At 71.5% G+C, this 57671-nt stretch carries 47 protein-coding genes, 1 tRNA gene, 2 rRNA genes and 1 riboswitch (2 of these 51 cut by a window edge); of the genes, 20 read left to right on the top strand and 30 right to left on the bottom strand.

Translation table 11 applies throughout. The features are described 5' to 3' along the window. On the bottom strand, nt 1-545 hold the 5' portion of the coding sequence (locus ATL41_RS09080) for an SDR family NAD(P)-dependent oxidoreductase (protein WP_098458185.1). It extends 211 nt beyond the left edge of the window; only the first 545 of its 756 coding nucleotides appear in the window; its start codon is at nt 543-545; its stop codon lies off the left edge, out of view. 67 nt (nt 546-612) lie between these two features. On the opposite strand from ATL41_RS09080, the gene ATL41_RS09075 reads away from it, so the two are divergent. From ATL41_RS09075 to ATL41_RS09060, 4 genes are all read left to right on the top strand, one after another. After that, entirely contained in the window at nt 613-1419 is an 807-nt protein-coding gene (locus ATL41_RS09075; protein ID WP_098458184.1) for an exodeoxyribonuclease III, read from the top strand. 290 nt (nt 1420-1709) lie between these two features. After that, complete coding sequence (locus ATL41_RS09070; protein ID WP_098458183.1) at nt 1710-2474, top strand: DUF4190 domain-containing protein; 765 nt, start codon at nt 1710-1712, stop codon at nt 2472-2474. Between the two features lie 241 nt (nt 2475-2715). Next, nucleotides 2716-2897, top strand: a riboswitch (cyclic di-AMP (ydaO/yuaA leader). Next, the gene (locus ATL41_RS13390; protein ID WP_219810380.1) at nt 2896-3783 is read left to right on the top strand and encodes a C40 family peptidase; all 888 of its coding nucleotides are present in this window, start codon (nt 2896-2898) and stop codon (nt 3781-3783) included. It overlaps the preceding riboswitch by 2 nt. 163 nt (nt 3784-3946) lie before the next feature. Continuing rightward, complete coding sequence (locus ATL41_RS09060; protein ID WP_245854725.1) at nt 3947-5815, top strand: methyl-accepting chemotaxis protein; 1869 nt, start codon at nt 3947-3949, stop codon at nt 5813-5815. A gap of 73 nt (nt 5816-5888) precedes the next feature. Here ATL41_RS09060 and ATL41_RS09055 read toward each other — a convergent pair whose 3' ends face one another. From ATL41_RS09055 to ATL41_RS09035, 6 genes are all read right to left on the bottom strand, one after another. After that, on the bottom strand, nt 5889-7814 hold the full coding sequence (locus ATL41_RS09055; protein WP_342744432.1) for an alpha-galactosidase: 1926 nt from the start codon (nt 7812-7814) through the stop codon (nt 5889-5891). A gap of 9 nt (nt 7815-7823) precedes the next feature. Beyond that, nucleotides 7824-8069 carry a hypothetical protein gene (locus ATL41_RS13680; RefSeq protein WP_342744431.1) on the bottom strand — a complete coding sequence of 82 codons (246 nt, stop codon included), beginning with the start codon at nt 8067-8069 and terminating at the stop codon, nt 7824-7826. Nucleotides 8070-8071: 2 nt separating this feature from the next. Continuing rightward, nucleotides 8072-9415, bottom strand: a complete 1344-nt coding sequence (locus ATL41_RS09050) for an ABC transporter substrate-binding protein (protein WP_098458182.1) — start codon at nt 9413-9415, stop codon at nt 8072-8074. Nucleotides 9416-9525: 110 nt separating this feature from the next. Then, complete coding sequence (locus ATL41_RS09045) at nt 9526-10413, bottom strand: carbohydrate ABC transporter permease (RefSeq protein WP_219810379.1); 888 nt, start codon at nt 10411-10413, stop codon at nt 9526-9528. Further along, a complete protein-coding gene (locus tag ATL41_RS09040) occupies nt 10410-11351 on the bottom strand; it encodes a carbohydrate ABC transporter permease (protein WP_098458181.1) in 942 nt (313 codons plus the stop codon). Before ATL41_RS09040 ends, ATL41_RS09045 begins: the two co-directional genes overlap by 4 nt. Then, entirely contained in the window at nt 11348-13399 is a 2052-nt protein-coding gene (locus ATL41_RS09035) for a beta-galactosidase (protein ID WP_098458180.1), read from the bottom strand. The genes ATL41_RS09040 and ATL41_RS09035 overlap by 4 nt, the downstream gene beginning before the upstream one ends. A gap of 161 nt (nt 13400-13560) precedes the next feature. Between ATL41_RS09035 and ATL41_RS09030 the strand changes: the two genes are divergently transcribed. Further along, complete coding sequence (locus tag ATL41_RS09030) at nt 13561-14580, top strand: LacI family DNA-binding transcriptional regulator (RefSeq protein WP_245854723.1); 1020 nt, start codon at nt 13561-13563, stop codon at nt 14578-14580. Between the two features lie 16 nt (nt 14581-14596). Here ATL41_RS09030 and rarD read toward each other — a convergent pair whose 3' ends face one another. Next, nucleotides 14597-15514, bottom strand: a complete 918-nt coding sequence (gene rarD, locus ATL41_RS09025; protein ID WP_169924539.1) for an EamA family transporter RarD — start codon at nt 15512-15514, stop codon at nt 14597-14599. A gap of 92 nt (nt 15515-15606) precedes the next feature. Between rarD and ATL41_RS09020 the strand changes: the two genes are divergently transcribed. After that, nucleotides 15607-16257 carry a GntR family transcriptional regulator gene (locus ATL41_RS09020; RefSeq protein WP_098458178.1) on the top strand — a complete coding sequence of 217 codons (651 nt, stop codon included), beginning with the start codon at nt 15607-15609 and terminating at the stop codon, nt 16255-16257. A 27-nt stretch (nt 16258-16284) separates the two neighbouring features. Then, complete coding sequence (gene chrA, locus ATL41_RS09015) at nt 16285-17472, top strand: chromate efflux transporter (protein WP_245854722.1); 1188 nt, start codon at nt 16285-16287, stop codon at nt 17470-17472. A gap of 55 nt (nt 17473-17527) precedes the next feature. On the opposite strand, the gene ATL41_RS09010 is transcribed toward chrA, so the two are convergent. Then, a complete protein-coding gene (locus ATL41_RS09010) occupies nt 17528-18043 on the bottom strand; it encodes a hypothetical protein (RefSeq protein WP_143556598.1) in 516 nt (171 codons plus the stop codon). Nucleotides 18044-18633: 590 nt separating this feature from the next. Further along, nucleotides 18634-21258: an ATP-dependent chaperone ClpB gene (gene clpB, locus ATL41_RS09005; RefSeq protein WP_098458175.1), complete on the bottom strand. Its 2625-nt coding sequence runs from the start codon at nt 21256-21258 to the stop codon at nt 18634-18636. A gap of 147 nt (nt 21259-21405) precedes the next feature. Here clpB and ATL41_RS09000 point away from each other — a divergent pair, with 147 nt between their 5' ends. Then, the gene (locus tag ATL41_RS09000; protein WP_169924538.1) at nt 21406-22374 is read left to right on the top strand and encodes an alpha/beta hydrolase; all 969 of its coding nucleotides are present in this window, start codon (nt 21406-21408) and stop codon (nt 22372-22374) included. A 72-nt stretch (nt 22375-22446) separates the two neighbouring features. Here ATL41_RS09000 and mnhG read toward each other — a convergent pair whose 3' ends face one another. The 8 genes from mnhG to dcd form a co-directional block, all read right to left on the bottom strand. Next, nucleotides 22447-23034, bottom strand: coding sequence for a monovalent cation/H(+) antiporter subunit G (mnhG, locus tag ATL41_RS13675; protein WP_098458174.1), 588 nt, complete (start codon nt 23032-23034; stop codon nt 22447-22449). Beyond that, nucleotides 23031-23537, bottom strand: coding sequence for an MrpF/PhaF family protein (locus tag ATL41_RS08990; protein ID WP_143556597.1), 507 nt, complete (start codon nt 23535-23537; stop codon nt 23031-23033). The genes mnhG and ATL41_RS08990 overlap by 4 nt, the downstream gene beginning before the upstream one ends. Beyond that, on the bottom strand, nt 23534-24163 hold the full coding sequence (locus ATL41_RS08985) for a Na+/H+ antiporter subunit E (protein ID WP_098458173.1): 630 nt from the start codon (nt 24161-24163) through the stop codon (nt 23534-23536). The genes ATL41_RS08990 and ATL41_RS08985 overlap by 4 nt, the downstream gene beginning before the upstream one ends. Further along, nucleotides 24160-25728 (bottom strand): Na+/H+ antiporter subunit D, encoded by a 1569-nt coding sequence (locus ATL41_RS08980; RefSeq protein WP_098458172.1) that lies wholly within the window; start codon nt 25726-25728, stop codon nt 24160-24162. The genes ATL41_RS08985 and ATL41_RS08980 overlap by 4 nt, the downstream gene beginning before the upstream one ends. Next, a complete protein-coding gene (locus ATL41_RS08975) occupies nt 25725-26249 on the bottom strand; it encodes a Na(+)/H(+) antiporter subunit C (RefSeq protein WP_098458171.1) in 525 nt (174 codons plus the stop codon). The genes ATL41_RS08980 and ATL41_RS08975 overlap by 4 nt, the downstream gene beginning before the upstream one ends. Then, nucleotides 26246-29245, bottom strand: a complete 3000-nt coding sequence (locus ATL41_RS08970; RefSeq protein WP_098458170.1) for a Na+/H+ antiporter subunit A — start codon at nt 29243-29245, stop codon at nt 26246-26248. The genes ATL41_RS08975 and ATL41_RS08970 overlap by 4 nt, the downstream gene beginning before the upstream one ends. Before the next feature lie 176 nt (nt 29246-29421). Then, nucleotides 29422-30453: a hypothetical protein gene (locus ATL41_RS08965; RefSeq protein WP_245854720.1), complete on the bottom strand. Its 1032-nt coding sequence runs from the start codon at nt 30451-30453 to the stop codon at nt 29422-29424. 3 nt (nt 30454-30456) lie between these two features. Continuing rightward, nucleotides 30457-31032 carry a dCTP deaminase gene (dcd, locus tag ATL41_RS08960; protein ID WP_098458169.1) on the bottom strand — a complete coding sequence of 192 codons (576 nt, stop codon included), beginning with the start codon at nt 31030-31032 and terminating at the stop codon, nt 30457-30459. A 181-nt stretch (nt 31033-31213) separates the two neighbouring features. Here dcd and ATL41_RS08955 point away from each other — a divergent pair, with 181 nt between their 5' ends. The 3 genes from ATL41_RS08955 to ATL41_RS08945 all read left to right on the top strand — a co-directional run bounded on the left by ATL41_RS08955 (nt 31214) and on the right by ATL41_RS08945 (nt 34853). Beyond that, nucleotides 31214-33682 carry a glycoside hydrolase family 94 protein gene (locus ATL41_RS08955; protein ID WP_098458168.1) on the top strand — a complete coding sequence of 823 codons (2469 nt, stop codon included), beginning with the start codon at nt 31214-31216 and terminating at the stop codon, nt 33680-33682. Between the two features lie 2 nt (nt 33683-33684). Next, a complete protein-coding gene (locus tag ATL41_RS08950; RefSeq protein WP_169924537.1) occupies nt 33685-34695 on the top strand; it encodes an aldose epimerase family protein in 1011 nt (336 codons plus the stop codon). Nucleotides 34696-34782: 87 nt separating this feature from the next. Then, nucleotides 34783-34853: transfer RNA gene (locus ATL41_RS08945), tRNA-Gly, on the top strand. Nucleotides 34854-34955: 102 nt separating this feature from the next. On the opposite strand, the gene ATL41_RS08940 is transcribed toward ATL41_RS08945, so the two are convergent. The 5 genes from ATL41_RS08940 to ATL41_RS08920 all read right to left on the bottom strand — a co-directional run bounded on the left by ATL41_RS08940 (nt 34956) and on the right by ATL41_RS08920 (nt 42267). Then, nucleotides 34956-36524, bottom strand: a complete 1569-nt coding sequence (locus tag ATL41_RS08940) for a glycoside hydrolase family 43 protein (protein ID WP_098458166.1) — start codon at nt 36522-36524, stop codon at nt 34956-34958. After that, nucleotides 36521-38893, bottom strand: a complete 2373-nt coding sequence (locus tag ATL41_RS08935; protein WP_219810417.1) for a beta-xylosidase/alpha-l-arabinosidase — start codon at nt 38891-38893, stop codon at nt 36521-36523. The genes ATL41_RS08940 and ATL41_RS08935 overlap by 4 nt, the downstream gene beginning before the upstream one ends. A gap of 144 nt (nt 38894-39037) precedes the next feature. Further along, nucleotides 39038-39931, bottom strand: coding sequence for a carbohydrate ABC transporter permease (locus ATL41_RS08930; RefSeq protein ID WP_098458165.1), 894 nt, complete (start codon nt 39929-39931; stop codon nt 39038-39040). Continuing rightward, nucleotides 39931-40950, bottom strand: a complete 1020-nt coding sequence (locus tag ATL41_RS08925; protein ID WP_098458164.1) for a carbohydrate ABC transporter permease — start codon at nt 40948-40950, stop codon at nt 39931-39933. Before ATL41_RS08925 ends, ATL41_RS08930 begins: the two co-directional genes overlap by 1 nt. Before the next feature lie 9 nt (nt 40951-40959). Continuing rightward, nucleotides 40960-42267, bottom strand: coding sequence for an extracellular solute-binding protein (locus tag ATL41_RS08920; protein ID WP_098458163.1), 1308 nt, complete (start codon nt 42265-42267; stop codon nt 40960-40962). Nucleotides 42268-42405: 138 nt separating this feature from the next. On the opposite strand from ATL41_RS08920, the gene ATL41_RS08915 reads away from it, so the two are divergent. After that, nucleotides 42406-43443: a LacI family DNA-binding transcriptional regulator gene (locus ATL41_RS08915; RefSeq protein ID WP_098458162.1), complete on the top strand. Its 1038-nt coding sequence runs from the start codon at nt 42406-42408 to the stop codon at nt 43441-43443. Here ATL41_RS08915 and ATL41_RS08910 read toward each other — a convergent pair. Then, a complete protein-coding gene (locus tag ATL41_RS08910) occupies nt 43395-44006 on the bottom strand; it encodes a class I SAM-dependent methyltransferase (protein WP_245854718.1) in 612 nt (203 codons plus the stop codon). The two genes, ATL41_RS08915 and ATL41_RS08910, sit on opposite strands and share 49 nt — an antisense overlap. Nucleotides 44007-44141: 135 nt before the next feature. Between ATL41_RS08910 and ATL41_RS08905 the strand changes: the two genes are divergently transcribed. Beyond that, entirely contained in the window at nt 44142-44639 is a 498-nt protein-coding gene (locus tag ATL41_RS08905; RefSeq protein ID WP_098458161.1) for a DUF4395 domain-containing protein, read from the top strand. Here ATL41_RS08905 and ATL41_RS08900 read toward each other — a convergent pair. Together ATL41_RS08900 and ATL41_RS08895 are read right to left on the bottom strand one after the other, a co-directional pair. Beyond that, nucleotides 44612-45745 (bottom strand): acyltransferase family protein, encoded by a 1134-nt coding sequence (locus ATL41_RS08900; protein WP_169924536.1) that lies wholly within the window; start codon nt 45743-45745, stop codon nt 44612-44614. The two genes, ATL41_RS08905 and ATL41_RS08900, sit on opposite strands and share 28 nt — an antisense overlap. After that, nucleotides 45742-47004 (bottom strand): pirin family protein, encoded by a 1263-nt coding sequence (locus ATL41_RS08895; RefSeq protein WP_169924535.1) that lies wholly within the window; start codon nt 47002-47004, stop codon nt 45742-45744. Before ATL41_RS08895 ends, ATL41_RS08900 begins: the two co-directional genes overlap by 4 nt. Before the next feature lie 525 nt (nt 47005-47529). Between ATL41_RS08895 and ATL41_RS08890 the strand changes: the two genes are divergently transcribed. After that, complete coding sequence (locus ATL41_RS08890; protein ID WP_098458158.1) at nt 47530-48219, top strand: TetR/AcrR family transcriptional regulator; 690 nt, start codon at nt 47530-47532, stop codon at nt 48217-48219. 122 nt (nt 48220-48341) lie between these two features. On the opposite strand, the gene ATL41_RS08885 is transcribed toward ATL41_RS08890, so the two are convergent. Then, nucleotides 48342-48917 (bottom strand): DinB family protein, encoded by a 576-nt coding sequence (locus ATL41_RS08885; protein WP_245854717.1) that lies wholly within the window; start codon nt 48915-48917, stop codon nt 48342-48344. Nucleotides 48918-49084: 167 nt separating this feature from the next. On the opposite strand from ATL41_RS08885, the gene ATL41_RS08880 reads away from it, so the two are divergent. The 6 genes from ATL41_RS08880 to ATL41_RS13605 all read left to right on the top strand — a co-directional run bounded on the left by ATL41_RS08880 (nt 49085) and on the right by ATL41_RS13605 (nt 54052). Further along, the gene (locus ATL41_RS08880; RefSeq protein ID WP_181010239.1) at nt 49085-49771 is read left to right on the top strand and encodes a biliverdin-producing heme oxygenase; all 687 of its coding nucleotides are present in this window, start codon (nt 49085-49087) and stop codon (nt 49769-49771) included. An 84-nt stretch (nt 49772-49855) separates the two neighbouring features. Beyond that, nucleotides 49856-50713: a hypothetical protein gene (locus ATL41_RS08875; protein ID WP_143556596.1), complete on the top strand. Its 858-nt coding sequence runs from the start codon at nt 49856-49858 to the stop codon at nt 50711-50713. After that, nucleotides 50706-51737 carry a heme/hemin ABC transporter substrate-binding protein gene (locus ATL41_RS08870; RefSeq protein ID WP_098458156.1) on the top strand — a complete coding sequence of 344 codons (1032 nt, stop codon included), beginning with the start codon at nt 50706-50708 and terminating at the stop codon, nt 51735-51737. Before ATL41_RS08875 ends, ATL41_RS08870 begins: the two co-directional genes overlap by 8 nt. Further along, nucleotides 51734-52879: a FecCD family ABC transporter permease gene (locus ATL41_RS08865; RefSeq protein ID WP_098458155.1), complete on the top strand. Its 1146-nt coding sequence runs from the start codon at nt 51734-51736 to the stop codon at nt 52877-52879. Before ATL41_RS08870 ends, ATL41_RS08865 begins: the two co-directional genes overlap by 4 nt. Continuing rightward, on the top strand, nt 52876-53727 hold the full coding sequence (locus ATL41_RS08860) for a heme ABC transporter ATP-binding protein (protein WP_245854715.1): 852 nt from the start codon (nt 52876-52878) through the stop codon (nt 53725-53727). Before ATL41_RS08865 ends, ATL41_RS08860 begins: the two co-directional genes overlap by 4 nt. 202 nt (nt 53728-53929) lie before the next feature. Then, nucleotides 53930-54052: a hypothetical protein gene (locus ATL41_RS13605; protein WP_281253869.1), complete on the top strand. Its 123-nt coding sequence runs from the start codon at nt 53930-53932 to the stop codon at nt 54050-54052. 15 nt (nt 54053-54067) lie between these two features. Here ATL41_RS13605 and ATL41_RS08855 read toward each other — a convergent pair whose 3' ends face one another. The 3 genes from ATL41_RS08855 to ATL41_RS08845 all read right to left on the bottom strand — a co-directional run. Beyond that, the gene (locus tag ATL41_RS08855; RefSeq protein ID WP_098458154.1) at nt 54068-56077 is read right to left on the bottom strand and encodes a bifunctional copper resistance protein CopD/cytochrome c oxidase assembly protein; all 2010 of its coding nucleotides are present in this window, start codon (nt 56075-56077) and stop codon (nt 54068-54070) included. A 76-nt stretch (nt 56078-56153) separates the two neighbouring features. Beyond that, nucleotides 56154-56270: ribosomal RNA gene (gene rrf, locus ATL41_RS08850) — 5S ribosomal RNA — on the bottom strand. A gap of 67 nt (nt 56271-56337) precedes the next feature. Then, nucleotides 56338-57671: ribosomal RNA gene (locus ATL41_RS08845) — 23S ribosomal RNA — on the bottom strand (it continues 1781 nt past the right edge of the window).

The following is a 57671-nucleotide window of genomic DNA, read 5'->3' as shown; positions in this document are numbered from 1 at the left end:
CGGGTCAGGCCCGGGCTGAGCGCCGTCGCAGTGACGCCGGTGCCGTCGAGCTCGACGGCGAGACCTTCCGTGAAGGTGCGCACCCACGCCTTCGCGGCGGCGTACGTGCCGCCCGCGGTGAGCGCGGCGACGGAGGAGACGTTGAGGATCGCGCCGCGCCCGCGCGCGACCATCGGCTCGGCGGCCGCACGCGAGAGCACCATGACCGCGCGGACCAGGACGTCGAGCATCGTCTCCTCGGCCTCGATGTCGCCGGTGACGAAGCGCTGGTGGGTCGTGTACCCCGCGTTGTTGACGAGCAGCCCGACGGGCTGCTCCTCCTGACGCAGGCGCTCGGCGACGCGCTCGACGTCGGCCCGCACCGACAGGTCGGCGGGCAGCACCTCGGCGCGGACGCCCGCGTAGGCCCGCAGCTCCCCCGCGAGCCGCTCGAGGCGAGCCTCGTCACGAGCGACCAGGACGACGTCGTGCTTCGCGGTCGCGAGCTGCCACGCGAACTCCTCGCCGAGCCCCGCGCTCGCGCCCGTCACCAGTGCTGTTCCCATGCGACCACCCTAGGGCCCGGCACCGCGTACCGGCCCGTCAGCACGCGGGACGAAGTAGCCTCGAGGCATGCGCCTCGCCACCTGGAACATCAACTCGATCCGCGCCCGTGCCGACCGCGCCCTGGCCTTCCTCGAGCGGGAGGACATCGACGTCCTCGCGCTGCAGGAGACCAAGTGCAAGGACGCGCAGTTCCCCCGCGAGGCGTTCGAAGCCGCGGGCTACGAGATCGCCACGTTCGGCTTCAGCCAGTGGAACGGCGTCGCGATCCTGTCGCGCGTCGGGCTGGACGACGTCGAGCCCGGGTTCGTGGAGCAGCCGCCGTTCGGCGAGGTGCCCGCCGTCGAGGCGCGCGCCCTCGGCGCGACGTGCGGCGGCGTGCGCGTGTGGAGCCTGTACGTGCCGCACGGCCGCGCTCTCGACAACCCGCACTACGCGTACAAGCTCGCGTGGCTCGAGCGGCTGCGCCAGCACGCGGTCGACTGGGTCGCCGCCGACCCGCAGGCGAAGGTCGCGCTCGTGGGTGACTGGAACGTCGCCCCGCTCGACACCGACGTGTGGGACATGGCCGTGTTCGAGGGGCAGACGCACGTGTCGGCACCTGAGCGAGCCGCCTTCGCGGCGTTCGCGGAGGCCGGGTACACCGAGGTGTCGCGCGAGTTCATCCCGGACGAGCGCAAGTACACGTACTGGGACTACCAGCAGCTGCGGTTCCCGAAGAACGAGGGCCTGCGCATCGACTTCGCGTACACGTCGCCCGCCCTGACGCCGCTGGTCAAGGGCGTGAAGATCGACCGCGACGAGCGCAAGGGCAAGGGCGCGTCGGACCACGTGCCCGTCATCCTCGACATCGACGACTCGCAGGTCTCGGCGTGAGCGGCGCGACGCCGCCCGTGCCTCCGCCGGAGCACGGTGGGCCGGGCGCGGCCGCCCCACCTCCGCCGTCGGGCGCGGCCGCCCCACCTCCGCCGTCGGGCGCGGCCGCCCCACCTCCGCCGGCGGGTGCGGCCGTGCCGCAGCCGCCGTCGGGCGCGGCCGCCCCACCTCCGCCGCCAGCGTCACCCGTCCCTCCGCCGCCTGCAGGCGGCGAGCCCGGCCCGGTCCTTGCACCGTTTGCCTCCCCCTCCCCCGTGCCTCCATCTCCCGCACCTGCGTCCACCGGACCGGTGCATCCCGGCACTGTCCCGCCGCCGCCCCCGCCCGCGCCCGTCCCGCCGTCGGGGCCGTCCGCCGCCGAGCACCTGACGCCCGCCTGGCCGGGCGGCACGAGCAACGGCGACCAGCTCGGCTTCAGCGACCAGACGTACACGGCCGGCACCTGGTCGGCGGCTGCGACCGCGTCGCTCGTGCCGCGCCCGGCTCCGCCGTCGGGCACCGATCCCGTCGCGATCGCCTCGTTGCCGGCGGCGATCGTCGTGCCGCCCGCCGGAGTGGTCCTCGCGATCGTCGCGCTCGTGCGCACCGCGCGGTCGCACCAGCGCGGCCGGGTCCTCGCGACGGCCGCGCTCATCGCGGGGTCGCTGCTCTCGGCGCTCGCCGTCCTGCTGCCGCTCCTGGTCCCGTCCCTCGTCCCGCGTCTGACGGGCACCACGGATCCCGTGGGGCCCGACGTCGACGGTCCTGTGGGCGTGCACGTCCGGCAGCTCACGGTCGGCTCGTGCGTCCGCACGGTCCCGTCCGGGGGCACCGTGCGGACGACGGTCGTGCCGTGCGGCGAGGAGCACGAGGCGCGCGTCGTGTCGCAGTACGTGTTCGACGACGGCTCGTGGCCCGGGGACGAGGAGGTCGCCGAGCGGGTGGCTGCGTCGTGCACCCTCTCGGCCGAGGAGGTCGCGGCGGGCGTGCGCGCCGTCGCGCTCGTGCCGACCGAGGCCTCGTGGCGCCAGGGCGACCGGCAGGGGCTGTGCCTGCTGACGCCAGACGCTCTCTGAGCGGTTGCTCGCAGCTGCGTGACCGGCGTCACCTAGCAGACCTTTCTTGTCTTGCACATCACAACACAGTGAAGGAGCCGCACGGAGACGGGGTGGAAGATGTGAAGGGCTTGCACATCACCGTGACCTTCCCGTGACATCTGCGCTCAGGCGCACCTACCGTCGTTGAGTCCCACCGCCGCACCCGCGGCCGTCACGAGCGTGACGCAGGGACGCAGCCCGGACGCCGAGCACTGCCACCGGAGCTGCACCGCAGAAACCATGGCAGTGGCGGGGGACCCACTTCTCCGGTCGTCACGACGACCTTGGGGTGAAGCCGCGCGGGAACGACAAGCACGCCGACACGGCGCATGTTCCCCCGGCCGGGCCAGACCTCCGGCCCGAACCCGACAGCTCACCTCGCAGGCGACGAGAGGTTCGAATGAGCATCCGCACGTCTTGGCGTGCCCGCACGGGCACGCCCACGCGCCTCGACCAGGCGCACGGCACGAGCACCATCGACGAGACCACCACCACGGCTGCCCCCGGCCGCCACCGCACGGCCGTCCGCGCCGGCGTCATCGCGATCGCTGCTGCGCTCACCGTGACGCTCGCCCCCACGACCGGCGCCCAGGCCGCCACCCCTGCCGCCGCGAGGACGGTCACCACGACCGCTGTGGCGACGACCGCCACGAAGACCAAGGCGAAGGTCGACCTCAAGGCCAGCAAGAAGACGTGGGTCAAGGGCAAGAAGGCCGCCAAGGTCACCGCCAAGGTCCGCACCGGCTCCGCGACGACGAGCGGCACGGTGACGTTCTACGACGGCAAGAAGCGCCTCAAGAAGAAGTCCGTCGGGGCGAGCGGCAAGGTCTCGTACCAGCTGCCGCGCAAGCTGTCGGCCAAGAAGCACAAGATCACCGCGATCTTCCGCCCGTCGGCCGCGACCAAGCCCACCGTCACGACCGGCCGCGACAGCCTCAAGGTCAAGGTCGTCAGCGAGGGCGCGCACATCGCCAAGATCGCCAAGAAGTACGTCGGCGTCCGCTACCGCTCCGGCGGCGCCACGCCGTCCGGCTTCGACTGCTCCGGCTTCACGAGCTACGTCTACAAGAAGGCCGGCGTCGCGAAGCTCCCGCGCTCGTCCTCGGCGCAGCGCCACTCGGGCAAGGTCGTGTCGCGCTCCAAGGCGCGCGCTGGCGACCTGATCTGGACCCGCGGCCACGTCGCGATCTACCTCGGCAAGGGCAAGCAGATCGACGCCCCGCGCCCCGGGAAGACGATCCAGGTCCGATCGATCTGGCAGTCGAACCCGACGTTCATCCGGGTCTGATAAACGCGGCGCAAATTTCGCAGGTCACGGTCGTGTCACAGTTCACTCTGTTACTTCACTCACGCTCGCGCTGACCGATCAGACGAGGAGCCGGTCTCCCTCTCGAGGGTCCGGCTCCTCGTCGCACCCGCATCCCGGGTGCACCAGCGCAAGGAGCAGTCCCGTGGCCGATCCGCAGGAAGTACAGCTCGAGCGTCCGATGGCGGACGACACGAGCGACATGACCGACACCGTCGTCGGTGCTGACGACGAGGTCGACGAGGCGGCAGCCGAGAGCGGCCGTCGCCGCGCCCTCGCGCGCGTGCGTACCTCTGTCTCGCGCGTCCGCGTGCCGCGACGTCACCCACGCAAGCCCCGCGGCACGACCGACACCGGTACGACCGACGCCGACGCGCAAAGCACCCCTACCGACACCGACGGCGCTTCGCAGGCGCCGGGCAAGGTCCGCGGCCGCTCCTGGTCCGTCGGCGCGCGCATCATCGTGCTCGTCGTCGTCATGGGTCTCGCGACGATCGTCGTGACCGCGTTCAGCGCGATCGCGATGGGCACGCTCAACCGCAGCACGACGACGGTCTCCGAGTCGTCCGCGACCCTCAACGAGGCGCTCCTCGACGTCAACAACTCGATCTGGGTCGCCCGCTCCGGCGGCCTGAACATCGGTGCGGTCATGCCCGTCGACCGCAACCGCCTCGCACTCGAGATCAAGGACAACGCGGTCCTCGCCGACGACGCGCTCATCCGTCTCGACAACGCGTTCCGCGAGGTCACCGGCGCGCCGTCCCAGCACCTCGACGACCTCAACGCCGCGTGGGTCAAGTACCGCACGATCCTCACCGAGCAGCTGATCCCGTCGGCCGTCTCGAACAACGTCCTCGTCTACCAGTCGCTCGCCTCGGGCGCTGCGCAGACGACCGGTGGCGAGGTCACCAGCACCCTGAGCCTCATCAACGTCGAGGTCGCGGAGGCGTCCGCCGCGATCGCCTCCGACGCCTCCGCGCAAGCGCAGGTCACGACGACGATCCTCATCGCGATCGCCCTCGTCGGCATCGTCGGCTCGGTGCTCTTCGCGGTGCGCCTCGTCCGCTCGATCCGCCGCCCGCTCGCGCAGATGCAGGGGTCGCTCGAGGCGCTCGCCGAGGGCGACCTCACTGCGACCACGGGTGTCGCGGGCGACGACGAGATCGGCCGCATGGCCGCCGCCCTCACGACCGCGCAGGAGAGCCTGTCGAGCACGCTCGCGAAGGTCTCGACGAGCGCAGCGACCGTCTCGGACGCGTCGAAGGAGCTCGCGTCGTCGCGCGTGCGCCTTTCTGACGGCGCGGACTCGACGTCCGAGCAGGCGCAGGTCGTCGCGGCCGCAGCCGAGCAGGTCACGCGCAACATCGAGGCGATGGCTGCGGGCGCCGAGGAGATGGGTGCCTCGATCCGCGAGATCGCGCGCAACGCGCAGGAGGCGGCCGGCGTCGCGACGGAGGCGACCGACAAGGCGCAGGCCACGACCGAGACCGTCACGCGCCTGGGCGAGTCGAGCCAGGCGATCGGCGACGTCGTGCGCACCATCACGCACATCGCCGGCCAGACGAACCTGCTCGCGCTCAACGCGACGATCGAGGCGGCGCGCGCCGGCGAGGCCGGCAAGGGCTTCGCGGTCGTCGCCTCCGAGGTCAAGGACCTCGCCCAGGAGACGGCCCGCGCGACGGAGGACATCGCGAACCGTATCGAGTCGATCCAGGCGGACACGGCGAGCGCCGTCGCCGCGATCGCGGAGATCTCCGAGGTCATCGCGACGATCAACGGCTACCAGCTGACGATCGCCTCGGCGGTCGAGGAGCAGACGGCGACGACGACCGAGATGTCGCGCGCCGCGGCCGAGGCGGCGTCCGGCTCGGGTGACATCGCGGTGTCGATCACTGGCGTCGCGTCCGCGGCGACCACGACGACCGAGGTCGTCGAGCTCGTCGGCGCGGCGGTCGACGACCTCGCTCGCCTGTCGGAGGAGCTGCGCCAGCAGGTCGCGGCCTTCACGTACTGAGCGCACGCGAGAGGGGCGGGCAGGGTCACCTGCCCGCCCCTCTCGCATTCCCCGGGTCCTCTGAGGGGCGGCCTCAGACTGCGTCGGCCGTGAGGACGAGGGCCTGCTCCGGCTGGAGCAGGAGGCTCGCGAGGCCCACCTCGGTGAGAACGCGCCCCGGCAGCTCGACGCCCTCCGCGAGCGCGGCCGCGGCGAGCCACGGCGGCGGTGCGTCGGCGACCGCGCCGGGCAGGACGTCCGCGAGGGTCGCGTCGTCGAGCCCGTCGACGACGCCGAGCGTCAGCACGCGCACTCGGTAGCGGCGGTCGGGGTCGAGGCCGACGAGACGTACGGGGCCGGGCAGGGCGCTCGCGCTGTCCCCGAGCCGCACGACGGCGAAGACCCCGGCGGCGCCGTCGAGCGCGACGACGCCGTGCACCTGGGGCTCGCCGTCGGGCGTGTCCCCGTGCACGACGACGCCCGAGTGCAGCAACCCGCGGCGAGCCTTGTGCTCGGCGACCCACGCGGCGACGACGGCGCGCTCGTCGGCGCCCGCGCGCGTGAGGTCGCGCTCGATGCCGGCGCTGCCGAAGAACGCGGTCGCGAGGCGGAAGCCGAGGGACGCGGCCCGGCCCGTGATGTGCGCGCGCCGGTCGCCGACGTGGCCGCCCATGTGCTCGGGCGGGACGAGGACGCCGGTCCACCGCTGGATGCGCTGCCGGTCGAGGGGGTCGTTCGTGTCGGACACCCACACGCGGCCGGCGCGGCGCAGCACGCCGAGGTCGACGCGGCCGCCACCCGACGAGCAGGACTCGATCTCGAGGCCGGGGCGGTGAGCCCTCAGCTCGTCCATGAGCCGGTACGTCGCGAGCGTCTGCGCGTGGGCGCCGTGCGCGAGCAGGTCGGCGTTCTGGTCCCACTTGAGGTACCGGACCGGGTACTCGTCGAGGATCGCGACGAGCTGGTCGCGCACGTGCGCGTAGGCCCCGGGGTTCGCGAGGTCGAGGACGCGCTGGTTGCGCCACGTCGGCGTCCCGGGGCCGCCGAGCAGCCAGTCGGGGTGCGCGCGGGCGAGATCGGAGTCGGGGTTGACCATCTCGGGCTCGACCCACAGGCCGAGCTCCATGCCGCAGTCGACGACCGACCGGACCAGCGGGTGCAGGCCCTGGGGCCACACGTCCGGGTCGACGACCCAGTCGCCGAGTCCCGCCGTGTCGTCACGCCGGCCGAGGAACCAGCCGTCGTCGAGCACGAAGCGCTCGACCCCGACCTCCGCGGCGACCTGCGCGAGGCGGTCGAGCCGGTCGGCGTCGTGGTCGAAGTAGACGGCCTCCCACACGTTGAGGACGACCGGCCGCGGGAGAGGGACGGGAGCGACGCGGCGTTGCCACGGGTGGAAGCGCGCGGACAGGCCGTCGAGGCCGTTCGCGGACCAGGCGAGCAGCAGCTCGGGCGTCTCGTAGGACGCGCCGGGCGCGAGGACGACCTCGCCCGGGGCGAGCAGCTCGCCCCCGCCGAGGGTGCGGACGCCGAGCGCGGAGGACTCCGTCCACAGGCGCTTGTCGCCGCTCCACGCGAGGTGGGCGGACCACACCTCGCCGCGGCGGAAGCCGAAGTCGGGGGTGCCGACGACCATGAGGAACGGGTCGTCGTGGCCGGGGCGGCCGTGCCGCGTCTCGCGGCTCCACACGCCCTGGCCGGGGCGGGCGCGCTGCGGGCGGCGCTCGGACGCCCACAGGCCGGTCATGTCGAGGACCTCCTCGGCGCGTGCCGGTACCGGCACGGCGGCGTCGAGCGAGGCGAGGTGGAGCGGCACCTCGCGCAGGTTGCGCACGGCGTGCCGCACGACGACGACGCCCTCAGGCGCCATGACGACGACGCCGCGCACCTCGACCGTTCCCGCGCCGTCGCGCAGGAGGTAGTCGAGCTGCTCGCCGTCGCCCGCGGCGTCGGCGAGCAGCGGTGCCGCCTCCCCTGCGGCCGCCGCGGGGACGAGCGCAAGGTCTGTCGGGAGCGGCACGCCGTCCGCCTACGCGCCGGACAGGCCGGGGCGGCCCGTCCAGCCGTCGCGCGCCGACGGCAGCAGGGAGAAGCGCAGCGGCACGTCGAGGGACGACGGCGGGACCGCCGGGACGAGCACGTGCGCGAGCGCGTCGAGGTCCTGCTCGGCCAGGTCGCCGAGGTCGGCTCCCCAGTGCAGGACCGTCGGCGCGCCCGGACCGCGGGCGTCGAGCACGAGGCTCGAGCCCGCGGCCCGGAGGTGACGGAGGGACAACGTCACTCCTTGACCGGGATCGACTGCGACGTGAGCGTCGAGATGGTCGAGGCTTGCGCGGAGGTCAGCGCGTCGAGCAGCGTGCCGGAACCGGAGACGGCGCCCTTGAAGCCGTCGGACACGTCCGCGTACGTCTGCGTCATCGTCGGCCCCCACGTGAAGTCGGCTGCGACCTGGCCCGACGCCTCGGCGAAGACGTCGTAGATCGCCTGCCCACCATAGAACTCGACGCCCTCCTTGAGGACCGGGAGGTTCAGGCCCTCCTTGGCTGCCGGGTAGAGGTTCGCCGCCTTGTTGAGCGCCGTGAGCGCCTCGGGGTCCGTGTTGAGCCACAGCGCGAACTTGGCCGCCTCGTACACGTGCTTCGAGCCCTTGAGGACCGCGGTCGAGGACCCGCCCCAGTTGCCCGCGACCTGCTGACCGGCATCCCACTGCGGCATCGGGGCGACGGCCCACTTGCCTGCGGTGTCAGGCGCGCCGGACATGATCGAGTTCGCACCCCAGACGGCCGAGACCCAGGTCCAGTTGTCGCCCTTGTTGTAGGCGTTGTCCCACTCGCTCGTCCACGCCGGGTTGCTCGAGACGAGGTCGCGGTCGATCAGGTCCTGCCAGTACTCGGCGACCTTCTTCGACTCGTCGCCCGTGAGGTTGACCGTCCACCCGGAGTCGTCGCTCGAGAACCACGAGCCGCCGGCCTGCCACACGAAGCCTGCGAACTGGTTGATGTCGCCCTGCGAGAAGTTCGTGATGTGCGCGCCCTGCTCGCGGACCTTCTCGGCCGCCTCCGCGTACTCGGCCCACGTCGTCGGCACGCCGATGTTGTGCTTCTCGAACAGGTCCTTGCGGTAGAAGAGGGCCATGGGGCCGGCGTCCTGCGGGACCGCGTACGCGTGGCCCTCCTCGCCGAAGCTGACCTGGTTCCAGGTCCAGTCGACGAAGTCCGCCTTGGCGTCGATGACGAAGTCGCACGCGCCGAGGTCGACGAGGCCGTCCTGGACGCGGAAGTTCGGCAGCGCGTCGTACTCGATCTGCCCGAGGTCAGGGGCGTTGCCGGCCTTGAGCTGGTTGAAGAAGTTCGTGTAGGTGCCGGAATTGCCGTTGGGGCCGGTCTGCACCGTCACCTGGATGTCCGGGTTGGCCTTGTTCCAGATGTCGACGACGTCCTCGATGCCCGGGATCCACGAGGTGAAGGTCAGGTCGACCTTGCCCTCGGAAGGGGCGCACGCCGAGGCGTCGGGCGTCGTCGGCGTCTCCGCGTCGTCCGAGCACGCCACGAGGGCTGCGCTCGAGGCGAGGGTGACAGCGGTGAGCAGGGCGACCTTGACCGCTCGCTTGCTGGGGTACATCGTCTGGTTCCTCTCTGTGGCCTCCCGGCAGGCGCCGGGCGACGGGTCATGTGCCTGCCGGGCGGTCAGGGCGACCGCCCGGCTGCTGGGACGTACGGGGAGGTGCGGACCTACTTGATGGAGCCGGCGCCCAGGCCGTTGCGCCAGAACCGCTGGAGCAGCAGGAACAGCGCGATGAGCGGGACGACGGACAGGAGGGCCCCGACGAGCACGTAGCCGCGCAGCTCGGGGATCTGGTTGACCTGGGTGTTCCACGTGTAGATGCCCAGGGTGACGGGGAAGAGCGACTCGTCCCGCAGCATGATCAGCGGCAGGAAGAAGTTGTTCCAGATCGCGACGAACTGGAACAGGAACACGGTGACGAGCGCCGGCACCATGAGCCGCACCGACATCGTGAAGAAGGTGCGGACCTCGCCCGAGCCGTCGAGGCGCGCGGCCTCGAGCAGCTCGTCGGGGACCGACGACGCGGAGTAGATCCGGGTCAGGTAGACGCCGAACGGGCTCACGAGGCTCGGCAGGAACACCGCCCAGAACGTGTTGGTGAGCTCGACGCGGCTGAAGATCAGGAAGAGCGGGAGGGCGAGCGCGGTCGCCGGGACGAGCACGCCGCCGAGCACGATGTTGAACAGCGCCTCACGGCCGCGGAAGCGGTACTTGGCGAGCGCGTACCCGCACATGCCCGCGAGGACGGTGCCGATGAGCGCGCCGCCGATCGTGTACAAGAGCGAGTTGAGGATCCACTGGAGGTAGACGCCGTCGCGGTACGTGAGGACGGCCTTGACGTTGTCCCACAGCGCCCAGTCGGCGAACCACATCGGGTTGGTGCTCGTGAACTGGCCGCGGTCCTTCGTCGAGGAGACGAACAGCCACCAGATCGGGAAGAGGAAGTAGATCGTGGCGAGGCCCATGACGGCCATCGCGGCGAGGCGCGACAGCGGGTTCTCCGTGACGCCGCGGCGGGCAGACGTCTCGGGGCCTGCAGAGAGCGGCGCGATCATGCGTCGGTCCTCCTCTGGGTGAGCTTGAGGAACGTGAAGGACAGGACGAACGTCGCGAGGGCGAGGACGACCGAGAATGCCGCCGCGAGGTGGAAGTTGGGCACGGCGCTCGTCGAGTAGACGGTGAGGTTCGGCGTGTACGTGCTGGTCACGGCCGAGGAGAAGGTGCGGAACACCTGGGGCTCGGCGAGCAGCTGGAGCGTGCCGATGATCGAGAACACGGCCGTCAGGACGATCGCCGGGGCGACCATCGGGATCTTGACGGACCACGCGATGCGGAGCTGCCCGGCGCCGTCGAGCCGCGCGGCCTCGTAGACCTCGGAGGGGATCGCGAGGAGCGACGAGTAGATGATCAGCATGTTGTAGCCGACGTAGACCCACGTGACGACGTTGGCCATCGACCACAGGACGAGGTCGGCGGAGAGGAACCCGACCTTGCTCGTCAGCTCGGACAGCGGCGAGAGGTTCGGCGAGTAGAGGAAGCCCCACATGATCGCGGCGACGACGCCGGGGACGGCGTACGGCGCGAAGAACGCGAGCCGGAAGAACTTCTTGCCGCGCACGAGCGGGGAGTCGAGAAGCAGTGCGAGGACGAGAGCGAGACCGAGCATGATCGGCACCTGGACGATGCCGAAGAGCAGCACGCGCAGGACGGACTCGCGGAACGCGTCGTCCTCGAAGACGCGGCCGTACTGGGTCAGTCCCCCGAACGTCTCGCGCGCCTTGCCGAACGTGCCCTCGCGCTCGACGACGAGCAACGACTGGTAGACGGCGTAGCCGATCGGCAGGAGGTAGAACAGCGCGAACAGGAGGCCGAAGGGTCCGAGGAAGATCGGCAGGACGCCGCGCTGCTGGCGCCCGCTCCCCTGCCGGCGGCGGGCCGGCGTCCCGGCGCGGGCCTCGCCCACGACGGCCGGTGTGACGGTCGGGCTGCTCATCGGTCCTCCTCGTTCTCGCGTCGCGGTGCGACGCGGACGACGCGCACGGCGCCTGCCGGGACGGTCAGCTCGCCGTCGACGGGTTCGTGGGTGAGCAGCTCGAGGCCGTGGCCCCGGTAGGTGACGGCCTCGGCACCGTGGTTGACGACGAACGTCCAGCGGTGGTCGCCGCGGGTGCGGTGGACGACCTCGACCCGGGCGCCGTCAGCGCCGTCGAGCACGTCGGTCGCGCGGGCGACGCCCGCCTCCGCGACGAGGCGGCGGACCACGCCGCGGTAGGTCGCGTCGTCGGGCGCGGTGGCGAGGTACCAGGCGACGCCGTCGCCGTGCGTGTTGCGCGTGAGCGCGGGACCGCCGGCGGCGGGTCCGTCGAGGTGCGTGACGACGGCGGTCGCGGTCGTCGTGCGGACGTTCTCGGACCAGAGACGGGCGGCCCCGCCGTCGGAGAGGTGAAGCTTCTGACCAGGGCTGACGGGTCTCATCTCGTCGGAGCGTACGCCGAGGAGGTCGCGGAAGGCGCCCGGGTAGCCGCCGAGCCGCACGCGGTCGTCCTCGTCGACGATTCCCGAGAACCAGGTGACGAGGGCGTGGCCGCCGCGGCGGACGTAGTCCTCGAGCGCCTCGGCGTGCGCGTCGCGCACGAGGTAGAGGCCTGGCACGACGACGAGGCGGTAGCCGCTGAGGTCGGCGCCGGGGGCGACGACGTCGACGCTCACGCCCTCGTCGTAGAGCGCGCGGTAGGCGTCGTGCACCTGGGTGAGGTAGTCGGTCGCCTGGCTGGGGCGGGTCTCGCCGTCGGCGGCCCACCAGGACTCCCAGCTGAAGACGAGCGCGACGTCGGCGTCGACGCGGGAGCCGACGACCTCCTCGAGCGAGTCGAGGTCTGCGGAGAGGGTGAGGATCTGCCGCCATCCCTCGGAGTCGGTGCCTGCGTGCGGGAGCATCGCCGAGTGGAACTTCTCGGAGCCCTGACGGCTGGCGCGCCACTGGAAGAAGCAGATGCCGTCGGCGCCGCGGGCGACGTGGGTGAGGGCGGCCCGGGTGAGTCCGCCGGCCTCGTGCGCGAGGTTGACGGGCTGCCAGTTGACCGCGCCGGGCGCGGTCTCCATGAGGAGCCAGGGGTCGCCACCGGCGAGGCCGCGCGTGAGGTCGGCGGCGAGCGCGCGCTCGGAGACCGGGTCGGCGAGGCGGTGGTCGAGGTAGTGGTCGTTGGCGACGACGTCGACGTCGTCGAGCCAGGTCCAGTAGTCGAGGTTGCGGATGTGGGCGGTGACCATGAAGTTCGTGGTCACGGGCGCGCTGGAGAGGCGGCGCAGGACGGCTGACTCGGCTCGCAGCTGCTCGCGGGCGGTGTCGGAGCTGAAGCGGTGGAAGTCGAGGGTCTGCCCGGGGTTGCGGAAGGAGATCGTGGCGCGGGGCGTGCCGACCTCGTCCCAGGAGGCGTAGCGCTGGGACCAGAAGCTCGTTCCCCAGGCGGCGTTGAGCGCGTCGATCGTCGTGTAGCGCTCGCGCAGCCAGGCGCGGAAGGCGTCGGCGGAGACGTCGCACCAGCACAGGGCGTTGTGGCAGCCGAGCTCGTTGGAGACGTGCCAGAGCGCGACGGCGGGGTGGTTGCCGTAGCGGGTGGCGACCTGCTCGACGAGCCTGAGGGAGAGCTCACGGAACACGGGCGAGCTGGGGCAGTAGCCCTGGCGGCCGCCGGGGAAGCGGCGGGTGCCGTCGGCGGTGACGGGGAGCGTCTCGGGGTGGAGGGTCGAGAGCCACGGGGGTGGTGAGGCCGTGCCGGTGCCGAGGTTGACGCGGATGCCGTGGGAGTGGAGGAGGTCGAGGACCTCGTCGAGGTCGGTCCAGTCGTACTCGCCGGGGCGGGGCTCGAGGCGGGACCAGCCGAAGATGTTGATCGCGACGAGGTCGACGCCGGCCTCTGCCATGAGGGCCGCGTCCTCCTGCCAGGTGTCGCGGTCCCACTGCTCCGGGTTGTAGTCGCAGCCCAGCACGATGCCTCCCCCGGTGAGGGCGGCAGTGCCTCGGGTGCGTGGGAACGACATGGTTCGTCCTGTCTGTCGGGCGGCGACGCTGCGGTCCGGCTCATGTGTGCACGTGCACACACGTGGTGCTGTTTCTCGACGTCGAGAAATGTGTGAACGTGCACACACTAAGAGCGTGTCGACAGCCCCGTCAACCCGAGCCCGCACATACGATGGGCGTCGTGACCGAACCGCAACCTTCCCGGCGTCGTGCGACGGTGCACGACGTCGCCCGCGAGGCGGGCGTCTCCCGCGGCACGGTCAGCCGTGTCCTCAACGGCGGATACGTCTCCGAGCAGGCCCGCGCCGCGATCGAGGCCGCCATCCGCACCGTCGGGTACGTCCCCAACACCGCCGCGCGCAACCTCGTCATGCAGCGCTCCCGAGCGGTCGGCTTCATCGTCCACGAGCCCCACGCGCTGTTCCTCGAGGACCCGAACATCGGCGCGATCATGCTCGGCGCCAACACCGTCCTGTCCGACGCCGACCTGCAGATGGTCTGCCTCGTCACCGACTCCGCCCGCGACACCGAACGCGTGACCCGCTACCTGTCGGGCGGCTTCGTCGACGGCGTCATCATCGTCTCCGCGCGCGCCGCCGACCCGATCACCGACGCCGTCGTGCGCCTCGGCGTCCCCGCAGCGTTCGTCGGCCACCCCCAGACGACCGTCCCGCTCCCCTGGGTCGGCATCGACAACTTCACCGCCGCACGCGACATCACGCGACAGCTCGCCAAGACGGGGCGCAAGCGCGTCGGGATGGTCGCCGCCGCGCTCGACCGCGACTCGGGAGCCGACCGCCTCGCCGGCTTCAAGGAGGCCCTCGGCGACACGTTCGACCCGGACCTCGTCGTCGAGATCCCCCTCTACGAGTACACCGCGGGCCTGCGCGCGACCCAGGAGCTGCTCGAGCGCGCGCCCGACGTCGACGGCATCTTCGCGGCGTCCGACGCCGTCGCTGCGGGCGTCCTCACGGCGCTGCGCCGCTCTGGCCGCACGGTGCCCGACGACGTCGGTGTCGTCGGCTTCGACGACTCGTCCTGGGCGGAGCGCTGCTTCCCGCCCCTGTCGACCGTGCACCAGCCCGCCGCCGGCGTCGGCGAGCGCGCCGCCCAGCTCGTCGTCGCCCAGCTCGCGGGCCAGGACGTGCCGCGCGACGGCGTCCTGCTCGACTCCCCGATCGTCTGGCGCGACTCGGCCTGAACCGAGCAGGGCTCCGTCAGGCGGTGAGCACGCGCTCGCGCACCGGAGCACGCGCCGCCCGCTGAACGCTGCGCCGGCTGGCGCGCGCTGACTCGAGGGAAAGCAGCCCCAGCGCTGCGAGGATCGGTCCGTAGACGAGCCAGTCGACCGCGGCGAACGGCTCGGACAGGAGCGCTACCGACACGACGACGAGCAGGACCGGCTCGAGGTAGCTGAGCAGGCCGAACACGGAGAACGAGAGCCAGCGGGCCGCGGCCAGGTACAAGAGCGTGGCGACGCCGCTGACGACGCCGAGCAGCACGACGACGGGGACCAGCCGCGGGTGCGCGGCCAGCGTCTGCACCGAGCTGCCCGACGCGACGATCGCCCCGGCGACGGGCACGAGGACCGCGAGCTCGAGGAGCATCACCCCGCTCGAGTCGAGGCCTGAGCGACGCCGCACCTGGAAGTAGAGCGGGTAGCCGAGGGCGACGAGCGCGGTGACCCAGGACAGCCCGCCGTCGAGCAGGAAGGCCGCCGCGACCGCGACACCGGCGGCGGCGACGGCGCCGCCGCGCAGCGCCGTCACCCGTTCGCCGTGCATGACGACGCCGACGAGCACCATCACGAGCGGCAAGAGCAGGTAGCCGAGGGCGGTCTCGAGACCGTGGCCCGCGATCGGCGCCCAGCTGAACAGCCAGAGCTGGACCCCGAGGAGCGCGGCGTCGAGCAGGATCACGAGGGCGAGGCGCGGGGCGCTGCGCACGCGGCGCACGACGGCGCGGACGTCTCCCAGGCAGCGGGCGAGCGCGAGCACGACGAGCGCGACCGGCAGGGAGGTGAGGACCCGCCAGCCGAAGACCTCCGTCCCGGACAGCGGGGCGAGCATCCCCGGGATCAGGAAGAGGACGCCGAAGAGGCTCGAAGCGCCGATCGACGCCAGCACACCGCGCACACCCTCACCCTTTCGACTCTCCTCCAACTGATATATCAACCATATGCCAACCGTGTTCGCGCGTCCAGGCACCCTGTCCCTATCGTGTGCCCATGGACAACGACGGCCCCGGGCCCGGCGAGACCCTCGCCGAGTACGCGACACGCACACTCCGCGACCGCATCGTCCTCGTCGACCTCGCCCCCGGCGCACCGCTCGACGACGAAGCCTTCGGGCGCGAGCTCGGTGTCGGCCGCACCCCCGTCCGCGAGGCGATCAAACGCCTCGAGGTCGAACGGCTCGTCACCGTCTTCCCGCGCCGCGGGACGTTCGTCGCCACAGTCGACCTCACCGAGCTCGCCGAGATCTCCCAGATCCGCGCCGAGCTCGAACCCCTCGCCGCCTCCCGCGCCGCCCTCCACGCGACCGCCGTCCAGCGCGACCAGATGCGCGCCCTCGTGAGCGAGCTCGCGCACCTCGACACGACAGCGCCCGCCCGCGAGCTCCTCCGCCACGACCTCACGGTGCACCGCTCGATCCACGCCGCGAGCGCCAGCACGCACCTCGCCGAGGCGCTCACGCGCTACGGCAACCTGTCCACGCGCATGTGGGTCGTCCTCGGCGACCGCCTCGACGTCGGCGCCCACATCGACGAGCACGTCGAGCTGCTCACCTCCGTCATCGAGCGCGACGCCGGCCGCGCCGCAGCGATCGCACGCGAGCACGTGCAGTCGTTCGAGGCGATGGTCCGCGCGGCCGTCTAGCCTCCGCCACCCACGAGACGAGGACACGTGCGCTCAGGAGGAAGCCCGGGCGAGGTGCTGCGCGCCTTCGCGCGGCTCGGCGTGACGTCGTTCGGCGGACCGGTCGCGCACCTCGGCTACTTCCGCGACGAGCTCGTCACCCGCCGCCGCTGGGTGACCGAGGAGCGCTACGGCGAGATCGTCGCCGTGTGCCAGGTTCTGCCGGGACCGACGTCGAGCCAGGTGGGCTTCGCCCTCGGGCTGGTGCGCGGAGGCCCGCTCGGAGCGATCGCCGCGTGGCTCGCGTTCACGCTGCCGTCCGCTCTCCTGCTCGCGCTGCTCGCTGCGGGAGCAGTGTCGCTCGACGGGCCCGTCGCCCAGGGCGTCGTGGTCGGGCTCAAGGCGGTCGCGGTGGCCGTCGTCGCGCACGCGGTGCGGGGCATGGCGCGCACCCTGACGCCGGACGTGCGTCGCGTCCTGATCGCGTGCGGCGCCGCCGCCCTCGCGCTCACGCTCACCGGCAACCTCGGGCAGCTCGCAGCGATCGCGCTCGGGCTCATCGTCGGCGTCGTGGCCTGCCGCGGCCTGCCGCGCGGCGCTGAGGCGCACGTGCCGCAGGTCGTCTCGCGGCGCGTCGGGCTCGTCGCCATCGGGGTCTTCGGCGTCCTTCTCGCCGGGCTGCCGGTCCTCGCGCGCCTCCTGCCGAGCGTCTGGACGGTCGTCGCCGACGCGTTCTACCGCGCTGGCGCGCTCGTCCTCGGCGGCGGCCACGTCGTCCTGCCGCTCCTCCAGGCCGAGCCTGCGGTCACGAGCGCCGTCCCGACCGGGGACGTGCTCGCCGGCTACGCCGCCGCGCAGGCCGTGCCTGGCCCGCTCTTCACGTTTGCCGCGTTCCTCGGCTACGAGATGGGCCCGGGCGCCGCCGCACCGTGGACCGCCCTCCTCGCGCTCGTCGCCGTCTTCCTCCCCGGCGTCCTGCTGCTGCTCGCCGCGCTCCCCTACTGGGAGGCCCTACGACGCCGGACCGGCGTCCGCGCCGCCGTCGCGGGGGCGAGCGCGGCCGTCGTCGGCATCCTCGCGGCCGCGCTCTGGGACCCGATCCTCACCTCGACGATCACCGGGCCGGTCCCGGCCCTCATCGCTGCGGGCTGCCTCGCCCTCCTGCCCTCCGCCGAGGCCCCGCCCTGGGCGGTCGTCCTCGCGGGCGGTGTCGCTGGAGCGCTCCTCGCCCGTTGAGCGCGCGCGACCGGGCGGGCCCGGGGCGTCGCGCCCGTGGCGCGCCCCCGACCTCCTAGCCCTTCGCAAGATCGGACACGGAAGCGCAATCCTGACCGGCACCACGCAGACGGATCGTGGTACTCGTCCTCAGCGCCCCCTTCTTCCCGTCCGACTCGAAGAGCACCCGCAGCGCTGTCGCGGTCCCGTCACCCACAGCGGTCTTGCGAAGCGTCACCTGGACCGTCGCATCAGCACCGGGTTCGAGCGGGACGTGACGGTCGTCGATCCTGCCGTCAGCCGCGCCGGACGCGACCCCGAGGAATCCCTCGGTCTCGCCGCGAACCAGCGCCGCGCCGATGAGGTCTATGCCCGCTGCGCCCTCAAGCTCAATGCTCGTCACCTCGACCCGCGCCGAGGACTCGTTGACGACCGAGTCCAGCCCCACGACCGCCATGCCGTCCGCGCCTACAGGCACACAAACAGCCGCCGGGACACCCGGAGTTATGAGCGAGTCGCTCCTGTCAGAAGAACAAGCGCCCAGTACCGCCGCCGTGAGTATCGCGGCACCGATCCCGCTTGCGACCCGCACTAGGGTGCCTTGACCACTAGTTGGCCCGAATTGCTCGGGGGGGTGCTCCGCGCGCCGCAGAGCTTCCTCCTAGACGAGAAGGTGAGAGCCATCACTGGCACTACGGACTGCGGCGACAGGAATCAGATCGAATTCATCGCCAACCCCCAAACGTGACATCTCTTCTTGTGTGGGCCATGCGTACGCAACGATACGGGCGTCGGCAATCGGCTTACCCGCGGCATCTGCAACACGGCCAGATGCAATTCCAAGCGCTGTCGGGGCAGTGGGACTCAGCTGGCGTTCCCCTACATCACCCCCTGCACCCCCTACGGCGCCAGATACAGGCAATAGGAAAGTCGCAGAAGCGGCGATTACGCCCAGCACAGATCGAAAATGGTTGTCATCTACAGCCCCCTGAGATTGCGCGTCGTTGCGCGGCCCAGCATTTCTCCTGGGCACAAGGAGCCTATCTTGCTGACGTCAGGATTGTCGAGGGGCCCTCAAGAGGCGTCCGCGGAGGCGTGCGACCGCGTCCACTACGCCCGCTCATCACCGGGCCCCGCATGTCGAGCCAGAGCGTCGCGCCGTCGGCGCGACGCCCCGTTCCGTCAGGCCCGCTCGACCGTGAGGCCGTCCGGGCCGCGGTCGACGCGGACCGTGTCGCCGTCGCCAATCGCCCCCGACAGGAGCGCCCGGGCGAGACGGTCGCCGATCTCCCGCTGGACGAGGCGGCGCAGCGGCCGCGCGCCGTACGCGGGGTCGAAGCCCTCGAGCGCGAGCCACTCGCGCGCGGCGTCCGTCACGTCGAGCGTCAGGCGACGCTCGGCGAGCCGGGCCGCGAGCGCCCGCACCTGGATGTCGACGATCTGGCTCAGCTCGGTGATCGTCAGCGGGTCGAACACGATGACGTCGTCGAGACGGTTGAGCAGCTCGGGCTTGAAGTGCGCCCGTACCGCCGCCATGACGGCCTCGCGCTTGTCGCCCTCGGCGACGAGCGGGTCGACGAGCGCGTGCGAGCCGAGGTTCGACGTCATCACGAGGATCGTGTTGCGGAAGTCGACCGTGCGGCCCTGACCGTCGGTCAGCCGGCCGTCGTCGAGCACCTGCAGGAGCAGGTCGAAGACCTCCGGGTGCGCCTTCTCGACCTCGTCGAGCAGCACGACTGAGTACGGCCTGCGCCGCACCGCCTCGGTGAGCTGGCCGCCCTCCTCGTAGCCGACGTACCCGGGCGGCGCGCCCACGAGGCGCGCGACCGAGTGCTTCTCGCCGTACTCCGACATGTCGATGCGGACCATGGCGCGCTCGTCGTCGAACAGGAAGTCCGCGAGCGACTTCGCGAGCTCGGTCTTGCCGACGCCGGTCGGGCCGAGGAACAGGAACGAGCCGATCGGGCGGTCCGGGTCGTTGATGCCGGCACGCGAGCGCCGCACCGCGTCGGAGACGGACGCGACGGCGGCCGTCTGCCCGATGAGGCGCGCGCCGATCGTCTGCTCCATCGACAGGAGCTTCTGGCTCTCGCCCTGCAGCAGGCGCCCGGCCGGGATGCCGGTCCATGCGGAGACGACCTCGGCGATCTCCGCCGCGTCGACCTTGTCCCCCACGAGCTTGGGCGGGCGCGCCTGCGCGAGCTCGACCTCCTGCCCGGCCTCCGGGTCGGGGACGGCGGCGCGCTGCGCCTCCTCGGCCGCAGCGATCTCGCGCTCGAGCTCGGGGATCTCCCCGTAGCGGATGCGCGACGTCGTCTCGAGGTCGCCCTCGAGCTCGGCACGGTCGGCAGCCGATCGCAGCTCGTCGAGCTTCTTGTGCAGGTCGCCGACGCGGTTGAGGCCGCCCTTCTCGGTCTCCCAGCGCGCGTTGAGCGCCGCGAGCTCCTCGCGGCGGTCCGCGAGCTGCGCCCGCAGCTCGTCCGCGCGCGCCTTGTCGGCCTCGTCCTCGGACTTCGAGATCTGCATGAGCTCCATCTCGAGGCGTGTGACGACGCGGCGCAGCGTGTCGATCTCGACGGGCGACGAGTCCATCTCCATGCGCAGCCGGCTCGCGGCCTCGTCGACGAGGTCGATCGCCTTGTCGGGGAGCTGGCGGCCACTGATGAAGCGGTCGGAGAGCGTCGCGGCGGCGACGAGGGCGCCATCCGAGATGGTCACGCGGTGGTGCGCCTCGTAGCGGGACTTCAGGCCGCGCAGGATCGCGACCGTGTCCTCGACGGACGGCTCGCCGACGTACACCTGCTGGAAGCGACGCTCGAGCGCCGGGTCCTTCTCGATGTGCTCGCGGAACTCGTCGAGGGTCGTCGCGCCGACGAGCCGCAGCTCGCCGCGGGCGAGCATCGGCTTGAGCATGTTGCCCGCGTCCATCGCGCCCTCGCCGCCAGCACCCGCGCCGACGACGGTGTGCAGCTCGTCGATGAACGTGACGATCTCGCCGTCGGACTCCTTGATCTCGGAGAGCACGGCCTTGAGGCGCTCCTCGAAGTCGCCGCGGTACTTCGCGCCCGCGACCATCGCGGGCAGGTCGAGCGAGACGATGCGCTTGCCGCGCAGCGACTCAGGGACGTCGCCCGCGACGATGCGCTGAGCGAGGCCCTCGACGACGGCGGTCTTGCCGACGCCGGGCTCACCGATGAGGACGGGGTTGTTCTTGGTGCGGCGCGACAGGACCTGGACGACGCGGCGGATCTCGCTGTCGCGGCCGATGACCGGGTCGAGCTTGCCCTCGCGTGCGGCGGCCGTGAGGTCGACGCCGTACTTCTCGAGGGACTTGTACGTGCCCTCGGGGTTGGGCGAGGTGACCTTGGTGTTGCCGCGGACGGAGGGCAGGGCTGCGCGCAGCGCGTCGGGGCTCGCGCCGGCGCGGCGCAGGATGGTCGCGGCGGACGACGCGACGTCGGCGGCGGCGATGAGGAGGTGCTCGGCGGAGACGTACTCGTCGCCGAGAGCCTGCATCTCGGTGCTCGCCGCGGTGATCAGGCGCTTCGTCGCGTCCGCGAGCCCGGGCTGGGTGACGCCGCCGCCGGTCGCGGACGGCAGGTCGGTGAGCGCCTTGCGGACGTCCCGGCCGACGGTGGACGCGTCGACGCCGGCAGCCGCGAGGAGCTGGGGCGCGAGGCCGTCGGTCTGCCCGAGGAGGCCCGCCAGGACATGGATCGGCTCGACCTCGGGATTGCCCGCGGCCGTCGCCGTCTGGATCGCATCCTCGAGCGCCTCGCGCGACTTCGTCGTGAACTTCGGGTCCATCGTTTCTCCTTGACCAGCGGAAACCCTGATGATCCTGATAACCAACCAGAAGTTGAGTCTATTCCGCTCAACTTCGTTTCGCTATCCGCCAGCCTGCCTTCCTGGCAGGATCATGAGCATCGGCACCGTCGCCCGACAGGAGAGTCCGTGAACGCCCACGCCACACCCGCCCCCTGGTCCCCCGACGTCCTCGGCGACGAGTGGCGCGCCCGGACGATCCACCTCGGCACCGACCGCGAGGGCCCCGTCGAGGCGACGCTCGTCCGCTCGGCCGACGGGCCGCGACACCACCGTGCAGTCCTCTACCTGCACGGCTTCGTCGACTACTTCTTCCACCCGCACCTCGCCGCCGCCTTCGCCGAGCGCGGCTGGGACTTCTATGCCCTCGACCTGCGCAAGTACGGCCGCTCCCTGCGCGAGGGCCAGTCCCCCAACCTCGTCCACGACCTCGCCGAGCACGCCGCCGAGATCGATGAGGCGGTGCACATCATCACCGCCGACGAGCACCACGGGCACCTCGTCGTCCTCGGCCACTCGACCGGCGGGTTGATCGGCTCGATGTGGGCGAACGCCCGCCCCGGCGTGCTCGACGCGCTCGTCCTCAACAGTCCTTGGCTCGACCTCAACGAGAACGTGTTCCTGCGCACCGTCGGCACCGCCGCGATCAAGGCGCTGTCGCACGTCGCGCCGCGCGCCGTCGTCGGCAGCCTCGCCCCGCACTACGGCAGGGCCCTGCACAGCGGTACGGGCGGCGAGTGGGACTACGAGCTCGCGTGGAAGCCGCACGAGGGTTTTCCCGTGCGTGCCGCATGGCTCGCGTCGGTGCGGCGCTACCAGGACCGCGTCGCGCGCGGCCTGTCGATCGCGTGCCCCGTCCTCGTGTGCACCTCGACCGAGACGGGCGACAGCAAGCGACAGCACGACCGCGTCATGACGACCGACTCGGTCCTGTCCGTCGAGCAGATCCTCGCCCGCGCCCCCAGGTTGGGTGCCGACGTGACGATCGAGCAGTTCGACGGCGGCGCCCACGACCTCGCACTGTCCCCCGAGCCCGCGCGCAGCGCCTACCTCACGACGGTGCTCGACTGGCTCGAGACCCGCGTCCCCGCGAGCTGACTCCCCGGTGACCTGCCTGGGCCGACGACCTGGGCGCGGCTCACGAACACCAGCCTGTCACTCCAGGTGGGCTCAGGGCCCCGGGTCCTCCTGCGGTGCACCGTCCGCAGCGCCCGTCGGCGCGTCGTCGCCCGCATGCTCGACTCCCCCGGCAACGTCCGCAGCGGCCGTGGCGCCGTCGGCACCCGTGGCGCTGCCCGCGCGCATGGCGCCGTCCGCGGGCGCGGCGCCGTCCGTAGGCACGACGCCGTCCGCCGCGTGCGCGGCGCGCTCCGCCGCGAGCTCCGCGAGCTCACGCTCGCGCTCGAGCGTGCGCGCCTCGTCGAGGTCGCTCGTGAGCTCGTCCATGACGAGCAGGTCGGTGCGCACCTTGCCGGTGCGGTAGCCGGCGCGGCCGACCATGTGCGCGGAGACGGGCGCGGTGAGCATCTGGAAGAGCGTCACGAGCACGACGACGAGCAGCACGTCCCACGTCCGCAGCCGCAGCTCGAGGCCGAGCAGGACGAGGATGAGCCCGAGCACCTGCGGCTTGGTCGCCGCGTGCATGCGCGCGAGCAGGTCGGGGAAGCGCAGCACGCCGACCCCGGCCGCGAAGGACAGGAAGGCGCCTGCGAGCAGGCACAGGGCGGAGAGCACGTCGAAGACGTTGTCCCAGGTCATCGCGCACCTCCGTCGTCGGCGGCCTCGTCGTGGGCCGGATCGACGTCGTCGGCTGTGTCCTCGCCCGCCGCGAGGATCGTGTCGGCGTGGCCGATCGTCGCGTCGCCGGTCGCGTCCGCGGCGGCCTCGAGCTCGGCGGCCCGCTCGGCCGCGCGCTCGAGGGCGCGCTCCTCGGCCTCCTCCGCGAGGCGCCTCGCGGCGTCCTCGGCGGCGACCTCCTCGCGGGTCTTGATGCGCCGCTCCTCTTCGGGCTCGACCGCGGCGAAGCGTGCGATCGTCACCGAGCCGACGAAGCCCACCATCGCGATGACGAGCAGGATCGGGAGGGTGTCCGTACGGCGGTGCCACGCGGCCTCGAGAGCGACCGCACCGACGAGGGTCGCGGTGAACGTGTCGAGAGCGATCGTGCGGTCGAGCATGGACGGGCCGCGCTCGATACGGACGAGGGTGAGCACCGCGGCGGCCGCGAGCAGGGCTGCGCAGACAGCGACGACGTAGATCACGGCGTCTCCCCCTTCCTGGAGCGGGCGACAGGCGGACGGGTCGCAGTCGCCTGCGCGCGGGCCGCCGGGCCCCACCACGGCCCGACCGGCAGGCCGGCGTTGCGAAGCTCCTCGTCCGAGGCGAGCGCGTACAGGACGCGCTCCTCGAGCGCGAGGACGTCCGCGCGCACCTTCTCCTCGCCGCCGTACGCCTCGAGGTCGAGGACGTGCAGGTAGAGCATGCCGGTGAGGCGGTGCGCCTCGACGACGAGCGAGCCGGGCACGAGCGTGCTGAGCTCCGCGGTGACGGTGAGGTACAGGTCGGCGGGGTTGCGCAGGCGCACGCCGACCACAGCGCCGCGCGGCACCCGCGAGACGTGCAGAGCCTGGAACGCGACCTGGAACGACGCGCGGACGAGGTCCCACAGGAAGCGCACGACGAGCCACAGCAGCGAGAGCGGGCGCACACGGACGTGGAACCCGATCGCGGGCAGCGGGAAGACGAGCGTCACGAAGGCGCCGAGAGCGAGGCCGCCCAGGACGTTGGCCCACGTGAGGTCGCCCCAGAGCATGGTCCAGGCGACGGCGAGCCACAGGATCGTGGGCCACTGCCCGAACCAGGCGCGACGGCGAGGGTGCAGGGTCACGGCGCCTCCACCGCCTCGGGGGCGCCGTCCTTCTCCTCGGCTACCTCGGGCGACCGGCCCTGCCCACGACCGTCGTCGACGAGGACGGAGTCGATGTAGACCTGGCGGTCCATCAGGGTGTCGGCGGCGCGGCCGGCGTAGCTGAACAGCGGGCCTGCGACGAGCGTGAGCGAGAGGCCGAGCGCCACGAGGGCGATCGTCGAGCCGACCATGCCCGCGGGGAGGCGCTGGGGGCTGACCTCCTGCGGCGGCGTCTGCCAGAACGCCTTGTTCCACGCCTTGACGAGCGCGTACAGCGTGAGCAGCGACGTGACGATGCCGCCGACGACGAGCGTGTAGGACAGCCCGGTGCCCTGCTCGACACCGCCCTGCAGCAGGCCGACCTTCCCGAGGAAGCCGGAGAGCGGTGGGATGCCCGCGAGGTTCATCGCCGGCACGAAGAACACGATCGCGAGCAGCGGCGCGACCTTCGCGAGGCCGCCGAGGCGCGCGAGCGACGTCGTCCCGCCGACACGTTCCATGAGCCCGACGACGAGGAACAGCGTCGTCTGGACGGTGATGTGGTGCGCGACGTAGAAGACGGTCGCGGTCATGCCGGTCTGCGAGGCGAGCGCGATGCCGAAGATCATGTAGCCGATGTGGCTCACGAGCGTGAACGACAGCAGACGCTTGATGTCGTCCTGCGCGACGGCACCGAGGATGCCGACGAGCATCGTGAGCAAAGCGGCCAACATGAGCAGGTCGTTCGTCGCGTCGTCGGGGAAGAGCAGCGTCTCCGTGCGGATGATCGCGTAGACGCCGACCTTCGTGAGCAGGCCTGCGAACACCGCGGTGACGGGCGCGGGCGCCGTCGGGTACGAGTCGGGCAACCACGCGGACAGCGGGAAGATCGCCGCCTTGATGCCGAACGCGAGCAGCAGGAGCAGCTCGAGGACGAGGCGCGTGCCGGGGTCGATGTCCCCCATGCGCTCCGCGAGCTGCGCCATGTTGATCGTGCCGGTCGCCGCGTAGATCATCGCGAGCGCGATGAGGAACAGCAGCGACGACACGAGCGCGACGACGACGTAGATCGTGCCTGCGCGGATGCGCGCCCCCGTGCCGCCCAGCGTGAGGAGCACGTAGGACGCCGCGAGGAGGATCTCGAAGCCGACGTACAGGTTGAAGAGGTCGCCCGTGAGGAAGGCGTTCGAGACCCCGGCCGCGAGGACGAGGTACGTCGGGTGGTAGATCGCGAGCGGTGCCTCGTCGTCGCCGTCGGCGACACCCTGCGCGACGGAGTACACGAAGACGCACAGGAGGACGGCGCTCGAGACCGTGATCATGAGCGCCGACAGGCGGTCCGCGACGAGGTTGATACCGACCGGCGCGGCCCAGCCGCCGAGGTCGATGACGAGCGGCCCGTCGTCGGCAGCCACCAGGAGGATCGCGCCCACGGTGAGCATGAGCGCGAGCACGGCGATCGTCACGACGCGCTGGACGCGCGTGTGACGCCAGACGGCGAGGTTCAGCCCGGCTCCCAGGAGCGGGAGCATGACGGGCAGCGGGACGAGGAGCTCGAGGGTCATCGCGGGCCCTCCGTCCGGGGAGGCGTGGCCGGGTCGGTCAGCGCGGCGACATCGAGCTCGTCGTGGACGGTCTCGTCGCGCTGGTCGGCAGCCTCGTCGTCGAGCGACTGGCCCGAGTCCTCGCTGTCGGTGTCCTCGTAGGCAGGGGCGTTCATCGCGGCCTTGCGCGCGACGCGGCGGTCCTCGAGGTCGTCCTGGACCTCGTCGTGGCCGTTGAGCTGCCACGACCGGTACGCCATCGACATGACGAACCCGATCATGCCGAGCGAGATCACGATGGCCGTGAGGACCATCGCTTGAGGGAGCGGGTCGGTCATGTCCTCGGGCGCCGTCGTACCGATGAGCGGGGCGCCGCCGGCGCGGCCGCCCGCGACCATGAACAGCAGGTTGGCGCCGTTGCCCATGAGCAGCGTCCCGAGCAGCACGCGCGAGAGGCTGCGCTCGAGGACGAGGTAGACGCCCGCGGCGAAGAGCACGCCGATGACGACGACGAGGACGACGTTCGGGGTCGTGTCGATCATCGTGCGGCCTCCTCTCGGGCCTCTGCGTCGGAGTGCCGGTCGATCTCGGCACCGAGCGAACGGACGACGTCCAGGACGAGGCCGAGGACCACGAAGAACACCCCGATGTCGAAGAAGAGCGAGGTGACGAGCTTGACGTCACCGAGCAGCGGCAGGGTGGTCTGGAGGATCGCGCTCTGCAGCGGCGCCCCGCCGAAGAAGACGGGCAGGAGCCCGACGCCGACGCTGAGGAAGAGGCCCGCCCCGAGCACGAGGCCCGGGTGGACGGGCGCCGCCTCGCCGAGCTCGTAGCGGCCACCGGCGAGGTACCTGATGATGATCGCGATGCCCGTGACGAGGCCCGCGGCGAAGCCCCCGCCGGGTGCGTTGTGCCCGGCGAACAGCAGGAACATCGAGAAGATGATCAGCGAGTGGAACAGCAGCCGCGTCGCGACCTCGAAGATGACCGAGCGCCGCTGGGGTGCGAGGGTGCGGCCCGCGGTGAGCCACACGCGAGAGCGCTGGGCGCGCTCGGCGATGCCTTCGGGCGTGTGGCCGCGCAGCGTGGGGGTCGGCAGGTTGCCGAGGGTCTCGCCGGCGCGCCTGCCGCCCTCGAGGGCCTCGACCGAGCGGGCGCGGAGGATCTCGCCCGACCGACGGCGCAGGAACACGAGGCTCGCGACGCCGGTCGCGGCGACGAGGAGCACCGAGATCTCGCCCATCGTGTCCCAGGCGCGCGTGTCGACGAGGACGACGTTGACGATGTTCTTGCCGCCGCCGTACGCGTAGACCTCGTCCGGGTAGAGGTTCGAGACCGGCTCAGCCGTGCGCGCGCCAGGCACGGTGAGCGCGATGCCGGCGACGACGAGGCCGACGGCGACGCCGATCGTCAGGCGCACCCAGCGGGCGCCCGCGAGCGGGCGGTCGGAGAAGTATGCGGGCAGGCGGCGCAGCACGAGCACGAAGACGACGAGCGAGATGGTCTCGACGAGGACCTGCGTGAGCGCGAGGTCGGGTGCGCCCTGGAACATGAACATCACGGCGGTGCCGTAGCCGGTCAGGCCGACGAGCAGGACGGCCTTGAGGCGGCGGCGTGCGCGCGCGGCGAGGATCGCGGCCACGACGACGACGACGCCCACGACGGCCTGGGCGGGCGCATCCCACGCGCGCACCGCCGTCGACGCGGTGCCGTCGAGGAGGGTGCGGACCATCGCGCCGCCGGGCAGCACGACGACCGCGATGAGGATGCCGCCGAGGTAGAAGGGCAGCGAACCACGCTGTGTGATCGCGGTGATGTCGGCGGCGACCTCGTCGAGGCGGCGCATGAACCGTCGGTACGTGCGCTCGGCCTCGGGGACGTGCGGCATGCGGGCCTGCAGGCGCTCGACGGCGCGACGGCGCCAGAAGAGCAGGAGGCCGACGCCGACGATCGCGACGGTCGAGAAGAAGGCGGGGCCGAACCCGCCCCACAGCGTGAGGTGCCCGGCCCCGCCGGTCGGGTACAGGGCTGCGTGCGGCGACAGCAGGTTCTCGCCGAGCCTCGGGACGAGCGCGGCCGCGAGGCCGAGGACGGCGAGGACGAGCGGAGGTCCCCACAGGAGCGGCGACTGCCGGTGCACCTCGGACGGCGGCACCTGGCTGAGGTCGGGCGCCTCGAGGCACTCGTCGGTCGCGGGGTCGATGCGGGCGGGTACCGGCTCGGCGGGCGCCTTCGAGCAGAAGGCGCCCCAGAAGAACCGCAGGCCGTACGCGAACGTGAGCATCGAGCCGATGACGACGGCGAGGACGAGCACGGTCGACACCCACGCCGGGCCCGCGCCCGCGCCGTCGTGCAGGAGCCCCTCGAGGGCCGCCTCCTTGGCGACGTACCCCGCCATGGGCGGCAGGCCGATCATCGACGCGATCGCGAGCCCGCCCGCGACGGCCGTCTCGGGCAGCGCACGTCCGACGCCCGTGAGGCGGCGCAGGTCGCGCGTGCCGGTCGCGGCGTCGACGACACCGGTGACGAGGAAGAGCGACGCTTTGAACATCGCGTGCGCACCGATCATCGCGAGGCCGGCGAGCGCAGCGGCGCGCGTGCCGAGACCGACGAGCAGGATGATCATGCCGAGCTGGGAGACCGTGCCGTAGGCGAGGACGAGCTTGAGGTCGTGCTGCCTTAGGGCGCGGTAGCCGCCGAGGAGCAGGGTGCCAGCGCCGAGCACGATGACGATCCCCTGCCACACGGGCAGGTCGGAGAAGGCGGGGGCGAAGCGGGCGACGAGGTAGACACCTGCTTTGACCATCGCCGCCGCGTGCAGGTAGGCGGAGACGGGCGTCGGTGCGGCCATCGCGCCCGGGAGCCAGAAGTGGAACGGCAGGAGCGCGGACTTGGTCGCGGCACCGACGAGGAGGCACACGATCGCGACGGTCACGGCGGTGCCCGCGGGCGGGTTCGCGACGACCTCGGAGACGCGGAACGTGCCGGCGGCGACGCCGAGGACGACGATCCCACCGAGCATCGCCAGCCCGCCGAACGTCGTGACGACGATCGCCTGCATCGCAGCCCGGCGCGACGCTTTGCGGTCCGCGTAGTGCCCGATCAGCAGGTAGGAGAAGACGGTCGTGAGCTCCCAGAAGATGAACAGCAGGAGCATGTCGTCAGCGGTGACGAGGCCGACCATCGCGCCAGCGAAGGCGGTCAGGACGCCGGAGAACCGGCCGAGCCCTTGGGCGCTCGAGGAGAAGTACGCGGAGCAGTACACGAGGACGAGCGCGCCGACGCCTCCGACGAGGATCAGCATGAGCCACGCGAGCGTGTCCATGCGGAACGCGAGCTCGATGTCGAGGACCGGGATCCACTCGTGCACGACGGTCGGGTGCTCGCCGCGCATGACGCCGGCCGTGTGCGACAGGGCGTACGCGACCGCCGTGGTGGGCGCGAGGGCGAGCACCAGGAAGGCCCGGCGGCCGAGGAGCCGGACGAGGAAGGGCGCGCCGATCGCCATCACGAGGTGGATGACGAGGAGCTGCGGCACGTCCGGGTCCGTCCGTTCGGTGGGGCGGTGTCGGTCGGCCCCGCACGCGGAACGCGCACCGCACGGCACGCGACACCCTTCCGACCCCCTCGGAAGTGCACGGGATTGCTCTAGATCTTACCAAGGCGTGACCAGGCCACGACCCGCGGGACCGTGACGATGAGCACGTACGAGGGTCAGAGGTCCTCGTGCGCGACGAGGAAGTCCGCCTCGTCGACGATCTCGCCGCCGACGGCCCGGTGCAGCGCCGCGGTGAGGGCGCCCAGCCGGGGCGTCGCGCGGCCGCGTGCGACCCTGTGGGCGAGCGGTGGCCGCTCCTCCTCGAGGTCGTCGTCGACCGGGTACCAGCGCACCCGGTAGGCGACAGCACCGCCGTCTGCCCAGGGCAGGCCGCGCAGCGAGGTCGGCAGGGCCTCCTCGCCGCCGATCTCGATCGCGATCAGCCCGTCGTCGTGCAGGTCGAGGTGGATCGCGTAGCCGGTCGGCGCCTCGTCGGACGTGAGCGCCTCGATGTCGGCGTCCTCCGCGCGCTGGTGCACGAACTCACGGACCTCGTCGTCGAGCTGCGGCACGTGCGGCAGGGTCGCGACGATGCTGTTCGCGGGCGGCCCCGCCCAGGGGACGCCGCCCGGCGCCCAGGTGGCGCGGCGGTCGACGTCCCGCACGACCGCGAGCGCGGCCTCGGGCGCGAGCCAGACGTCGGAGTAGACGGTCAGGTCGATGCGCGCGGCGGGGTCGGGGGTCAGCACGCGCTGCACGTCGTCGACGTCGACGACGACGGAGCCGTGCAGCCGCCGTGCGGCCGCGACGAGCCACTGCACGACACGGTCCTCCTCGCGCACGGGAAGCCCGTCGGGGAACGTGCGCGCGAGGCCGTCACGGTCGGACTGCTCGGGGTGCGGCGCGTCGCCGCGCTCGCGCGGGCACGCGACGTCGTACACGCGGGCACGGTCCTCGCCACGCAGCGGCCCCCCGGGCGCGTACGGTCCGGCGAGGTGCGTGTGCCGGCTCAGGCGCAGGACTCCGGACGCCGTGGCATCGGGCGCGACGAGCCAGCGTGCGCCGGGGAACCGGCTGAGCGCGAGCGACTCGACCTCCTCGACCTCGACCTCAGGGCCGACGACGAGCGCGTGCCGGGCGGTGCGCTGCCGCCCGGACGGGGGGCGCAGCTCGTCGCGCGGGCCGTCCGGGAACTGCTCGCGTGCCACGCGTCAGACCTGCGTGCGGTGGAAGTTCTGCGACGAGCGCGACGGCGTCGGGCCGCGCTGACCCTGGTACCGGGAGCCGTAGACGGACGAGCCGTACGGGTTGTCGGCGGGCGACGTGAGGCGGAAGAAGCAGAGCTGGCCGATCTTCATGCCGGGCCACAGGGTGATGGGCAGCGTCGCGACGTTCGACAGCTCGAGCGTGACGTGCCCGGAGAAGCCCGGGTCGATGAAGCCGGCGGTCGAGTGCGTGAGGAGGCCGAGGCGCCCGAGGGAGGACTTGCCCTCGAGGCGTGCGGCGATGTCGTCAGGCAGCGTGACCTGCTCGTACGTCGACCCGAGGACGAACTCGCCCGGGTGCAGCACGAACGGCTCGTCGCCCTCGACCTCGACGAGCCGCGTGAGGTCGGGCTGGTCGACGGACGGGTCGATGACCGCGTACTTGTGGTTGTCGAAGAGACGGAAGAACCGGTCGAGCCGCACGTCGATGCTCGACGGCTGGATCATGGTCGGTTCGTACGGGTCGAGGACGACCCTCGCGGAGTCGATCTCGGCACGGATGTCGTGGTCGGAGAGCAGCACGTGGATACCGTACCGCCAGGCCTCGCGCCGGTCGCGGGAGGGCGTGCGCGACGGCCGCGGCGGGGACGCGGCCCCGACCCTTCGCAAGCGCTCCCGAATCGGCTACGATCGGGATACCAATGGAAGCGCTCCCACGGCGATGCTGCCCGGGAGCGACCCCCACCCCCGAGAGGCAAGTCCCATGCGTTACGGCCATTTCGACGATGCCGCCCGCGAGTACGTCATCACGACGCCGCACACCCCCTACCCCTGGATCAACTACCTCGGGTCGGAGCAGTTCTTCTCCCTGGTCTCGCACCAGGCTGGCGGGTACTCGTTCTACCGTGACGCGAAGATGCGCCGCCTGACGCGCTACCGCTACAACAACATCCCCGCGGACGCCGGCGGCCGCTACCTCTACATCAACGACGGCGGCGACGTCTGGACCCCGTCGTGGCTCCCCGTGAAGGCCGACCTCGACCACTTCGAGACCCGCCACGGCATGGGCTACACGTCGATCACCGGCGAGCGCAACGGCCTCTCGGTCGAGACGCTGCTCTTCGTGCCGCTCGGCGAGAACGCCGAGGTCCAGCGCATCACGTTCACCAACACCTCGGACGCGCCCAAGAGCTTCTCGGCGTTCACGTTCATCGAGTTCTGCCTCTGGAACGCGCAGGACGACCAGACGAACTACCAGCGCAACCTCAACATCGGCGAGGTCGAGGTCGAGCAGGACGCCCCGAACGGCTCCGCGATCTACCACCGCACCGAGTACCGCGAGCGCCGCGACCACTACGCCGTCTTCGGCGTCAACGCGAAGGCCTCCGGCTTCGACACCGACCGCGACACGTTCGTCGGCGCCTACAACGGTCTCGGCGAGGCCGCCGTCCCGCGCGCAGGCCGCTCGGCCGGCTCCGTCGCCTCCGGCTGGTACCCGATCGGCTCCCACCAGCTCGACGTCACGCTCGAGCCCGGCGAGTCCAAGACCTACGTCGTCGTCCTCGGCTACGTCGAGAACCCGGACGAGGAGAAGTGGGCGGACGACGCCCACCAGATCATCAACAAGGAGCGCGCCCACGCCCTCCTGTCGCGCTTCGCGACGACCGAGCAGGTCGACGCCGCGTTCGCGCGACTCAAGGCGTACTGGACCAACCTGCTGTCGACCTACTCGGTCACGAGCGACGACGAGAAGCTCGACCGGATGGTCAACATCTGGAACCAGTACCAGTGCATGGTCACGTTCAACATGTCCCGCTCGGCGTCCTTCTTCGAGACGGGCATCGGCCGCGGCATGGGCTTCCGCGACTCCAACCAGGACCTCCTGGGCTTCGTGCACCTCGTCCCCGAGCGTGCCCGTGAGCGCATCCTCGACATCGCGGCGACGCAGTTCCCCGACGGTTCGGCCTACCACCAGTACCAGCCGCTGACGAAGCGCGGGAACAACGACATCGGCTCGGGCTTCAACGACGACCCCATGTGGCTCGTCGCCGGCGTCGCGGCCTACATCAAGGAGACGGGCGACTTCTCGATCCTCGACGAGCAGGTCCCGTTCGACAACGACGAGTCCCTCGCGGACTCCCTGTTCGAGCACCTCACGCGCTCGTTCAACTTCACGACGAGCAACCTCGGCCCGCACGGCCTGCCGCTCATCGGCCGCGCCGACTGGAACGACTGCCTCAACCTCAACTGCTTCTCCACCACCCCCGGTGAGTCGTTCCAGACGACGGAGAACCAGGCGGGCGGCGTCGCCGAGTCGGTGTTCATCGCGGCGCAGTTCGTCCTGTACGGCGCCGAGTACGCGGAGCTCGCGGAGCGCCGCGGACTGACCGACGTCGCTGCGAAGGCCCGCAAGGCGGTCGAGGACATGCGCGAGGCTGTCCTCACGCACGGCTGGGACGGCGAGTGGTTCCTGCGCGCGTACGACTACTACGGCGAGAAGATCGGCACGGACGAGCACGCCGAGGGCAAGATCTGGATCGAGCCCCAGGGCTTCGCGGTCATGGCCGGAATCGGTATCGGCTCGGGCCCGGACGACAAGGACGCTCCTGCCGTCAAGGCGCTCGACTCGGTCAACGACATGCTCGCGACCGACCACGGCATGGTCCTGCAGTACCCGGCGTACACGACCTACCAGGTCAACATGGGCGAGGTCTCGACCTACCCGCCGGGCTACAAGGAGAACGGTGGCATCTTCTGCCACAACAACCCGTGGGTCATCATCGGCGAGACCGTGCTCGGCCGTGGCGCGCAGGCGTTCGACTACTACAAGCGCATCACGCCCGCGTACCGCGAGGACATCTCCGACACGCACCGCCTCGAGCCGTACGTGTACGCGCAGATGATCGCGGGCAAGGAGGCGGTGCGCCACGGCGAGGCCAAGAACTCCTGGCTCACGGGGACGGCCGCGTGGAACTTCGTGGCGGTCTCGCAGTACCTGCTCGGTGTGCGCCCCGACTACGACGGTCTCGTCGTCGACCCGCAGATCGGCCCGGAGGTCCCGTCGTACACGGTCACGCGTGTCGCTCGCGGCGCGACGTACGAGATCTCCGTGACGAACTCGGGCACCCCGGGCGCCCGCGGCCGCCTGACGGTCGACGGCACCGAGATCGAGGGCAACCACGTGCCGTACGCGCCGGCCGGCTCGACCGTGAAGGTCGACGTCGTCCTGTGAGCGTGACGGACGCGCCTGTGCGTCCCGGCGAGGGTCCGGTCGCGGGGTCGTCTGAGAGCGCTGAGGGCTCTGCCCTGGTGCTCGCGGGCGACCCGCGCGTCGTCGCGCTCGCGACGCCGACGTGGCGCGCCGGGGTCGTCCCGGGCGCCGCGGCCTCGCTCGCGTACGCGCAGGTCCTGGTCGACGGCGTGTGGCGGGACCTCGTGCGCCCGACGGGCGCGAGCAAGCTGGACGCCCCGACGTCCTGCGCGAGCTTCCCGCTCGTGCCGTGGTCCAACCGCGTCGCGGGGGCGCGGCTCACGTGGGGCGGGCGCAGCTGGCGCCTGCCGCGCACGTCGCCCGACGGCACCGCGATGCACGGCGCCGTGCTGCCGTTCGCGTTCGACGTCGTCGAGCGCACGGGTACGAGCGTGCGGATGACCTTCGACTCGCGCGACGCCGTCGGCGTCGGTTTCCCGTGGGCGTTCCGCACGGAGATCACGTACGCGCTCGACGAGCGCGGGCTGAGCGTGACGACGACCGTGGAGAACGTCGACGCGGAGCCGTTCCCCGCGGGCTTCGGGCACCACCCGTACTTCGTGCGGCACCTCGTCCCCGACACCGAGGACGCGCTGCTCGAGGTGCCGGTGACGCGCGGCTACCGGCTCGTGGACGCGATCGCGACCGAGGAGGCCGGCGACGTCCCGGCGCGTGCGGACTACCGGACGCTCCGCCCGCTCGGCGACCGCTTCGTCGACGACTGCCTCACCGGGCGCGTCCCGGGAGTGCCCGCGCGCATCGTCTACCCGGGCGCCCGCGCGGACGGCTCGGACGTCGAGGTGCGCATCCACGCCGACGACGTGTACGCCCACTGGGTCGTGTACGTCCCGGTCCGCCGGACGTACTTCGCGGTCGAGCCCGCGACCAACGCGAACGGTGGATTCGCCCTCGCCGACCGGGGCGTGCCCGGCAGCGGGGTGTTCGTCCTGGAGCCGGGCGAGTCCCGCTCGGGGACGTTCTCGATCGAGCTCTGAGGCATGGACGACCACGTCAGCGTGGTGTCGGACACGGGACGGTGATCCGGGTATCATCGTCTGTGCGCCCGCTCGAGAGCGGGCCACGCGGATGTAGTTCAATGGTAGAACTTCAGCTTCCCAAGCTGACAGCGCGGGTTCGATTCCCGTCATCCGCTCGGTAGCAGCACGAAGACGCGAGGTCCCGGTCGCCCACGGCGACCGGGACCTCGCGTCTTCTCGCGTCTCGCCGAGGAGGAGGGTCGGCGGGACGACATGGTCTATCGCGGTTCGTACGTCAGCGGGCCGACCGTCGCCTGCGACTGCGTCGCCCGGCCCTCCGACGTCGCGTAGACCCCTACCCACAGCCCGAGGAAGCCCCCCGTGGCCACGGAGTCGAGGGTGCGGCCGTCCGCGACGGCGATGGCGAGCGCGTCCGCCTGCCCCTCCGCCGCGGTCCGCACGACCTCGAACGCATAGTCCTGCCCACGTGCGCGCAGCCGCAGGCCCACCTCGGCGCCGTCGGGCAGGTCGAGCTCGACGATGCCGAGCGCCTCGTCCGCACCCTTGCGCCGGTGCACGACCGACGCCGTCCAGGCACCGTGGCGCCCGCGCGTGAGGCCGAGGCGGACGTGGTCGTTCTCGGACTGCCGCACGGCGATCCCGACCTCTTCCCCCTCGGGCAGCTCGGCGCGGACCTGCACGGTCACGTCGAGGTCGCGATGCTGCTGGCGCACGCCGAGGAAGGCCGGCACGCCGGTGCCGGTGAGCGGCTCGGGCCGCACGGGCAGGAGCCACCGGTCGCCGTCGGCGTCCGCGACCTCGTCGGGGAGCGCGCGGACCGCGCACCAGCGCGGGTCGCCGGGGGCGACCACGCCCGACGTCGTCCCCTGCACGACGCCGAGCGGGCCGTCCGCCGCGAACGGCACCTCGACCTGCTCGGGAACGCGACCGAGGCCCGGCGCGAGGACGGGCCAGCCGTCCTCCCACACGACGGGCACGAGGAAGCACTCGCGGCCGAGGTTGTAGTGGTAGCCGCCGTACGTGCGCATGCCGAGGCACACTGCCCACCAGGAGCCGTCCGCCGCCTCGATCAGGTCGGCGTGGCCGACGCCGACGACGTCGCTGCCGCGGCCGAGGTGGCGGTGCGTGAGGATCGGGTTGCCCTTGTTGCCCGTGTAGGGGCCGGTGACGCTGTCGGCGCTCGCGACGGACACGGCGTGGTGGAACTCGGTGCCGCCCTCGGCGGCGACGAGGTAGTACGTGCCGTCCTTCTTGTAGAGGTGCGGCCCCTCGGCCCACACGGCACCCTTGACCGCACCGTTCCACACGACGTGCTCAGGCCCGACGAGCTTCTGCTCGGTCAGCGAGTACTCGCGGATCCAGACCTCGGTCTGGTGGAACCACTCCGGGTCCTTCTCGACGAGGCGGGTGCCGTGCATCCAGGCCCGACCGTCGTCGTCGAAGAAGATCGACGGGTCGATGCCGCCGACGTCAAGCCACACCGGGTCGGACCACGGCCCGGCCGGGTCGGTCGCGGTGACGAGGAAGTTGCCGCCGCGCGCGTCGTCGGTCGGGTCGACGAACGTGCAGACGACGTAGAAGACGCCGTCGTGGTGGCGGATCGTCGGCGCGTACAGCGCCCCGGACGACGGCACGTCGGAGTAGTCGATCTGGTCCGTGACGGCGGCGCCGATCTGCTCCCAGTGCACGAGGTCGGTGCTGCGCATGATCGGCAGCCCGGGCAGGTACTCGAACGTCGACGTGACGAGGTAGAAGAACTCACCGACGCGGCAGATCGACGGGTCCGGGTAGCAGCCGGGCAGGACGGGGTTCTGGACGACGGTCATCGCGTCACCTCGACCTGGGCGATGCGGGCGTCGGCTCCGGTGAGCTCGTGGAACTCGCCCGTGAGCGTGACGGTCGCGCGCTCGGTCGCGGTGCCCGGCACCTCGTGCCGGCGGTTGACGGCGGACGACACGATCGCGCCGCCCGTCGTGTCCTCGAGCGTCTTCGGGGCAGAGGCGCCGGCGTGGTCGGCGACCCAGATCTCGACGACGCCCGGCTCGACGCCGCGACGCATGTCACGGCCGGTGAACGCGAAGCGTGCCGCCGGCACGCGCATCGTCACGCGGCGACGCTCCCCCGCCTCGAGCTCGACGCGCGCGAACGCGAGGAGCTGGGCGACCGGGCGCGGCAGCGACCCGACGACGTCGTGCCCGTAGACCTGGACGACCGTCGCACCCGCGACGCCGCCCGTGTTCTCGACGGTCACGCCGACGGTGATGACGCCGTCGGTCGGCACCTCGGCGTCGACCTCGAGGTCGGTCGTCGCGAACGTCGTGTAGGACAGGCCGAAGCCGAACGGGCGGACGGGCGTCGGGTCCGTCGACGTGACGTCGGACGGCCCGCCGAGGATCGGCTGCAGGTAGCGGTACGGCTGCGCGCCCGCGGTGCGCGGGAGCGACACGGGCAGGCGGCCCGACGGCGTGACCGCGCCGGTCACGACGTCGGCGACGGCGCGGCCGCCCTCCTCGCCCGGGAAGAACGACTGCAGCACCGCGGCAGGGCGGGGGCCGTCCGCGTCGAGCGCCCAGCCCAGCTCGTACGGGCGACCCGTGACGACGACGAGCACGACGGGCGTGCCCGTCGCGACAAGCTCCTCGACGAGCTCGCGCTGCACGCCCGGCAGGGCGAGCGACTGCGCGTCGTTGCCCTCGCCGACCGTGCCACGGCCGAACAGGCCGGCCTGGTCACCGACGACGACGACCGCGACGTCCGCGCCCTCCACGGCCTCGCGCGCAGCGGCGAAGCCCGACCTGTCGTCGCCCTCGACCGCGCAGCCCTCGGCGCGCACGACCTCGGCCTGCGGGAAAGCCTCCGCGAGCGCGTCGGCGATCGTCGGCAGCTCGATCCCGTCCGGCGTGCCCGGGTGGTGCGCGAGCACGTGGTTGACGAACGAGTAGCAGCCCATGAGCGCCGCCGAGCGGTCGGCGTTCGGACCGACGACGGCGAGGCGCGCGGGAGCCTGCCGCAACGGCAGCGTGCCGTCGTTCGTGAGCAGCACGAGCGACTCGGCCGCGAGCCTGCGCGCGAGCGCGCGGTGCTCCGCGGGGTCGAGGTCGATCGACGTCGGTGCCTCGTCCTCGAACGCGTCCGGCTCGAGGAGACCGAGCGACTCCTTCTGCGCGAGCACGCGCAGCACGGCGCGATCGACGATGCGCTCGTCGAGCAGGCCCGCGCGCACGCGCTCGGCGAGCGGCTCGAGGTACGCGTCGCCGGTCGGCAGCTCGACGTCGATGCCTGCCGTCAGGGCGAGCGCCGCGGCCTCGCCGCGATCCGCGGCGACCTCGTGCATGACCTCGAGGAACGCGACCGCGAAGTAGTCGGCGACGACCGTGCCCTCGAAGCCCCACTCCCCGCGCAGCAGGTCGGTGAGGAGCGCGCCGTCGGCCGCGACGGGCAGGCCGTCGATCGACGAGTACGAGTTCATGACCGAGCCGGCACCGCCGTCGCGCACCGCCATCTCGAACGGCGGCAGGTAGACGTCCGCGATCTCGCGCGGCCCCATGCTGACCGGCCCGTGGTTGCGGCCGGCCTCCGACGCCGAGTACCCGACGAAGTGCTTGAGCGTCGCGATGACACCCCGCGACTGCAGGCCGCGCACGAACGCCGTGCCGACGACGCCCACGAGGTAGGGGTCCTCGCCGATGCACTCGTCGACCCGTCCCCACCGCGGGTCGCGGATCACGTCGAGGACGGGCGCGAGGCCCTGGTGGACGCCGAGCGCCCGCATCGACTCGCCGATCTGCGCCGCCATCTCCTCGACGAGCTCGGCGTCGAACGACGCGCCCCACGCGAGCGGCGTCGGGTACGTCGCCGCCTTCCACGCCGCGAGGCCCGTCAGGCACTCCTCGTGGACGATCGCGGGGATGCCGAGCCGCGTCTCGCGGCGCAGCCTGCGCTGTTCGTCCCACAGCCACTGCGCCCGCTCGACCGGGTCCACCGGCCGCGTGCCGTACACGCGGGTGTAGTGGCCCAGGCCGTGCTTCGTGATCTCCGGCAGCAGGCCACCGTCAGCCTGCCCCGCGGTCATCTCCGACTGCATGGGGGCGACCGTGCCGTTCTGGTCGAGCCAGTAGCCCACGAGCTGGGCGAGCTTCTCCTCGAGGGTCATCTGCGCGGCGAGCGCAGCGACCCGTCCGGACACGGGAGGCATGGGGACGTCCAGCTCGGCAGAGCCGGGGGCGGGGACATCAGGGACGACGTCGAACACTGGTTACTTCCTTACGCGCGCAGGTGCATGAGAAGGCTGGCCGTCGCGCCCGTCCCCCGGCCGGGCGCGACGGCGATCACGTGGGTGTCAGCCCTTGACGGCTCCCGTGAGACCGCCGACGATCCGGCGCTCGAAGAGGGAGAAGAAGATCAGCGCAGGGATCATCGACAGCGAGGTGAACGCGAGCACGCGCGCCGTGTCGACCGCGTACTGCGACGCGAACGACTGCACGCCGAGCGGCAGCGTGTACGACATCTCGTTGCTGAGGATGAACAGCGGCAGCATGTAGCTGTTCCACGCCGCGACGAACGCGAGGATGCCGACCGTGACGACACCCGGCAGCGACAGCGGGACGACCATCCGGAAGAAGAACCCGAGCCGGCCTGCGCCGTCGATCGCGGCGGCCTCCTCGAGCTCGTTGGGGATGGCCCGCAGGAACGGCACCAGGATGATGATCGTCGTCGGCAGCGCGAACGCGATCTGCGGGAGGATGATGCCCGCGAGCGTGTCCATGAGGCCGAGGCTGCGCACGAGGATGTACAGCGGCGTGATCGCGACCGTCATCGGGAACATCAGGCCCGCGGCGAACAACGAGTACATCGCGGTGGCGCCCCGGAACTTGTACCGGGCGATGACGTAGCTCGCCATGACGCCGAGGATGACGACGCCGACCGTCGTGGCGACCGCGGAGATGGTCGAGTTGCCCATCTGCCGCCAGAAGATCTCGTTCTCGAGGACGCTCGAGTAGTTCTCCCAGTGCCACGTCTTCGGGAAGCCCGACGGGTCGGTCGTGATCTCCGAGTTCGAGCGGAAGCCGCCGATGATGATGTAGAGCACCGGGCCGATGCAGATCATCACGAAGAGGAACGCGACCAGGTAGGTCATGGGCCCGCTGCGGTGCAGGCGCGTCTCCTTGTGCTTCTTCGTGCGGGCGGGCCGGCTCGCGGGGAGCGGGGGCGCGGTGGTGACGCTGGCGGACATCACTTCTTCCCTTCCGTGAGCGCACCGGCGGTGTCACGACGGAGCACGAAGCGCTGGTAGATCAAGGCGATCGTGAGCGAGATGACGAACAGGACTACCGCGACCGCGTTGCCGTAGCCGTAGTTCCCGGCCAGGCGTCCCTCGCCGACCATGTAGGTCGCCATCGTCGAGGTGCCGGCGGTCGTGGCGACGTACTGGCCCCAGATGATGAAGACGAGGTCGAACAGCTGGAGCGAGCCGATGATCGACAGGAACGCCCAGATCCGGATCGTCGGGCCGAGCAGCGGCAGGGTGATGCTGCGCTGCATCTGCCAGTAGGACGCGCCGTCGATCGCGGCGGCCTCGTAGAGCTCCTCGGGGATGGACTGCAGCCCCGCGAGGAAGAGGATCACGGCGAAGCCGATGTACTTCCAGGAGATGATCACCATCAGCGTCCATATGGCGATCTTCGGATCGGACAACCATTCGACCGTCCAGTCGGGCAACCCGATCCGGATCAGGAAGTGGTTCACGGCTCCCGTCGTCTTGAGCATGAGGCCCCACCCGGTACCGACGATGACCTCGGAGATCACGTACGGCACGAAGATGAGGACGCGGACGAGGGAGCGGCCGCGCATGCGCTGGTTGAGCAGCAGCGCGAGGGCGACGGCGGCGGGGCCCTGGATCACGAGCGACATCACGAGGATGAAGCCGTTGTGCATCAGGGCGTCCTGGAACTTCTCGTCCTGGAAGATCGTGATGTAGTTCTGCAGCCCGACGAAGTCGGTGGGCGGGCCGAAGCCCTTCCACTTGAAGAACCCGTAGTACGCCGCCATCACCACGGGGAAGATGACGAACGCCAGGAACATGATGACGGCGGGGCCCGCGAGGAGCGTGATCTCCAGCCGCTTGGCCCAGTCCGCACCTCCGGCCCCCCGCTTGCGGGCCGGGGACGGCGCCTTGGTGGCGCCGTCCCCGCCCGCCGAGCGACCCTCGGGCGGTGACGTGGTGAGCGTGTTCTCGCCCAAGGTGTCACTCATGGTTGTTGACTACTCCTTGGCCAGCGCGTCGGTCACGGACTTGACGACACCCTCGGGCGAACCGCTGCCCGCGAGCATCTCGACGACACCTGCGTTGAGGGCGTTGCCGACGTTCTGACCGAGCAGGGTGTCGAGCCAGACGCTGACGTACGGCGCCTTGTTGTACGTCGCGAGGACGTCCTGCAGGGCCGGGTCGGTGATGACGCCCTGCGCCTCCTGGTTGGCCGGGAGGGTCACGAACGCCTCGGCGTACGCCTCCTGGTTCTCCTTCGACATGAAGAAGTTGAGGAACTTGCCACAGGCTTCCTTGGGAGCCTTGGCGGAGCAGCTGTAGCCGTCGACGCCACCCATCATGGCGGCGGGGTCACCCTGGCCGCCGTCGACCGCCGGGAACGGGAACCATCCGAGGTCCGCGAGCGGCTTCTTGTCCGGGGTCAGGTCGGCGATGACACCGGGGTTCCACGCGCCCATGAGCTCCATGCCCGCGAGGTGGTTGGCGAGCATGCCGGCCGACGAGCCGGCGGAGCCCTGCGCCTCGGTGGTGAGGAAGCCCTCGTTGAACGGCTCCGTCTTGGCGAAGTCGTTCAGCGCGTTGGCAGCGGCGAGCCAGCACGGGTCGCTGAAGTCCTTCGTGCCCGGAAGGTTCTCCATGACCTCCTTGGAGCAGGAGCGCAGCGCGAAGAAGTAGTACCAGTGCGCCGCCGGCCAGGCAGCCTTGCCGCCGAGGGCGATCGGCGCGACGTCGATCCCCTTGAGCTTCGAGACCGCGTCGCCGAGCTCGTCGAAGTTCGTCGGCAGCGAGCTGATGCCTGCCTGCTCGAACAGGTCCTTGCTGTAGTACATGCCGCCGGGCAGGATCGCCGTCGGCATGCCGTAGACCTTGCCGTCGACGCTGAAGGCGTCGAACGCCGGGCCGACGCCCGCCTTGACGTCGTCGTCGATGAGGTCGGTGATGTCGAGAACCTGACCGGCCTCGACGATGTCGGCGAGCTTGCCGCCACCACGAGCCATGAAGACGTCGGGCGCGTCACCCGAGTTGAGGGCGGTCTGGAGCTTGCCGTCCATGTCCTCGTTCTGGATCGCCTGGACCGAAACCTTGATACCCGGGTTGGCGGCGGTGAACTCCGACGCCATGCGGTCCCAGTACTCCTTGCCCGGGCCGGTGGTCGAGTTGTGCCAGAAGGTCAGCGTGACGTCGCCACCGCTGCTCCCGCCTCCACCGGTCGAATCCGGGTCGTCACTGCCTCCACAGGCGGTGAGCCCAAGCGCGAGCGCGGCGACCGCGGCCGTGGCGCCCAAGAGCTTGTGTGCACGCATCAGTTCGTCCTCTCCGTCGAGTTGCACTGATCGCCGCTCCGACCGTCGTTGGCCGCGGGCGTCGGCACGAGACTTGCATGTCTGATATCGCCGCGTCAATCGTTATCGATAACGTTTTACATACGGTACTGTCACCACATGGCACAGCGGGTCACGATCACCGATGTCGCCCGGACGGCAGGCGTCTCGGTCGCGACCGTCTCGAAGGTGATCAACAGCAGGTACGGCGTCGCCCAGAGCACGACGGCGCGCGTCAAGGAGGTCATCGAGGACCTCGGGTACGAGTCGAGCCTCGTCGCGCGCAGCCTGCGTTCGCACAAGACCAACGTGATCGGCATCCTCGTCGCGGAGTTCGAGCCCTTCAGCACCGAGATCCTCAAGGGCGCCTCCGGCGTCCTCGCCGGCACGGGCTACGAGCTCCTCGCGTACACCGGTGGCCAGCACAGCGGCGGCGTCGGCTGGGAGCAGCGCTACCTCACCCGGCTGAGCGGCACGCTCATCGACGGCGCGATCCTCGTGACCCCGACCGTCCTCGACGCGAACGCCTCGATCCCGGTCGTCGCGATCGACCCGCACACGGGCCCCGGCGGCATCCCGACCGTCGACTCGGACAACCTCGCGGGCGCCGCGACCGCGACCGAGCACCTCATCAGCCTCGGCCACCGCCGGATCGCGTTCCTCAGCGGTCGTGCCGACCTCGAGTCGTCCCGCCTCCGCGAGGAGGGCTACCGCCAGGCGCTCGTCGACGCGGGCATCGAGCCCGACCCCGCTCTCGTCCGCTCTGGTGACTACCGGATCGAGACGTCGCGCGGCCCCGCCCGCGAGCTGCTCACGCTCCCCGACCGTCCGACCGCGATCTTCGCGGCGAACGACCTCTCGGCGCTCGCCGCGATGGAGGTCGCGCGGGACCTGGGGCTCGACATCCCCGGCGACCTGTCGGTGATCGGCTTCGACGACATCCCCGAGGCCGCGCGCAGCAACCCGCCGCTGACGACGATCCGCCAGCCCATCCAGCAGATGGGGGCGACAGCCGTGAACCTCCTCGTCGACCTCATCGGCGGGCGCGCGCTCGACTCGACGCACGTCCGCATGCCCACGTCGCTCGTCCTGCGGGCCACGACGGGACCTCAGCCGACGCGCAGCACCGCCACGACGAAGTCGCTGTCCGCCTCGTAAGGACGCAGGTCCCACGTCGCGAGCATGAGGTCCGGCACGAGCCCGGCCGAGCGCGCGTCGGCGAGGAGCTCGCGCACCTCGTAGCCGCGCCCGGCCCCGAAGCCGACGACGACGCGACCGCCCGGGCGCAGGTGCGCCCGCATCCGCTCGAGCGCGGCGGCGTGCGTGCCGTCCGCGAGGAACGTCATGACGTTGCCTGCCGAGACGACGACGTCGAAACCCTCGCCGATGCCGTGGGCCGCGAGGTCCATCTCGCACACGTCCCCGACGACCCAGGTCGCGTCCGGGTGGTCGGCGCGAGCGGCGTCGATGAGCACGGGGTCGACGTCGACGCCCACGACCGTGTGGCCGCGGCGGGCGAGCTCGCCGCCGACACGTCCGGGGCCGGACCCGGCGTCGAGGATCCGTGAGCCGCGCGGCACCATCGCGTCGACGAGGCGCGCCTCGCCGTGCAGGTCGTCGCCCCGTGCCGCCATCGCGCGGAAGCGCTCGACGTACCACGTCGAGTGGTCCGGGTTGGCCGCGACGATCTGCTCCCACCGGCTCGGGTTCCGCTGGCTCACGTAGTCCTCCTCGTCCGTGCGCACGCCCCTCGGCGAGGCGCATCAGCAGCCAGCGTCGCACGGGCGGTGCCCGAACGCTGGGACACAGGTCCCCGAACGTTGCCAACGCCTCGCGGGGGACCGACACTGCGCCCCATGCGGTCCTTCTTCTCCTTCCCCAACCCGGTCAACGAGCTCGCGGCGCGCACGGTCGCGGCCGGCGTCGTCGTGCTCGCGGTGACGACGCTCGCGACCCGGTCGTGGGTCGTGCTCGCGGTCCTCGCAGCGGGGTTCCTCGGCCGTGTGCTCGCGGGGCCGCGCCTGTCGGTCCTCGGCTGGGCCGCGCAGCGCGTGATCGCGCCGCGCCTCGGCGCGCCGCGCCTCGTCCCGGGTCCGCCCAAGCGCTTCGCGCAGGGCATCGGTGCGACGCTCACGATCGGCGCGCTCGTCGCCTACGCGCTCGGCGCCACGACGGTCGCGTGGGTGCTCGTCGGTCTCGTCGTCGTCGCGGCGACGCTCGAGTCGGCACTCGGGTTCTGCCTGGGCTGCTGGATCTTCGGCCGCCTGCAGTCGGTCGGGCTGATCCCCGAGTCGGTGTGCGAGGCGTGCAACGACATCCGGCTGCGTCAGCCGGCGTCGGCCGCCAAGGCCTGAGGCTCTGCGGCGCGCCTCCCGGCGCGTGAACGGCGGAACCGGTCGCCTGCGGCCAGGACGAGCCAGAGCGCTGCCGCGAGCGCGGCGAGGTAGGGCGGACGCGTCCACCACCAGGTCCCGCTGCCCGGTTCGGGCAGCGGCAGGCCGGCGGCGACCCACGCGCCCGTGAGGACGACGACGACCGGCAGGTGCCACAGGAACGCGCGCATCGACAGGGCGGCGGCGCGGTCGAGGACGGGCGCGGCGCGCGGCCCGTCGAGGTGGGGCACGACCGCGGGGCGCAGCAGGAGCACGCCGGAGACCTGCACGAGGACGTGCAGCATCGCGAGCGTGCTGGGCGGGTTCATGGGCGAACGCTGGCCGGCGGTGCCGACCATCGACTCCGCCCACAGCGGCGACGCCGCTGCGGCCGCCATGGCCGCCAGCGCGAGGACGAACCACACGGCGACGGTTCGACGGGGCAGCCGCAGGAGGCGCCCGTCGCGGTAGGCGAAGCCGAGCTGCTGCGCGAGGCCCCACACGAGCACGTAGTTGGCGTACCCGGTGAGGGGCACGTCGGTGGCGATGCGCACGGCGTCGACGGCGATCGCGCCGAGCGCCATCGCGACGGGGACGCGCACGCCATAGCGCTCGTCGAGCCGCAGCATCGTCGGCGTCAGCACGGCGAGGACGGTGTAGACGGCGACGAACCACATCGGCATGAGCACGACGACGGCGACAGTCAGCGTGAGGGTGCGCGGCGCGCCGAGCGCGAGGGCAGCGCCGACGACGGCGAGGACGACGAGCACGAACGGCGCGACGGGTCGGAGCAGCCCGACGACGCGGGAGCGCACCCACGCGCGCGCAGTCCGCCCGCGGGCGCGGGCACGCTCGAGGCTCGTCGCGTTCGAGAAGCCGCCGACGAAGAAGAACAGCGGGATGAGCACGAGCACCCACGTCGCGGGCCACAGCCACGGGGCGTCGCTCAGGACGTTGCCGACGCGCAGCACCTCGTCGTCGTCGGGGCGGACGGCGGCCATCGTCCAGTGGCCGAGGATGACGGCGCCGAGGGCGGTCGTGCGCAGGAGGTCGGCGAACCTGTCGCGTGCTGCGGGAGTGGCGGTCACGGGGTCACTCTGGCAGGGCCGCGGGGCGCGGGCACCCGCAGGCGCACGCCCGCGAGGTCGGGGGCTGTCGCGGGGGCGGCGCCGTCGTCGACGCGGCCGAACCTCGCGGCGGGGTCCGCGCCCCGGGCGCGGCGGGTGCGCTGAGCGGCCCAGTCGGCCCGGGCGGCGGCGACGCCGTCGTGGTCCGGGGCGGCGAGCCCCCACCACACGACCGTCTCGTCGTCGAGGGGCGGCCCGCCGAGGATCAGGAGGCGGGCCGGGGCGTCGCCCGCGGTGAGCCGCAGGTAGGAGCGGCCTAGGGGCACGACGACGAGCTCGGTCGCAGCAGCGCTCGTCCCCTCGACCGTGATGGCCCCCTCGTCGACGAGCAGGCCGTGCTCGAACTCCCGGTCGACCGGCAGCGCGATGTGCGACCCGGCAGCGAGCTCGAGCTGCGCGCACGCGAGGGGCCGGTAAGTCGTCGCGGGCGCGTCGATCCCGCAGGCGGTCCCCACGACGACGGTCAGCCGCACGCCACCCTCGGCGAGGACGGGCAGCTCGGTGTGGTGCTCGAGGCTCGGCGACGCATCGAGCGCGTCCGGCGGGAGCAGCGCGGCGAGGCGGACGGCACGGGCGGTGCCGGCGTCGGACACGTCGGCGAGACCGTGCGAGGCGCCACGTCCTGCGGTGAGGAGCGAGAGCTCGCCGGCGCGGACGACGGCGTTCGGCGCGACGGACGTCCGGTGCTCGACGGCTCCGGCGAAGACCCAGGTGAGGAGCTGGAGACCGGTGTGGGGATGTGCGGGCGTGTCGAGGGCAGCGCTCGCCCCCTCGGCCCCGGCCCCGGCCCCGGCGTGGTGCTCGACGAAGCACCAGGGGCCGACGTACCGGCGCGTGCCGGGCAGGAGCCTCGCGGCGCCGTCCGGCTCGCGCGAGGGCGCGATGTGCTCAGGCGGCGAGAGCTCGGCGACGGACGCGGTGACGGGCGGCCGGACCGCTCGGGCGGCGGGGCGGCTCGGCGGGGCGTCCGTGCGGCGCGGGAGCGCAGAGCGTCGGCGCGGGACCGGCGGCGGCGCTGGCGCGGCGGCCGGAGCGACGACGTCGGACGACGCACGCACCGCGGGCGCTGGTGCAGCGGGCGCCGGTGCAGCGGGCGCCGGTGCAGCGGTGACGGGTCCGGGCAGCGCCGGCACTGGAGACGGGTGAGGCTCGTGAGCGGGCGGAGCGGGAGCCACGGGTGCCGGGGGTGCGCTCCCGGGGCCGAGGTCGACGTCGCTCACGGGCCTGAGCCTAGGCCCGCGGGCGTCTGATGGCGAGGATCGGCGGTGGTCGTGCCGCCCGAGCACAAAGGACGGAGCCCCGCTCTCGCGGGGCTCCGCCGGACCGCACGACCTTCGGCCTGGGGCCGTTCGACGATCGGCCGTGCACACGGCTCCGCGACGTCGTCGCCTCCGGTGCCGGTGCTGCGGTCGGCCTTCCGGGCTCGGGTGGGCTGTCGTCGATCGTGGCGCGTTGCGCGCGCCGACCCGTCCGTTTTCCGGGAGACCTGGGGTGCAGTTCTCCCCTTTCATATTCCTCTCGGGTCCGCACATCAAGGCTTCACCCCCTCATCATTCGTCCGAGCGGGAACTCACAGCGCTGTCCACAGCCGGGACGGGGGAAATCTCGCGGGGTGCACACCCCTGTGGACCAAATTTGTGGATAACCAGGCAGCGGATGTTCACCCTGTGGACGCCCATCCGAAGGTGTGGACCGCCACACCCGGATCGGCCCCTGTGATGACACAGCGGTGGCAGAATGTCACCATGCCCAAGATCATCGGCGGCTCGCTCGCCGAGCACCGCGAACAGACCCGCAACAAGCTGTTCAACGCTCTCGCCACGCTCATGGACGACCGCGGCTTCGACTCGATCACGCTCGCGCAGATCGCACAGGCGGCGAAGATCGGGCGCACCGCCGTCTACAACCACTTCCCCGACAAGGAGTCGCTGCTCGTCGGGTTCATCAACCACGAGACCGAGCAGTACGTCGCGAGCCTCGAGCGTGAGCTCGAGAACGTCGACGACCCCGTCGACCAGCTCCGCACCTATGTCCGAGCGCAGATGCGCCTCAAGCGCGTGTTCCACCTCGCGCCAGGGCCCGACCTGCGCACCGTCGTCTCGCGCGGGACGCAGCACCAGCTCCGCGAGCACGCCGACATGGTCGAGAGCATCCTCAAGCGGATCATCGGCACGGGCATCGAGCGCCGGATCTTCCCGCCGCAGGACCTCAACGTCACGGTCGCCCTCGTCAACGCGTGCCTCTCGGGCCGCACCCTCGGGCACGACGAGGCCACGCGGGCGGTCGCGACCCGCGCGACGGAGGAGTTCGTCCTCCGAGCGATCGGCGTCGACCCGTCGACCGCGACCTCGCCTGCGGGCGTCGTCGTCGAGCCGGTGCCGTCAGGCGCGCACCCGGCCCCGGTCGGCCCGGCCGGCTGCCCCTTCCACCACTGACACGCTGCTCGGCCGACCCGCGCTCTCCTCGTGCGGGTGCCGCAGCATGGTCGCGCAGAGGCGCTCGTCCCGCCGCGCCCGGACCCTGCTCGCCGGCGCCCTCAGGCGCCGTGCGACCCTCCTCAGACCTCCCCGAGGTGCTGGCGCACGTCGTGGACGTGGTGCACGACGTCGTGCAGGAAGTACTGCAGGAGCGTCGTCGTCGTGAAGGAGGAACCGTTCGACCGCTCGCCCTTCCGGTCCCACGCGTCGTCCGGCAGGGTCTTCACGATGGCCGCGAGCGCGGCCGCGCACTCGGTGAGCTCGTCAGCGACGACGAGCGGACGCTGCTCGCGGTAGCGCCCCTCGACGGCGGCCTGGTCCTGGTCCCAGTTGCGGAAGGTCGGGTCGTCCTCGTCGCGGATGAGCTCGACGCGCGTGCCGAAGATGTCGTAGACGTCGCGCACGTGGCACGCGTACTCGAGGGGTGACCAGACGTCGGGCGCAGGGCGCTCGGCCACGCGCGGGTGGACGAGGACGCGGCGCCAGAAGGCGGTCTGCGCGGGGATGAGGTCCGGGACGGTCCGCGGGTCGACGTCGGCGGCGGTGAAACCGCACTCGGGGCACGTCTCGCGGAGCACCCAGGTCCAGTCCTTCGTGTCGGGCTCGACCGCACCCTCGTACGGCTGCTCGGCAGGGGTGTCCGTCATCGTGTCCATGGGTGAGCGTAACCATGCGCTGCCGCGGGGGCGCCAGGGGTCGTCATCGTGTGAACGAGGTAGGCAAACCTAACTAGGTGTGGTGAGGTGTCACCGTGTCATGACAAACAGTCATGTCCTTCACGCACGGCCACGCCCGGCCTTGACGACCGCACTGGAGACCCTCCGTGACCGCCACCGCCACCGCCCCCGCAGACACGCTCGCGACCGAGGGAGCCACGCTGTCCTCCCTGCTCCGCGAGGGCACCCGCCAGGTCCACCGCGAGGCGGAGACGATGGGCTTCATCGAGACGCTCATGTCCGGCGGCTTCGGCGACCGCGGCAAGGCCGCGTACGCGGACCTCGCTGCGCAGCAGCTCGCGATCTACGGCGCGCTCGAGGCTGCGAGCGCCCGCATCGCGGCGACCCCCGAGGGCGCCGCAGCCGAGATCGTGTTCGACGAGCTCGAGCGCACGCCGCAGATCGAGCAGGACCTCGAGTTCCTCTTCGGCGCCGAGTGGGCCGAGAAGGTCACCGTCCTCCCCGCGACCGCGCAGTACGTCGCCCGCCTCGACGCGATCGACACGCTCCCCCAGTACGCCGCGCACGCCTACACCCGCTACCTCGGCGACCTCTCGGGCGGGCAGGTCATCCGCACGATGCTGCAGCGGCACTACGGCTTCGGCGAGGAGGGCGTCTCCTTCTACCGCTTCGACCGCATCGAGAAGCCGAAGGTCTTCAAGGACCTCTACCGCGAGCGTCTCGACGCTCTGCGTTTCGACGACGAGGGCCGCGCGGCCGTCGTCGCGGAGGCACAGGAAGCGTTCCGTCTCAACCAGGCTCTCTTCGCCGAGCTTGGTGATATTCACCTCTGAGCGGACCGCCCCGCGGGCGGGCAACAAAGGCTATCCTTACCTAGGTCGCAACCTCCCTATCTGCGCCGACGAGGATCCCCTTCCATGCTTCGCACCCCCATGCCTGCAGCCGGTTCCCGGCTGCCGTTCCGGCGCGCGCTCGTGACCGCGGTCGCCACGCTCGGCCTCCTCGCGGTCGCGCCGGGCGCGCACGCGGAAGAGGGCCCCGTGACGGCCGAGGGACCCGAGGGCCAGAGCGTCACGGTGACGCGCGCGAACGAGCTCGACCCGACGGGCGCCGAGGTCACGGTCACGGGCGAGGGCTTCGACGAGTCGATCGGCATCTACGTCGCCGTGTGCGTCGACAACGGCCCGAAGAAGCGACCGACGCCCTGCCTCGGCGGCGTCGACATGTCCGGCACGACCGGTGCGAGCGGCTGGTTCTCCTCGAACCCGCCGTCGTACGGCAAGGACCTCGCGGTGCCCTTCGGCCCGGGCGGGTCGTTCGAGCTGACGACGACGGTCGTCGCGCAGGACAACCTGACCGACTGCCTCGACGAGAAGACCGCGCCCGACGGGTGCGTCCTCGCGACCTTCGCGGACCACTCGCGCATCGACAACCGCTCGGCGGACGTGCGCATCCCGCTGACCTTCGGCGAGCCGGGCAGCGGTGAGCCCGCCGACGAGACGACACAGCCCGCCGAGACGACAGAGCCTGCTGAGCCGACCGAGCCCGCCGAGACGACCGCACCCGGGTCTGCGGGGACCACCGCCCCGCCCGCGACTCCCGTCGCGGGCGCCGACGAGACCGACGGCAGCGGCTCGGGCCCCGCACCGCTGATCCTGGGCGGCGTCGGCGCGCTCGTCGTGATCGGCGGGGTCGCCGTGATCCTCTCCCGCCGCCGCGCCGCAGCCAGCGCAGGCGGTGCGACCGGCGCCGACGACGGGGGCAACGATGCGTGACCGCACCGCGCGCCTGCGCGCCGCTCTCGCCGTGATCGCGGCCTGCACGCTCGCCGCCGGCTGCGGCACCGCCGGTGCGACGCCGTCGACCGAGCAGACCGCGACCTCGTGGACGCCGACCGGCCCGCGCACCCTCGAGGCGCTCGAGGACCCCGTGCGTCCGCTCCCGACCCCCACCCCCACGCTCCCGACGACGGTGACGTCCGCAGACGGCGTCGAGGTCACGGTGACCGACACGAGCCGCATCCTCGCCGTCGACCTCTACGGGACCTTCGCCGAGATCGTCTTCTCGCTCGGCCTGGGCGACAACGTCATCGGGCGCGACGTCGCGAGCGGCTTCGAGGAGGCGGCGCACCTTCCCGTCGTCACGGGCTCGAGCCACGCCCTCAACGTCGAGTCGATCCTCGCGCTCGACCCGACGATCGTCCTGACCGACACCTCGATCGGCCCGCCCGAGGTCTTCGACCAGCTGCGCGCGGCAGGCATCCCCGTCGTCTTCCTCGACCCCGAGCGCACGCTCGCGGGGATCGACGGCCACATCCGCGCTGTCGCGGCCGCGCTCGGCGTACCTGAGACGGGCGAAGAGCTGATCGCCCGGACGGACGCCGAGATCGCCGAAGCCCATGCCCTGGCCCCCGAGGACGGCTCGGGCCCGCGCGTCGCGTTCCTCTACGTGCGCGGCACCGCCGGCGTCTACCTGCTGGGCGGCCCCGGCTCTGGCGCGGACGCGCTGATCCAGGCTGTCGGCGCTGAGGACGCGGGCACGGCCATCGGCCTCGACCGGAGCTTCACGCCCATCACGAGCGAGGGAATGATCAACGCCGCGCCGGACGTGCTGCTCGTCATGAGCGCCGGGCTGAAGTCCGTGGGCGGTATCGACGCGCTCCTCGGGATCCCCGGCATCGGCCAGACGCCCGCAGCGGCGTCGCGCACCGTGATCGACGCGTCGGACACGCAGCTGCTGTCCTTCGGGCCGTCGACGGCCGGCACGATCACCCGCCTCGCGAACGCGCTCTACCGATGAACGCGCGCACCGTGCCCGCAGCCGAAGCGACCGGCGCCCACACGTCCGGCGCCGGCACGCCCGGCACCCCACAGGCGACGACCGGCCTCACCCCCACGAAGCCCACCCGGGGCATCGTGCTGCTCGTCTGTCTCGTCGTCGCCCTGATCGCTGCGGCGCTCGTCTCGGCCGTCTCGGGCCAGACGCCGATCACCCCCGGCGAGGTGCTCGGCTCGGTCCTGCACCGGATGGGTCTCGACGTCGGCTCGCTGCCCGCGCACCCGCAGGGCGAGAACACGCTGTGGGTCGCGCGCTTCCCGCGCATCACTCTCGGGATCCTCGTCGGTGCGGCGCTCGGCTGCGCCGGCGCCCTCATGCAGGGCGTGTTCAGCAACCCGCTCGCCGAGCCCGGCGTCATCGGCATCTCGTCGGGCGCCGCCGTCGGCGCGTGCACGGTCATCGTGCTCCCGACGGCGAGCGGCATGCTCTCCGGCTCGCTCGCGGTCGCTGCCGCGGCGTTCGTCGGTGGTCTCGTGACGACGCTCGTCGTGTACGCGCTCGCCCGGGCGAACGGGCGGACCGAGGTCGTCACGCTCGTCCTGACGGGCGTCGCGATCAACGCGTTCACCTCGGGCGTGCTCGCGTTCCTCGTGTTCATCGCGTCGCCGTCGGCGCGCGAGCAGATCGTGTTCTGGCAGCTCGGCTCGCTCAACGGCGCGACCTGGCGCTCGGTCGCGATCGTCGCGCCCATGGTCGCGGCCGGTCTCGTCGCAGCCATGCTGCTGCGGCGCAAGCTGGACCTGCTCTCGCTCGGCGAGCGCGCGGCGCGCCACCTGGGGGTCGACGTCGAGCGCCTGCGCCAGCTGGTGATCCTCATCGTCGCGCTGCTGACGTCTGCGGGTGTCGCGTTCACGGGCATCATCGCGTTCGTCGGTCTCGTCGTCCCGCACGTCGTACGCATGGTTGCCGGCCCGGGCCACCGCTTCCTCGTGCCGGGCTCCGCCCTCGGCGGTGCCCTCGTGCTCGTCGTCGCGGACCTCGTCGCGCGCACGGCGATCGCGCACGCAGAGCTCCCCCTCGGCATGCTCACGTCTCTCGTCGGCGGACCGTTCTTCTTCTGGCTCCTGCGTCGGACGCGCACCTCGCAAGGAGGCTGGGCATGAGCACCGTCGCCGCGACCCTCCTGGACACCGTGCGACTGCGCCCCCGTCGTCCGCGCATGCCCGAGCGTCTCCCGGTCGGCTCGGTCCTCGCCGAGGTGCACGACGCCCACCTGACGCTCGGCGGTTCCACAATCCTCGACGGCGCAAGCCTCGAGGTGCGTGCAGGGGAGGTCCGCGCGCTCGTCGGCCCGAACGGCGCCGGCAAGTCGACCCTGCTCGGCGTCCTCACGGGCGACCGCAAGCCGTCCTCGGGTCACGTCACGGTCCACGGTGCCCCGCTGTCGTCGTGGTCGACGACCGACCTCGCCCTGCGTCGCGCGGTCCTCACGCAGGACGTCGCGGTGTCCTTCCCGTTCACGGTACGCGAGGTCGTCGAGATGGGCCGCTCGCCGTGGCGCGCCACCCCGCTCGAGGAGGACGACGACGCGATCATCGCGGAGTCCCTCGAGGCGACCGACGTCGCCCACCTGGCCGGCCGCAGCTTCACGACCCTGTCGGGCGGTGAGCGTGCGCGCGCGGCGCTCGCGCGCGTCCTCGCGCAGCGCACGCAGCTGCTGCTCCTCGACGAGCCGACGGCGGCGCTCGACCTGCGGCACCAGGAGCTCGTCCTGTCGCTCGCGCGCGAGCACGCCCGCGCTGGCGGCGCGGTGGTGGTCGTCGTGCACGACATCGGTCTGGCGGCCGCGTACGCGGACCAGGTGACGGTCCTCGCGGGTGGCCGTGTGGTCGGTGACGGTGTTCCTGGCGACGTCCTGACGCCGGAGCTGTTGACCGAGGTCTACGAGCACCCGGTCGAGGTGCTCGAGCACCCGGGCGGCGGCGCACCCATCATCCTCCCGCGCCGCTGAGCTGACACCGCGCCGGGTCACGGCACCGGACGCTCCGCTCGTCACCGGACGCGCGCGCTCAGCCATGGGACGCGTCGCCCGTCGGGAAGGGTGATGTCACCCTGCGCTTCGCACGTCAGCGCCCTTGGCAGAGCGCAGCCGGAGCGGGACACTTCTCTGCGGGCCGGCGCGGGTCGGCCTTCGTCACGGAAGCGAGGTGCCCATGGACTCGACGAGCCCGTCGGAGAACGCCCCCACCGGTGCAGCCGTGCTGGCGCACGAGTACGCGACGGACCTCGAGGCTCTCTCGGGCGTCGTCACAGGGATCATGGCGGTGCCGGAGTAACAGCCCGCGGTCGTCTCAGCCGTCGCGCTCCGCGAGCTTCGCGAGCATCTCGTTGTAGTCGTCGAGCTCGGCGTCGCCGCGCGCGGCGACCCTCCTGTCACGACGGCGGGCGGCGCGCTCGTCGTCCTTCGCCCACCGCACCGCGACGACGACGGCGAGGACCATCGTCGGGATCTCGCCGATGCCCCACGCGACCGAGCCACCGACCTGCTGGTCGGCGATCGCGGACTTGCCCCACGTGCGGCCGAGCAGGCCGAACCACTCGGGCACCAGGAGGACCTCGCTCGTGACGAGGGTGACGCCGAAGAAGGCGTGGAACGCCATGGTGGCGAAGAGCAGGAGGAGCCGCATCGGGTAACCGGGGCGCTTGGGCCCCGGGTCGATGCCGATGAGCGCGTTGGCGAAGAGGTAGCCCGCGAGCGTGAAGTGCACGATCATCGCGATATGCCCGACGTGGGTCGTGAGCGACCACTCGAAGAGGTCGGTGAAGTAGAAGAGGATCATCGACCCGGCGAAATTCGTCGCGGCGACGAGCGGACTGGCGAAGAACGATCCCCACCTCGACTGGACGAGCACGAGGAGCCACTCTCGCGGGCCCCGTGACCCGTCGTGCCGCTTGGGCAGCGCACGCAGGGCGAGCGTCACGGGCGCGGACATCGTGAGGAACAGGGGCACGACCATGGCCATGACCATGTGCTGGACCATGTGGGCGCTGAAGAGCACGTGGCCGTAGACGGCGGCGCCGCCCGACGTGACCCAGAGCATGACGAGCATGCCGGTGCACCACGCCGCGGTGCGGCCCCAGGACCAGTGGTCGCCACGGCGACGCAGCCGCAGCACCCAGCGGATGTAGACGACGATCGCCGCGGCGATGAGGAGCGTCATGAGGACGTCCCAGCGCCACTGGGTGAACCAGGTGGCGGCGGTCTGCTCGGGCGGGAGCGGCTCGCCTGTGACGATCTCGGCGGGAGTGAGGCCGACGCCTGCCTCGTCGGGGACGGGCGGGCTCGACGCCCCGAGCGCTGAGGCGACGCCGACGACGGCGCCCATGAGCACGAGCTCGACGGTGACGAGGCGCCAGAAGGTGCGGCCCTCGTGCGCGAGCCTGCCCCCGGCGCTTCGGGCGACGAGCGCGCGCCGGTGCATGAGCCCCAGGACCCCGATGGCCGCGATGAGAACGACCTTGGCGATGACGAGGCGGCCGTAGCCGGTGGTGAGGTCGCTGGGACCGTCGAGGCGGACGGTGGCGCTCGCGATGCCCGAGTAGCCGACGATGGCGAGGCACCAGGCGGCGACGGGCGAGAAGCGTGCGACGGCGTCGGCCATCGCGGGGCCGCGGAGGCCGCCTGCGGTGCGGAGGGCGGCGAGCGCGAGGAGGACGCCGACCCAGGTGGCGGCTCCGACGAGGTGGAGGAACATCGCGGAGACAGCGATGTTGTGCCCGGAGGCGCCTGCGGAGTGCCCGGTGAGGGATCGGAGCGCGAGTGCGCTGGCGGCGAGCGCAAGTGTCCAGGCGGCGCCGGTGGGGGTGCGGACGAGGATCGCGAGCAGTGCGACGGCCGCCGCGATGATCGTGATCGCGAGGAGGATGCGTCCGAGCGGTACGTCGGTGAGGAAGGACGCGAGCTGGGCGCCGTAGGCGCCGTCGGAGGGTTGTCCGCCGAGGACGTCGGTGAAGGTGAGGAGGGTGTCGGCGACGGCGGTGAGCGTCCAGAGGCTTGCTCCGGTGGCGGCGACGAGGAGGGCGCGGCTGCGGTCGGGGTTGTCGCCGAGGAGGAAGACGACGGCGACGAGGGCGCCGATCGTGATTGCGGTCGCGAGCTCGCCTGCGACGGAGACGAGCGGGAGGGTCCAGCGGACGAGGGCGCCGGGGTCGGCGATGACGGCGGGCGCGAAGATCTGGGTGGTGGTGCCGGCGAGCAGGACGAGGAGGAGCCCGGTGGCCACGGCGGTGCCGATGCTGAGGGCGTAGTGGCGCCGTCGGATGGCGGGGACCGCGGGTGTGGGGGTGGGTGTCTGCTGCACGTCTTCAGCCTAGGCCGGTGTTGTCGGGGTACGCCAAAGGCCCACCCCGTGCGGGGTGGGCCTTTGGTGAATGGTTGTCCGGCGGCGTCCTACTCTCCCACCCCGTCTCCAGGGCAGTACCATCGGCGCTGAGAGGCTTAGCTTCCGGGTTCGGAATGGGACCGGGCGTTTCCCTCTCGCTATGACCGCCGTAACTCTATGGAGATATCCGTCGCTGGTATCTCGGGAACCGCACAGTGGACGCGTAGCACAAATTTGTTGTTATCAAGTTGTCGGCTCATTAGTACCGGTCAGCTCCATGAGTCTTTGGTCCTCACTTCCACATCCGGCCTATCAACCCAGTGGTCTACTGGGAGCCTCTCACCCGCAAGGGGCGTGGAAACCTCATCTTGAAGCAAGCTTCCCGCTTAGATGCTTTCAGCGGTTATCTCTTCCCAACGTAGCCAACCAGCCATGCTCCTGGCGGAACAACTGGCACACCAGAGGTTAGTCCGTCCCGGTCCTCTCGTACTAGGGACAGGTCTTCTCAAGTTTCCTGCGCGCGCAGCGGATAGGGACCGAACTGTCTCACGACGTTCTAAACCCAGCTCGCGTACCGCTTTAATGGGCGAACAGCCCAACCCTTGGGACCTACTCCAGCCCCAGGATGCGACGAGCCGACATCGAGGTGCCAAACCATGCCGTCGATATGGACTCTTGGGCAAGATCAGCCTGTTATCCCCGGGGTACCTTTTATCCGTTGAGCGACGGCGCTTCCACAAGCCACCGCCGGATCACTAGTTCCGACTTTCGTCCCTGCTCGACCTGTCAGTCTCACAGTCAAGCTCCCTTGTGCACTTGCACTCGACACCTGATTGCCAACCAGGCTGAGGGAACCTTTGAGCGCCTCCGTTACATTTTAGGAGGCAACCGCCCCAGTTAAACTACCCACCAGGCACTGTCCCTGGTCCGGATCACGGACCGAAGTTAGGTATCCAGAGCGACCAGAGTGGTATTTCAACGATGACTCCACCGACACTGGCGTGCCGGCTTCACAGTCTCCCACCTATCCTACACAAGCCGCACCGAACACCAATACCAAGCTATAGTAAAGGTCCCGGGGTCTTTCCGTCCTGCTGCGCGTAACGAGCATCTTTACTCGTAGTGCAATTTCGCCGAGTTCACGGTTGAGACAGCGGGGAAGTCGTTACGCCATTCGTGCAGGTCGGAACTTACCCGACAAGGAATTTCGCTACCTTAGGATGGTTATAGTTACCACCGCCGTTTACTGGGGCTTAAATTCTCAGCTTCGCTCCGAAGAGCTGACCAGTCCTCTTAACCTTCCAGCACCGGGCAGGCGTCAGTCCGTATACATCGTCTTGCGACTTCGCACGGACCTGTGTTTTTAGTAAACAGTCGCTTCCCCCTGGTCTCTGCGGCCTTCAAACGCTTCCCGGGCAAGCCGGTACACGCCTCAGGCCCCCCTTCTCCCGAAGTTACGGGGGCATTTTGCCGAGTTCCTTAACCATGATTATCTCGTCGCCTTAGTATTCTCTACCTGACCACCTGAGTCGGTTTAGGGTACGGGCGGCTAGAACCATCGCGTCGAGGTTTT

Source organism: Flavimobilis soli (assembly GCF_002564025.1).
Lineage (GTDB): Bacteria > Actinomycetota > Actinomycetes > Actinomycetales > Cellulomonadaceae > Flavimobilis > Flavimobilis soli.
Note: the sequence above shows the minus strand (reverse complement) of the source record. Positions and strands in the feature narration are given on the sequence as shown.

Coding starts and splice junctions, on each gene's coding strand:
- ATL41_RS09075 (WP_098458184.1), top strand. CDS start 613: ATGCGCCTCGCCACCTGGAACATCAACTCGATCCGCGCCCGTGCCGAC.
- ATL41_RS13390 (WP_219810380.1), top strand. CDS start 2,896: ATGAGCATCCGCACGTCTTGGCGTGCCCGCACGGGCACGCCCACGCGC.
- ATL41_RS09050 (WP_098458182.1), bottom strand. CDS start 9,415: ATGTACCCCAGCAAGCGAGCGGTCAAGGTCGCCCTGCTCACCGCTGTC.
- ATL41_RS09045 (WP_219810379.1), bottom strand. CDS start 10,413: ATGATCGCGCCGCTCTCTGCAGGCCCCGAGACGTCTGCCCGCCGCGGC.
- ATL41_RS09040 (WP_098458181.1), bottom strand. CDS start 11,351: ATGAGCAGCCCGACCGTCACACCGGCCGTCGTGGGCGAGGCCCGCGCC.
- ATL41_RS09035 (WP_098458180.1), bottom strand. CDS start 13,399: ATGTCGTTCCCACGCACCCGAGGCACTGCCGCCCTCACCGGGGGAGGC.
- ATL41_RS09020 (WP_098458178.1), top strand. CDS start 15,607: ATGGACAACGACGGCCCCGGGCCCGGCGAGACCCTCGCCGAGTACGCG.
- clpB (WP_098458175.1), bottom strand. CDS start 21,258: ATGGACCCGAAGTTCACGACGAAGTCGCGCGAGGCGCTCGAGGATGCG.
- mnhG (WP_098458174.1), bottom strand. CDS start 23,034: ATGACCTGGGACAACGTCTTCGACGTGCTCTCCGCCCTGTGCCTGCTC.
- ATL41_RS08980 (WP_098458172.1), bottom strand. CDS start 25,728: ATGACCCTCGAGCTCCTCGTCCCGCTGCCCGTCATGCTCCCGCTCCTG.
- ATL41_RS08975 (WP_098458171.1), bottom strand. CDS start 26,249: ATGATCGACACGACCCCGAACGTCGTCCTCGTCGTCGTCATCGGCGTG.
- ATL41_RS08955 (WP_098458168.1), top strand. CDS start 31,214: ATGCGTTACGGCCATTTCGACGATGCCGCCCGCGAGTACGTCATCACG.
- ATL41_RS08940 (WP_098458166.1), bottom strand. CDS start 36,524: ATGACCGTCGTCCAGAACCCCGTCCTGCCCGGCTGCTACCCGGACCCG.
- ATL41_RS08935 (WP_219810417.1), bottom strand. CDS start 38,893: ATGCCTCCCGTGTCCGGACGGGTCGCTGCGCTCGCCGCGCAGATGACC.
- ATL41_RS08930 (WP_098458165.1), bottom strand. CDS start 39,931: ATGTCCGCCAGCGTCACCACCGCGCCCCCGCTCCCCGCGAGCCGGCCC.
- ATL41_RS08925 (WP_098458164.1), bottom strand. CDS start 40,950: ATGAGTGACACCTTGGGCGAGAACACGCTCACCACGTCACCGCCCGAG.
- ATL41_RS08920 (WP_098458163.1), bottom strand. CDS start 42,267: ATGCGTGCACACAAGCTCTTGGGCGCCACGGCCGCGGTCGCCGCGCTC.
- ATL41_RS08915 (WP_098458162.1), top strand. CDS start 42,406: ATGGCACAGCGGGTCACGATCACCGATGTCGCCCGGACGGCAGGCGTC.
- ATL41_RS08905 (WP_098458161.1), top strand. CDS start 44,142: ATGCGGTCCTTCTTCTCCTTCCCCAACCCGGTCAACGAGCTCGCGGCG.
- ATL41_RS08890 (WP_098458158.1), top strand. CDS start 47,530: ATGCCCAAGATCATCGGCGGCTCGCTCGCCGAGCACCGCGAACAGACC.
- ATL41_RS08885 (WP_245854717.1), bottom strand. CDS start 48,917: ATGGACACGATGACGGACACCCCTGCCGAGCAGCCGTACGAGGGTGCG.
- ATL41_RS08875 (WP_143556596.1), top strand. CDS start 49,856: ATGCTTCGCACCCCCATGCCTGCAGCCGGTTCCCGGCTGCCGTTCCGG.
- ATL41_RS08870 (WP_098458156.1), top strand. CDS start 50,706: ATGCGTGACCGCACCGCGCGCCTGCGCGCCGCTCTCGCCGTGATCGCG.
- ATL41_RS08865 (WP_098458155.1), top strand. CDS start 51,734: ATGAACGCGCGCACCGTGCCCGCAGCCGAAGCGACCGGCGCCCACACG.
- ATL41_RS08860 (WP_245854715.1), top strand. CDS start 52,876: ATGAGCACCGTCGCCGCGACCCTCCTGGACACCGTGCGACTGCGCCCC.
- ATL41_RS13605 (WP_281253869.1), top strand. CDS start 53,930: ATGGACTCGACGAGCCCGTCGGAGAACGCCCCCACCGGTGCAGCCGTG.